Annotated in this window: 46 protein-coding genes and 2 pseudogenes; 26 read left to right on the forward strand and 22 right to left on the reverse strand. The window is 63.8% G+C overall.

Going from position 1 to position 52,713, the window contains the following annotated elements; all coding sequences use genetic code 11:
* Window positions 1-168: 168 nt before the first annotated feature.
* The 3 genes from phbB to ACYVOC_RS17710 all read right to left on the reverse strand — a co-directional run bounded on the left by phbB (window position 169) and on the right by ACYVOC_RS17710 (window position 4,010).
* Complete coding sequence (gene phbB, locus ACYVOC_RS17700) at window positions 169-906, reverse strand: acetoacetyl-CoA reductase (protein WP_116003889.1); 738 nt, start codon at window positions 904-906, stop codon at window positions 169-171.
* Between the two features lie 130 nt (window positions 907-1,036).
* Window positions 1,037-2,215: an acetyl-CoA C-acetyltransferase gene (locus tag ACYVOC_RS17705; protein ID WP_116003888.1), complete on the reverse strand. Its 1,179-nt coding sequence runs from the start codon at window positions 2,213-2,215 to the stop codon at window positions 1,037-1,039.
* Window positions 2,216-2,306: 91 nt separating this feature from the next.
* On the reverse strand, window positions 2,307-4,010 hold the full coding sequence (locus ACYVOC_RS17710; RefSeq protein ID WP_461162649.1) for a PHA/PHB synthase family protein: 1,704 nt from the start codon (window positions 4,008-4,010) through the stop codon (window positions 2,307-2,309).
* Window positions 4,011-4,134: 124 nt separating this feature from the next.
* Between ACYVOC_RS17710 and ACYVOC_RS17715 the strand changes: the two genes are divergently transcribed.
* A complete protein-coding gene (locus ACYVOC_RS17715; RefSeq protein ID WP_116003886.1) occupies window positions 4,135-4,449 on the forward strand; it encodes a hypothetical protein in 315 nt (104 codons plus the stop codon).
* Here ACYVOC_RS17715 and ACYVOC_RS17720 read toward each other — a convergent pair.
* Together ACYVOC_RS17720 and ACYVOC_RS17725 are read right to left on the reverse strand one after the other, a co-directional pair.
* A complete protein-coding gene (locus tag ACYVOC_RS17720) occupies window positions 4,369-5,238 on the reverse strand; it encodes a polyphenol oxidase family protein (RefSeq protein WP_461162650.1) in 870 nt (289 codons plus the stop codon). The two genes, ACYVOC_RS17715 and ACYVOC_RS17720, sit on opposite strands and share 81 nt — an antisense overlap.
* Complete coding sequence (locus tag ACYVOC_RS17725) at window positions 5,238-5,672, reverse strand: MarR family winged helix-turn-helix transcriptional regulator (RefSeq protein WP_116006024.1); 435 nt, start codon at window positions 5,670-5,672, stop codon at window positions 5,238-5,240. The genes ACYVOC_RS17720 and ACYVOC_RS17725 overlap by 1 nt, the downstream gene beginning before the upstream one ends.
* A 96-nt stretch (window positions 5,673-5,768) precedes the next feature.
* Between ACYVOC_RS17725 and ACYVOC_RS17730 the strand changes: the two genes are divergently transcribed.
* Complete coding sequence (locus ACYVOC_RS17730; protein ID WP_116003884.1) at window positions 5,769-6,464, forward strand: fumarylacetoacetate hydrolase family protein; 696 nt, start codon at window positions 5,769-5,771, stop codon at window positions 6,462-6,464.
* Window positions 6,465-6,546: 82 nt separating this feature from the next.
* A complete protein-coding gene (locus ACYVOC_RS17735) occupies window positions 6,547-7,098 on the forward strand; it encodes an NUDIX hydrolase (protein WP_461162651.1) in 552 nt (183 codons plus the stop codon).
* A gap of 13 nt (window positions 7,099-7,111) precedes the next feature.
* On the opposite strand, the gene ACYVOC_RS17740 is transcribed toward ACYVOC_RS17735, so the two are convergent.
* The 4 genes and pseudogenes from ACYVOC_RS17740 to ACYVOC_RS17755 form a co-directional block, all read right to left on the reverse strand.
* Window positions 7,112-9,646 (reverse strand): penicillin-binding protein 1A, encoded by a 2,535-nt coding sequence (locus tag ACYVOC_RS17740; RefSeq protein ID WP_461162652.1) that lies wholly within the window; start codon window positions 9,644-9,646, stop codon window positions 7,112-7,114.
* Window positions 9,647-9,874: 228 nt separating this feature from the next.
* Window positions 9,875-10,000, reverse strand: a pseudogene (locus ACYVOC_RS17745) (IS5/IS1182 family transposase); the annotation flags it as partial.
* Window positions 10,001-10,080: 80 nt separating this feature from the next.
* On the reverse strand, window positions 10,081-10,980 hold the full coding sequence (locus ACYVOC_RS17750) for a hypothetical protein (RefSeq protein WP_461162653.1): 900 nt from the start codon (window positions 10,978-10,980) through the stop codon (window positions 10,081-10,083).
* A gap of 213 nt (window positions 10,981-11,193) precedes the next feature.
* Window positions 11,194-11,409, reverse strand: a pseudogene (locus ACYVOC_RS17755) (patatin); the annotation flags it as partial.
* A 94-nt stretch (window positions 11,410-11,503) separates the two neighbouring features.
* Here ACYVOC_RS17755 and ACYVOC_RS17760 point away from each other — a divergent pair.
* Complete coding sequence (locus ACYVOC_RS17760) at window positions 11,504-11,785, forward strand: BrnT family toxin (RefSeq protein WP_461162654.1); 282 nt, start codon at window positions 11,504-11,506, stop codon at window positions 11,783-11,785.
* A 9-nt stretch (window positions 11,786-11,794) separates the two neighbouring features.
* Complete coding sequence (locus ACYVOC_RS17765; RefSeq protein WP_461162655.1) at window positions 11,795-12,004, forward strand: BrnA antitoxin family protein; 210 nt, start codon at window positions 11,795-11,797, stop codon at window positions 12,002-12,004.
* An 80-nt stretch (window positions 12,005-12,084) separates the two neighbouring features.
* On the opposite strand, the gene rssA is transcribed toward ACYVOC_RS17765, so the two are convergent.
* From rssA to smc, 4 genes are all read right to left on the reverse strand, one after another.
* Complete coding sequence (gene rssA, locus ACYVOC_RS17770; RefSeq protein ID WP_461162656.1) at window positions 12,085-13,023, reverse strand: patatin-like phospholipase RssA; 939 nt, start codon at window positions 13,021-13,023, stop codon at window positions 12,085-12,087.
* Between the two features lie 5 nt (window positions 13,024-13,028).
* Window positions 13,029-15,557, reverse strand: a complete 2,529-nt coding sequence (gene ligA / locus ACYVOC_RS17775) for an NAD-dependent DNA ligase LigA (RefSeq protein WP_461162657.1) — start codon at window positions 15,555-15,557, stop codon at window positions 13,029-13,031.
* Between the two features lie 185 nt (window positions 15,558-15,742).
* Window positions 15,743-16,858 (reverse strand): cell division protein FtsZ, encoded by a 1,116-nt coding sequence (locus ACYVOC_RS17780; protein WP_461162658.1) that lies wholly within the window; start codon window positions 16,856-16,858, stop codon window positions 15,743-15,745.
* 205 nt (window positions 16,859-17,063) lie between these two features.
* Window positions 17,064-20,591 carry a chromosome segregation protein SMC gene (gene smc, locus ACYVOC_RS17785; protein WP_461162659.1) on the reverse strand — a complete coding sequence of 1,176 codons (3,528 nt, stop codon included), beginning with the start codon at window positions 20,589-20,591 and terminating at the stop codon, window positions 17,064-17,066.
* 243 nt (window positions 20,592-20,834) lie between these two features.
* Between smc and ACYVOC_RS17790 the strand changes: the two genes are divergently transcribed.
* Together ACYVOC_RS17790 and ACYVOC_RS17795 are read left to right on the forward strand one after the other, a co-directional pair.
* Complete coding sequence (locus tag ACYVOC_RS17790) at window positions 20,835-22,574, forward strand: DUF1800 domain-containing protein (protein ID WP_461162660.1); 1,740 nt, start codon at window positions 20,835-20,837, stop codon at window positions 22,572-22,574.
* An 8-nt stretch (window positions 22,575-22,582) separates the two neighbouring features.
* Window positions 22,583-23,980 carry a DUF1501 domain-containing protein gene (locus ACYVOC_RS17795; RefSeq protein WP_461162661.1) on the forward strand — a complete coding sequence of 466 codons (1,398 nt, stop codon included), beginning with the start codon at window positions 22,583-22,585 and terminating at the stop codon, window positions 23,978-23,980.
* A 93-nt stretch (window positions 23,981-24,073) separates the two neighbouring features.
* Here the strand turns inward: ACYVOC_RS17795 and ACYVOC_RS17800 are convergent, their stop codons facing one another.
* A complete protein-coding gene (locus tag ACYVOC_RS17800; protein WP_461162662.1) occupies window positions 24,074-25,561 on the reverse strand; it encodes a short-chain fatty acyl-CoA regulator family protein in 1,488 nt (495 codons plus the stop codon).
* Window positions 25,562-25,673: 112 nt separating this feature from the next.
* On the opposite strand from ACYVOC_RS17800, the gene ACYVOC_RS17805 reads away from it, so the two are divergent.
* The 4 genes from ACYVOC_RS17805 to prpF all read left to right on the forward strand — a co-directional run bounded on the left by ACYVOC_RS17805 (window position 25,674) and on the right by prpF (window position 31,451).
* Window positions 25,674-26,072 carry an acyl-CoA thioesterase gene (locus ACYVOC_RS17805; RefSeq protein ID WP_461162663.1) on the forward strand — a complete coding sequence of 133 codons (399 nt, stop codon included), beginning with the start codon at window positions 25,674-25,676 and terminating at the stop codon, window positions 26,070-26,072.
* Between the two features lie 32 nt (window positions 26,073-26,104).
* Window positions 26,105-27,259 carry a bifunctional 2-methylcitrate synthase/citrate synthase gene (gene prpC, locus ACYVOC_RS17810; RefSeq protein ID WP_461162664.1) on the forward strand — a complete coding sequence of 385 codons (1,155 nt, stop codon included), beginning with the start codon at window positions 26,105-26,107 and terminating at the stop codon, window positions 27,257-27,259.
* A gap of 32 nt (window positions 27,260-27,291) precedes the next feature.
* Window positions 27,292-29,940 carry a Fe/S-dependent 2-methylisocitrate dehydratase AcnD gene (gene acnD / locus ACYVOC_RS17815; protein ID WP_461162685.1) on the forward strand — a complete coding sequence of 883 codons (2,649 nt, stop codon included), beginning with the start codon at window positions 27,292-27,294 and terminating at the stop codon, window positions 29,938-29,940.
* Between the two features lie 314 nt (window positions 29,941-30,254).
* Window positions 30,255-31,451 carry a 2-methylaconitate cis-trans isomerase PrpF gene (gene prpF, locus ACYVOC_RS17820; RefSeq protein ID WP_461162665.1) on the forward strand — a complete coding sequence of 399 codons (1,197 nt, stop codon included), beginning with the start codon at window positions 30,255-30,257 and terminating at the stop codon, window positions 31,449-31,451.
* A gap of 315 nt (window positions 31,452-31,766) precedes the next feature.
* Here the strand turns inward: prpF and ACYVOC_RS17825 are convergent, their stop codons facing one another.
* A complete protein-coding gene (locus ACYVOC_RS17825; protein ID WP_461162666.1) occupies window positions 31,767-32,309 on the reverse strand; it encodes a hypothetical protein in 543 nt (180 codons plus the stop codon).
* A gap of 113 nt (window positions 32,310-32,422) precedes the next feature.
* Here ACYVOC_RS17825 and ACYVOC_RS17830 point away from each other — a divergent pair, with 113 nt between their 5' ends.
* Complete coding sequence (locus ACYVOC_RS17830; RefSeq protein ID WP_461162667.1) at window positions 32,423-32,614, forward strand: hypothetical protein; 192 nt, start codon at window positions 32,423-32,425, stop codon at window positions 32,612-32,614.
* Between the two features lie 312 nt (window positions 32,615-32,926).
* A complete protein-coding gene (locus ACYVOC_RS17835) occupies window positions 32,927-33,946 on the forward strand; it encodes an integron integrase (protein WP_461162668.1) in 1,020 nt (339 codons plus the stop codon).
* Between the two features lie 149 nt (window positions 33,947-34,095).
* Here ACYVOC_RS17835 and ACYVOC_RS17840 read toward each other — a convergent pair whose 3' ends face one another.
* Window positions 34,096-34,773: a nitroreductase gene (locus tag ACYVOC_RS17840; RefSeq protein ID WP_461162669.1), complete on the reverse strand. Its 678-nt coding sequence runs from the start codon at window positions 34,771-34,773 to the stop codon at window positions 34,096-34,098.
* A gap of 165 nt (window positions 34,774-34,938) precedes the next feature.
* A complete protein-coding gene (prpR, locus tag ACYVOC_RS17845; protein WP_461162670.1) occupies window positions 34,939-36,915 on the reverse strand; it encodes a propionate catabolism operon regulatory protein PrpR in 1,977 nt (658 codons plus the stop codon).
* A 194-nt stretch (window positions 36,916-37,109) separates the two neighbouring features.
* Here prpR and ACYVOC_RS17850 point away from each other — a divergent pair, with 194 nt between their 5' ends.
* The 7 genes from ACYVOC_RS17850 (at window position 37,110) to ACYVOC_RS17880 (ending at window position 45,274) form a co-directional block, all read left to right on the forward strand.
* Window positions 37,110-37,973, forward strand: coding sequence for an isocitrate lyase/PEP mutase family protein (locus ACYVOC_RS17850; RefSeq protein ID WP_461162671.1), 864 nt, complete (start codon window positions 37,110-37,112; stop codon window positions 37,971-37,973).
* Between the two features lie 209 nt (window positions 37,974-38,182).
* The gene (locus ACYVOC_RS17855) at window positions 38,183-39,544 is read left to right on the forward strand and encodes a diguanylate cyclase domain-containing protein (RefSeq protein WP_461162672.1); all 1,362 of its coding nucleotides are present in this window, start codon (window positions 38,183-38,185) and stop codon (window positions 39,542-39,544) included.
* A 52-nt stretch (window positions 39,545-39,596) separates the two neighbouring features.
* A complete protein-coding gene (locus tag ACYVOC_RS17860) occupies window positions 39,597-40,067 on the forward strand; it encodes a CopD family protein (RefSeq protein ID WP_461162686.1) in 471 nt (156 codons plus the stop codon).
* A 237-nt stretch (window positions 40,068-40,304) separates the two neighbouring features.
* Window positions 40,305-40,805, forward strand: coding sequence for a MarR family winged helix-turn-helix transcriptional regulator (locus ACYVOC_RS17865; protein ID WP_116003865.1), 501 nt, complete (start codon window positions 40,305-40,307; stop codon window positions 40,803-40,805).
* Window positions 40,806-40,825: 20 nt separating this feature from the next.
* Window positions 40,826-42,292, forward strand: coding sequence for an efflux transporter outer membrane subunit (locus ACYVOC_RS17870; protein WP_461162673.1), 1,467 nt, complete (start codon window positions 40,826-40,828; stop codon window positions 42,290-42,292).
* Window positions 42,293-42,346: 54 nt separating this feature from the next.
* Window positions 42,347-43,642 carry an HlyD family secretion protein gene (locus tag ACYVOC_RS17875; protein WP_461162674.1) on the forward strand — a complete coding sequence of 432 codons (1,296 nt, stop codon included), beginning with the start codon at window positions 42,347-42,349 and terminating at the stop codon, window positions 43,640-43,642.
* A gap of 12 nt (window positions 43,643-43,654) precedes the next feature.
* Window positions 43,655-45,274, forward strand: a complete 1,620-nt coding sequence (locus ACYVOC_RS17880) for a DHA2 family efflux MFS transporter permease subunit (protein ID WP_116003862.1) — start codon at window positions 43,655-43,657, stop codon at window positions 45,272-45,274.
* Between the two features lie 111 nt (window positions 45,275-45,385).
* On the opposite strand, the gene ACYVOC_RS17885 is transcribed toward ACYVOC_RS17880, so the two are convergent.
* Together ACYVOC_RS17885 and ACYVOC_RS17890 are read right to left on the reverse strand one after the other, a co-directional pair.
* Window positions 45,386-45,631 carry a DUF2789 domain-containing protein gene (locus ACYVOC_RS17885; protein WP_461162675.1) on the reverse strand — a complete coding sequence of 82 codons (246 nt, stop codon included), beginning with the start codon at window positions 45,629-45,631 and terminating at the stop codon, window positions 45,386-45,388.
* 128 nt (window positions 45,632-45,759) lie between these two features.
* Entirely contained in the window at window positions 45,760-46,686 is a 927-nt protein-coding gene (locus tag ACYVOC_RS17890) for a LysR family transcriptional regulator (protein WP_461162676.1), read from the reverse strand.
* A 107-nt stretch (window positions 46,687-46,793) separates the two neighbouring features.
* On the opposite strand from ACYVOC_RS17890, the gene metE reads away from it, so the two are divergent.
* Window positions 46,794-49,169 (forward strand): 5-methyltetrahydropteroyltriglutamate--homocysteine S-methyltransferase, encoded by a 2,376-nt coding sequence (gene metE, locus ACYVOC_RS17895; RefSeq protein WP_461162677.1) that lies wholly within the window; start codon window positions 46,794-46,796, stop codon window positions 49,167-49,169.
* A 12-nt stretch (window positions 49,170-49,181) separates the two neighbouring features.
* Here the strand turns inward: metE and ACYVOC_RS17900 are convergent, their stop codons facing one another.
* Window positions 49,182-49,355 carry a hypothetical protein gene (locus ACYVOC_RS17900; RefSeq protein WP_461162678.1) on the reverse strand — a complete coding sequence of 58 codons (174 nt, stop codon included), beginning with the start codon at window positions 49,353-49,355 and terminating at the stop codon, window positions 49,182-49,184.
* Here ACYVOC_RS17900 and ACYVOC_RS17905 point away from each other — a divergent pair.
* From ACYVOC_RS17905 to ACYVOC_RS17925, 5 genes are all read left to right on the forward strand, one after another.
* Complete coding sequence (locus ACYVOC_RS17905) at window positions 49,354-49,512, forward strand: DUF3309 family protein (RefSeq protein WP_106447573.1); 159 nt, start codon at window positions 49,354-49,356, stop codon at window positions 49,510-49,512. The two genes, ACYVOC_RS17900 and ACYVOC_RS17905, sit on opposite strands and share 2 nt — an antisense overlap.
* Window positions 49,513-49,589: 77 nt before the next feature.
* Window positions 49,590-49,913 carry a TA system antitoxin ParD family protein gene (locus ACYVOC_RS17910; RefSeq protein ID WP_461162679.1) on the forward strand — a complete coding sequence of 108 codons (324 nt, stop codon included), beginning with the start codon at window positions 49,590-49,592 and terminating at the stop codon, window positions 49,911-49,913.
* Between the two features lie 4 nt (window positions 49,914-49,917).
* Complete coding sequence (locus ACYVOC_RS17915; RefSeq protein ID WP_461162680.1) at window positions 49,918-50,562, forward strand: AAA family ATPase; 645 nt, start codon at window positions 49,918-49,920, stop codon at window positions 50,560-50,562.
* 169 nt (window positions 50,563-50,731) lie between these two features.
* Complete coding sequence (locus ACYVOC_RS17920; protein WP_461162681.1) at window positions 50,732-50,983, forward strand: type II toxin-antitoxin system ParD family antitoxin; 252 nt, start codon at window positions 50,732-50,734, stop codon at window positions 50,981-50,983.
* Window positions 50,980-51,306: a type II toxin-antitoxin system RelE/ParE family toxin gene (locus tag ACYVOC_RS17925; protein ID WP_461162682.1), complete on the forward strand. Its 327-nt coding sequence runs from the start codon at window positions 50,980-50,982 to the stop codon at window positions 51,304-51,306. Before ACYVOC_RS17920 ends, ACYVOC_RS17925 begins: the two co-directional genes overlap by 4 nt.
* A gap of 212 nt (window positions 51,307-51,518) precedes the next feature.
* Here ACYVOC_RS17925 and ACYVOC_RS17930 read toward each other — a convergent pair whose 3' ends face one another.
* Both ACYVOC_RS17930 and ACYVOC_RS17935 read right to left on the reverse strand, forming a co-directional pair.
* Complete coding sequence (locus ACYVOC_RS17930) at window positions 51,519-51,956, reverse strand: hypothetical protein (RefSeq protein WP_461162683.1); 438 nt, start codon at window positions 51,954-51,956, stop codon at window positions 51,519-51,521.
* 71 nt (window positions 51,957-52,027) lie between these two features.
* A partial coding sequence (locus tag ACYVOC_RS17935) for a WYL domain-containing protein (RefSeq protein ID WP_461162684.1) occupies window positions 52,028-52,713 on the reverse strand: 686 nt, incomplete at its 5' end.

The following is a 52,713-nucleotide window of genomic DNA, read 5'->3' on the forward strand; positions in this document are numbered from 1 at the left end:
AGGTCAAGCGCTCTCGCAGCAAGTTCCCAACAAAAAAAATGCCAGTCAGGGCTTAACTGACTGGCATTGCGCGCCTGCGGGCTTTTTGCTTTCCGTGCGGAATGTTTGCAGATGGCTATAAAAAGGCCGCCCGAAGGCGGCCCATAGGAATGGTTGCCCGGTGGGGCTTCAGCCCATGTGCAGTCCACCATTGACCGAGAAATCAGCGCCGGTCGCATAACCGCCCTCTTCCGAGGCCAGCCAGGCGATGATGGAGGCGATCTCGCTGGGCTCGCCCAGGCGCTTGACCGGGACGGTGGCGACAATCTTCTCCAGCACATCGGGGCGAATCGCCTTGACCATATCGGTGCCGATGTAGCCAGGGCTCACGGTGTTTACCGTCACGCCCTTGGTGGCCAGTTCCTGTGCCAGCGCCATGCTGAAACCGTGCATGCCGGCCTTGGCGGCCGAATAGTTGGTTTGCCCGGCCTGGCCTTTTTCGCCATTCACGCTGCTGATGTTGATGATGCGCCCCCAGCCCTTTTCCACCATGTCCGCCACCACCTGCTTGGTGACGTTGAACATGCTGTTGAGGTTGGTTTCAATCACCTGGTCCCAGTCCTCGCGGGTCATCTTGAGGAACATGCGGTCGCGGGTAATGCCGGCATTGTTGACCAGCACATCGATGGTGCCGTGCTCCGCCTTGGTTTTGGCGAAGGCCTCTACCGTGGAATCCCAGTCACCCACGTTGCCCACCGATGCGTGAAAGCTAAAGCCCAGTGCTTTCTGCTCGTCCAGCCATTTGGTGAAATCGCGCGTGGGGCCGCAGCCCGCTATGACCGTGAAGCCGTCTTTGTGCAAACGCTGGCAAATGGCGGTTCCAATTCCGCCCATGCCACCTGTGACATACGCTACTTTTTTACTCATCTGTGATCTCCTGGTTGCTTCTCGGTATCCGTATCCACTCTAACCAACATTTGCAGTCGCTCGGCCTAGGAAAACACCAACAAGGCCGCGGATGCGACGCTCACAGAGCAGTCGCACCGGGAAGCAGGCATTAACGTTCCAGAGCCAGAGAGACGCCCATGCCACCGCCGATGCACAGCGCTGCCAGGCCCTTCTTGGCATCGCGGCGCTGCATTTCGTGCAGCAGCGTCACCAGGATGCGGCAGCCCGATGCACCGATGGGGTGGCCGATGGCGATGGCGCCGCCATTCACATTGACCTTGGCGGGGTCGATGGCCAGTTCCTTGTTCACGGCGCAGGCCTGGGCGGCAAACGCTTCGTTCAGCTCGAACAAATCCACGTCCGCGGCATTCCAGCCTGCGCGCTGCAGGGCCTTGCGCGATGCGGACACCGGGCCCATGCCCATGATGGCCGGGTCCAGGCCACTGGTACCAAACGCCGCAATACGGGCCAGGGGCTTGAGGCCCAGGGCCGCCGCCTTCTTGGCGCTCATCACCACGACAGCCGCAGCACCATCGTTGATGCCCGAGGCATTGCCAGCCGTTACGCTGCCGGCCTTGTCAAACGCTGCACGCAGGCCTGCCAGCGCTTCGGCATTGGTCTTGCGGTTGAGGTATTCGTCCGCGTTGAAGACAACAGGGTCACCTTTGCGCTGGGGGATGCTCACACCGACGATTTCGTCGGCAAAGCGGCCCGCATCTTGTGCCGCCGCGGCTTTTTGCTGGCTGGCCAGGGCCAGCGCATCCTGCATTTCGCGCGTGATGCCGTACTGCTTGGCTACGTTTTCGGCGGTAATGCCCATGTGGTACTGGTTGTAAACGTCCCACAGGCCGTCAACAATCATGGTGTCGGTCAGCTTCCAATCGCCCATGCGCTGGCCGTCGCGCGAGCCGTTCAGCACATGGGGCGAGAGGCTCATGTTCTCCTGCCCGCCGGCGACGACGATCTCGCTGTCGCCCGTGGCCACGGCCTGGGCCGCCAGCATCACGGCCTTGAGGCCGGAGCCGCACACGGCGTTGATGGTGAGCGCAGGCGTTTCCTTGGCTACACCGGCCTTCATCATGGCCTGGCGGGCGGGGTTCTGGCCTACGCCAGCCGCGAGCACCTGGCCCATGATGACTTCACCAATCTGGTCGGCCTGCAGGCCCGCGCGTGCCATGGCTTCGCGGATCACGATGCTGCCCAGCTCGGTGGCCGGCGTCTTGGCCAGCGCGCCACCAAATTTGCCCACAGCGGTGCGGGCGGCCGAAACGATGACGATGTCTTCCATGGTGAACCTTCTTTCGGGATAGATCAGTGAAGGGCCTGCCTGTCCCGGCAGACCCGGAGGGTTTGCTTTCAGATTCTCGCTGTTCTGCGTGTCAGGACTTTTGCTTAACGTAACGGCCCGGCGCCGGCTCGATGGCTTTGAACTTGCTGCCCTTGCCGTAGGTCTTGGGCGCTGCAATTTCCTTGCCGGAATGGCCCTTGAGCCAGCCGGACCAGTCGGTCCACCAGCTGCCCGGGTGTTCCTGGGCGCCCTCCAGCCAGGCGTCCAGCGTTTTGGGCAGCTTGCCATCGGCACGGATCCAATGGCTGCGCTTGCCCTTGGCAGGCGGGTTGATGACGCCGGCAATATGGCCCGATGCGCCCATGACAAAGCGCTTCTTGCCGGGTAGCACCTGCGTGCTGGCATAAGCCGCGTTGATGGGCACGATATGGTCCTCGCGCGAGCCATAGACATACGTCGGGAGCTTGACCTTGCCCAGGTCGATCTTCTCGCCGCACACGGTCAGCTTGCCCGGCTTGATGAGGTTGTTCTCCAGGTACATGTTGCGCAGGTACCAGGCATAGAACGGTCCCGGCAGGTTGGTGCTGTCGCTGTTCCAGTAGAGCAGGTCGAACGGCGGCGGCGTCTCGCCCTTGAGGTAGTTGCCCACCACATAGTTCCACACCAGGTCATTGGGGCGCAGGAAGCTGAAGGTGGACGCCAGATCCTGGCCCTTCATCATGCCGCCCTGGCCCATCTGCAGTTCACGGAACTGCACGAACGCCTCGGTGATGAACACATCAAGGATGCCGGTATCGGTAAAGTCGATCAGCGTGGTCAGGAAGGTGGCGCTGGCCACCGGGTCCTCGCCGCGCGCAGCCAGTACAGCCAGCGCATTGCTCAAAATAGTGCCGCCCACGCAAAAACCCAGGGCGTTGATCTGCGGCGCCCCCGAGATTTGCTGCACGACGTCGATCGCCTCGATGGCGCCATGCTCCACATAGTCGTCCCAGGTCTTGTGCTCCAGCGACGCATCGGGGTTGCGCCAGCTGACGACAAAGGTGCGCTGGCCCTGTTCTACCGCGTAGCGAATGAGCGAGTTCTCGGGCTGCAGATCGAGGATGTAGAACTTGTTGATGCACGGCGGGATGAGCAGGAAGGGCCGCTCATACACTTTGGCCGTCAGCGGTTTGTATTCGATGAGCTGGAACAACTCGTTCTCGTACACCACGGCGCCCTCGGTGGTAGCGACGTTGCGGCCCACTTCGAACAGGCTCTCGTCGGTCATCGACACATGGCCCTGGCGCAGGTCATGCAGCAGATTGGCCATACCCTGGGCAATGCTCTCGCCCTGCGTTTCGATGGCTTTCTTCTGGGCCTCGGCGTTGAAGGCCAGGTAGTTGCTGGGCGCCATGGCGGCAATCCACTGCTCTACCCCGAAGCGGATGCGGGCACGGGTCTTGGCATCGGTGTCCACTGCATCGGCCAGGCCCATGAGGGTGCGTGCGTTGAGCAGGTAGGCGGCGGCCGAGTAAGCCGCCACCGGGTTGCTGGCCCATCCCTCGCCAGCAAAACGCTTGTCGGCTGGTTTTTCTGGGGCGCCTTGCAGGCCCTGCAGCCACAGCTTGCCCGCTTCCTCCATGTATTGCGACTGCAGCGCCTTGATTTTTTCGGGCGCCAGCCGGATCGCCGGGGCTTCACCCGCAACGGCCGGTGACTCCATGCTTTGGAACGACTGCAGCGCACGCTGCCAGGTTTCGCCAAAGATTTGCTGGAATTGCTGGGCGCTTTGTGCCCAGAGTGCGTCCGAATCCATGCTGTCTCCTGGTGTGGCAAAAGCCCGCACGCTGCGGGGCTTTCGTCTGAATAATGCCGATCTTGCGGGGATGTGCTGGTATGGTAACCGCCCTTCCCTCCATCTAACTTACCCGAGCGCCCTGATGTACCTGGTTCTGATTGCCTGGCTGTATGTGACCGTGCTGATGGCCGTTGCCGAAGCCACCAGCCCGGCGGGCTCTGTCATGGGCGCCATCATCACTTTCACGCTGTATGGCCTGCTGCCCATGGGCATCGTGGGCTACATCCTGGGCACCCCGGGGCGCAAGCGCGCCTTGCATGCCCGGGCCATGGCCGAACGCGAGGCCCAGGCGCAGAGCGTTGAGGCCGATGGCGGCTCAGCCGAGCCAGATGCAGGCCGCCATGCGCCCGCTGCCGCCGAGGACGGCGCTGTCGCGCCGGTGCGAAAAGAAGCGTGACGGCTGCGACGCAGTGCACCAACCGGGGCTGCCGTCGTTGCCATACACCTGACCAATGCCCAGTGCCTGCAGGCGCTGGCGCGCCAGCCCTACCAGGTTGGCCAGAAACTTGCCAGGAGCATGTTCGGTGAAATGCTGCGCTGCCGCTGCATCGTGTGCACAAAAAGCGGCACGCACCTCGGGGCCCACCTCAAAAGCCTGCGGGCCGATGCACGGGCCCAGCCAGGCCAGCGTCTGGCTGGCGACATAGCGGCTGTCCGTTTCTGGCAAGCCGCTGGATGCTATTGAGTTTGTAGCTGCTTGCGCTTGATGTGAAAGCGTTTGAGCCGAAAATGTCTTGAAAACAGTCTCGATCACGCCCCAGCCGCCCGCGCCCGCCAGCCCGCGCCAGCCCGCGTGGGCTGCGGCCACTGCGGTGCCCTGCAGATTGGTCAACAGCAGCGGCAGGCAATCGGCCACCATGATGGTGCAGGCCAGGCCGAGCGTGGTGCTCACGCAGGCATCGGCCACAGAGCCATCGGCCAGGTCGGGGCGCAAGGCCACCACCTGCGTGCCATGCACCTGTTGCAGAAAAATGGCCCGCGCACCAGGTGTGGCCTGCTGCAGGGCCTCCTGCAGCACCCGCCGGTTGCCTTGTACGGCCCGTGGGTCGTCGCCCACATGGTCGCCCAGGTTGAGCGCGTCAAAAGGCGCCCGGCTGTACCCGCCAGCGCGGGTGGTGCACAAGGCATGCACCTGCACAGGCGCGGGCCAATCGGGGCGCAGCCAATCGGGGTGGAATGCGGCCATCAGCTTTCGCCGCTAAAAACCAGCCGCGCCAGCAACTGCTTGAGCAGCGCCTGCTCGTGCGGCGGCAGCGGCGCCATCAGGCGCTCCTGCACACGCTGGGCAGGGCCCGTGAGTTGCTGCGCCAGGGTCTCGCCCTCGGGTGTCAGCCACAGCAATTTGCGGCGGCGGTCGCCGGGGTCGCTCTCGCGGCGGACCAGGTTGCGCGCTTGCAGGCGGGTGACGACGGCACCCAGCGTGGCGGCATCCAGGGCCACACGGCCCGCCAGGGTGATCTGGTCTTCGCCTGGCTGGGCCAGCAGCGCGTTGAGGATCGCAAACTGGACGGGAGTGACATCGAAAGCGGCGGCCTCTTCCATGAAAAGGGCCACCGTGCGCTGGTGCGCGCGCCGTACCAGGTGCCCCGGCGCTTGGTGAAGATCGAAGCTCTGTGCCATGGCCACCAGTGTAGTGTTTCGGGCGCCCATCGGATGATGAAGGGCGATGCATGGCACACTGAACGGCGTCGAACCGCAAAAGAAGAAAGACTTGGCATGAGCACCGTTTTCCCCCCTGCCCCCGTGACCACCGTGCCCGTGGTGGGCCGCAGCGAGCGCTTTCCCGTACACCGCATTTACTGCGTGGGTCGCAACTACGAGGAACATGCGAAAGAGATGGGTTTCACTGGACGCGAGCCCCCGTTTTTCTTCATGAAACCGGCCGATGCGGCACTGCCGGTCGAGGCCGGCCAGACAGGCCAAATGCCCTACCCCAGCCTGACCAGCAACCTGCACCATGAAATCGAACTGGTCGTGGCCATTGGCAAGGGCGGTCGCGGCATTGCGGCGGCCAATGCGCTGGAACATGTTTTTGGTTATGCCGTGGGCCTGGACATGACGCGCCGCGACCTGCAGAACGACATGAAAAAGCAGGGCCGCCCCTGGTGCATCGGCAAAGGCTTTGACCACAGCGCGCCTATCGGCCCCATCACCCCGGCCGCGCAAGCGGGCGACGTGGCACAGGCGGCCATCTGGCTGCAGGTCAACGGCGCAGATCGCCAGCGCAGCACCGTGGCGCAGCTGATCTGGAACATTGCCGAAACCATCGAGCACCTCTCGGCCGCATGGGAGCTGCAACCGGGCGACCTGATTTTCAGCGGCACGCCCGAAGGCGTGGGTGCCGTGGTGCGCGGCGATGTGCTCGAAGGTGGCGTAGACGGCCTGGGCACTTTGCGCCTGCAGCTGGTTTGAGCGGTGCGCGTGACTCCTTTTTTGATAGCTGCTAGCGCTTGACTGATAAGCGTTAGAGCCCATTTTCATATAAAACAGCTGCATGATCTTTCACCACCAGATCAAACACTGCCGTGCCTGTGGCACAGCCGTGGTCTACCGACTGCCCGATGATGGCGATACCCGCGAGCGCGCCGTATGCCCGCAATGCCATACCGTGCACTACGAAAACCCCCTGAACGTGGTGGGCACGGTGCCCGTGCTGGCTGACGGCCGCGTGCTGCTGTGCAAGCGCAATATCGAGCCCCGCAAGGGCAAATGGACGTTGCCCGCGGGCTTCATGGAGCTGAACGAGACCACCTCTGAAGGCGCCGCCCGCGAGACCGACGAAGAAGCGGGCGCGCAGATCGAGATGGGCCCGCTCTTTAGCGTGTTGAACGTGCGCCGCGTGGGCCAGGTGCATTTGTTCTACCGCGCCACGCTGCTGAGCGAGCACTTCAACCCCGGCTACGAAACCCAGGAAGCGCGCCTGTTCACCGAGGACGAGATACCTTGGGACGAGTTGGCTTTCCGCACCGTCAAGGAAACGCTGGTGTGCTACTTTGCCGACCGCCGGGCGGGCGCGTTCGGCATGCACTGCGTCGATATCGAATAGCGGCGCCTCCCCCTCAGGGGCGCGTTTCCACAAAAAACGGCACGTTGCCATGCGCCGGAACCGGCGCAGGCACCACCACGCCGCGCTGCACTGGCGTGGTGAGCACGGTGCCTGGCTGCGGCGCAGGGGGCGTTGTCATCACAATGCCCGGCTGCGGCACAGGTGCCATCTCCGGGCTGGCGGCGTCGGGCACCTCGTCGTAAGTGACCGGCGGCAAGGGCTGCGCCCGGGGCGTCGCATTTTCCAACGGCACCAGCGGGGCTTCGGTGATCTCGGGGCGCTCGGCTTCGGCGGGGGCCGACGCGGCGGGCGCAGCGCCAGGCACTGGCAAGGCGCTTGGGGCGTTTTCCAGGCCATCCGGCCCACCGGTGCGGCGGCCGAACAGGTCATACACCCAGCTGCGCACGCCAGCCACGGTGCTGCCGACCCAGCTGGACTCTTCCTCGTCGATGAAGCGCTGGTGGGTATCGATCACCTTGGCGCGCAGCGCCTGCTGGAACACCTCGCCCACCATGGGCAGCGCGCTGTGGGCGCCCTGGCCCCAGTAGTCGCTGCGCAGGGTGATGCGCCCGTCGTTGAAGCCCACCCACGCGCCCGCCACCAGCTGCGGGTGCATCAGGATGAACCAGCCGTCGGTGTTGTCCTGCGTGGTGCCGGTCTTGCCGGCCACGTCGGCGCGGATGCCGTAGCGGCTGCGGATGGCCACGCCCGTGCCCTTGTCCACCACGCCGCGCATGGCGTCGCGCAGCTGTTGCGCCGCCGTCAGGCCCAGCACCCGCTCGGGCGCGGTGGGGGCAAAGTCTTCCAGCACCTTGCCGTTCTTGTCTTCGATGCGCGTGATGACCCGGGGCGCATGGTAGCTGCCGCCGCTGGCGATGGCGCCGTAGGCCGCCACCATTTCCTTGAGGCTGACCGGGCTGGTGCCCAGGGCCAGTGAGGGCACCACGTCCAGCTTGGACTCGCGCACGCCCATGGCGCGCGCCAGCTGCGCCACGCGCAGCGGGCCCACCTGCTGCATGAGCTGCGCGGTGATGGTGTTCTTGGAATACGCCAGGCCATCGCTCAGCGTCATGGGCATGTCGCTCGGCGGCTTGTTGCCGTCCGTGGGGCGCCACACCTGCTTGTTGCCCAGCGGGATTTCCACCGCGGCGTCCATCAACGTGTCGGTGGGCAGCAGGCCCTTGTCGAACGCCGCGCCGTACACGAAGGGCTTGAAGGTGGAGCCCGGCTGGCGGCGCGCGGCCTGCACGTGGTCAAACGGGTCTTGCGCAAAGTCGCGGCTGCCCACCCAGGCGCGCACCTCGCCCGTGCGCGGGTCCATGGCCATGAAGCCGGCTTGCACGCGCGTCTTCTCTTGCCGCAGCGTGCGCAGGAAGGCGGCGTCGGCCAGCAGGTCCTTCAGGGCGTCCTCGGGCGCGGCGCCCTTGGCCACGGCGGCTTCGTAGCGCGCTGATTCGCGCACCAGTTGCCGCACCACCGGGCTCTTGGCGTTCCAGGCATTGCGCGCGGCCCAGGCCGTGTCGGCCACGCCCTGCAGCGCCCTGCCCTGGCGCGCCACGGCCTGGTTGGCGAGCTGCTGCAGGCGGTAATCGATGGTGGTGCGGATCACCAGCCCATCGGCATACAGGCTGTAACCATTGCGGTCGGCCCAGTCGATGAGCTGCTTGCGCAACTGCTGCGCCAGGTGCGGCGCGGGGCCGGCCGTCTCCACCTGCCGCTCGAAGCGGATGCGCAGCGGGCGCTTGCTGAGCGCGGCGTATTCCGCCTCGGCCAGCTTGCCGCGCTTCTTCATCTGCGCCAGCACGGTGTTGCGCCGGGCCTGGGCGCGCTCGGGGTTGAGCACCGGGTTGTAGTAGGCCGTGCCCTTGAGCATGCCGATGAGCGTGGCGCTCTCCAGCACGTTGAGCTGGTCGGCCGACTTGTCGAAATACGTGCGCGCCGCCATCTCGATGCCGTAGGCGTTGTAGAGGAAGGGCACCGTGTTCAGGTAGGTCTCCAGGATCTCGTCCTTGGAGTACAGCGCCTCGATCTTCAGCGCCGTGATGGCCTCCTTGATCTTGCGCGTGAGCGTGGGCGCGCGGCCAATGTCCTCGGGGTACAGGTTGCGCGCCAGCTGCTGCGTGATGGTGGAGCCGCCCTGCTTGTCGCCCCCCAGCGTGCGCACCAGCGCCGACGCCGTGCGCCGCCAGTCCAGGCCCCAGTGGCCATAGAAACGGTGGTCCTCGGTGGCGATCAGCGCGTCCACCACCGGCGGGGCAATCTCGGCGAGCGGCACCCACGCGCGGTTCACCCAGCGGTATTCGGCCAGCAGCTTGCCATCCGCCGCCACCAACTGCGCCGGCTGCTCCGTCTTGGCCTTGCGGATATCGCTGATGGCGGGCGTGAACGGGATCAGCACCAGCACATACAGCACCATCGCCAGCCCGGCGGCGATGAGCGCCCAGAGCAGGCTGTGCAGCGACAGCAGCTTTTCGGGCCGCTGCAACGCACGCGCCCACACCGGCCGCAGCGCGGCCCAGCGCGTGCGCAGGAAATCGGGGAAAGACATGGGGTTTCGAGTCAAAAGTGGCTCAAGCGCTTGATAGGCAAGCGCTAGCAGCTATCAAATTGAGAGTCTTGCAGGCGGAGTGAATGGCTTGCAGGCCTCTCCGCATAGAGGGCGGGAGGTGCGCAGTTATACCGCCAATCGGCGGGGATTGTGGTGTGGGGTTGTAGCTGCCGAGGCGGCTTCGAGATGATTGCCTAGAATGGCGCTGGTGTTAGGGAAGCTCTTCACGGGGGCATACGGCTCGATCAGCGCGACCAGCTCGGCCCAAGGTACCACCAACTCCATGGCATCGAGGAACTCGCGCTTGCGGGGGCGCTTGACGGTGTTGCTCAGGCCCAGGCTGCTTTGCTTCATACCGGTATTGTCTTGGTTTCAAGCACGCCCCGTCACGCCTCGCAGGGATTCGTGCAGAGTATCCTTAGCGGCTGGACCTCTTAGGTTTTCTTGTGAGCGAACTTTGCCATTGCCAGGATGCAGCCGATTCCCACCGCGCCACCGATAGGTATGCACAGCCACAGCGCCCAAAAAAGTGCCCAGAACGTCGTCTGTACACCCATCGCTTTCAGAATGAAGTACGAAGCAACGTAGGCAGCTCCGAACACACCAACCATAACGCCCGTGCTGCCCGCATCTGTCCCCGCTACTGCCTGGCCGGTAGCAGCCGGTTTTGGCGCTGCACTAGCGTGTTTGCTCCTCTCACCTTCAAGAAATGCCTTCTCATCTGCAGACAGCTTACCGACATTCAACGTCCGCGAAGCGACGTCATGGATAAATGAAGCGGCGCCAGGCGCATTCGGGTCTAGCGATAACGCAAACTCGCACAGTTTTACTGCTTCCACGCAGCGTGTGGCGTGCTCGTACGGCGTGTCGGGCACAGAGATGAACTGCATCGTGTGCTGCAGCGAGGTCTGGAAATAAGCGTTCGCAATGAGAACAGCTGCGACAGCGCAGTCCATGCTCACAACTGTCGTGATTGCATCGTCGTCACCCGCAAGCCGCACTGCTGTGCGGTAGCACTCGATGGTTTCAGGTATCCGCGAATGCGCAAGCGTCGAGAGATAGCCGGCACTTGTTCCTTTGCCCACCCATGCCCAAACGTTTTTGCTGTCATTCTCAAGCACGCTCGTGAAGTACCCGAACGCCTCTGTGTGGTTGCCTGCAGTCTCAGCCGCTTGGGCAAGCTCAAGCAGGTGAGCAACTTTGCTAGCAGCGGTCTTCTCAGACTCACGCAAGAAGACGTCGGTACCGCAGAACTCGCACTGCACGGAATCCTTGCCTTCGGGAACCTGCAGCTTCCCTGAGCATTGTGGACAAATCGCTGGAATAAACTGCACGTGCGGGCTCACTGTAACTTGTTGTGACAGGGGATTTATACCTTACTTTCGGCCAAAGCCTAAGGAGCCTCTGCACGAATCGTCGCGCCGTGTGCATCTGCGGACTCGGGCGGTCTGCGGCGTTGTCACCGCATCGCAACACATTGCATACGCCATGGTGGTTGATCCAATCCGTCGCACGTGGTGAAGGAAACTGGCACTACGCCGCCTCCCCAACCCCAACTGCTGCAAAAACGGCAGCGTCTTCTCTGCCGCCCGCTGCCCCTCGGCAATGGCCTCCTCAGCACGGTAGAAATCCATCAGCCCCAGGTGCGCCAGTTGCGGGGTGATCATCACTTCGGGCGGGTCGCCGACCATGCGGCTGCGGGTGATGCGCATCTGCATGATGTTGACGCTGGCCAGCACCACTTCCAGCAGCGATGGCGCGGGCACGCGGGCCGGGTCACCGCCAACGTCTGGTGCCTTAGGCAATCCAGAGACGCGGCTGTTTGCGCACCAACTACAATGTAGTTACACTTCCCGCATGAGCACACTTCGCTTCGAGTGGGATGAACGGAAAGCCGCTGCCAATGCGAAGAAGCACGGCGTGAGCTTCGAAGAGGCCAAGTCCGTTTTCGTCGATGAGCGGGCCAAGCTGATAGACGACCCGGATCACTCACAGGATGAAGATCGCTTTGTTCTTCTTGGTTTAAGCAGCTCGCTTCGGCTGCTTGTCGTTTGTCATTGCTATCGGGACGAAGGCAACATCATTCGCTTCATCTCCGCCCGCAAGGCAACAACCCAAGAATCCAGGTTTTATCCGTAGAGGTGCCCCATGCGCAAAGAGTACGACTTCTCCGCTGCTAGAAAGAATCCCTATGCAGCGCAACTCAAGAAACAAATCACCATTCGGCTCGATGAAGAGTCCATCGCGTACTTCAAGTCCATTTCTGAAGACGTTGGCATTCCGTATCAGAGTCTCATCAATTTGTACCTGCGAGACTGTGCGGCCTCGCACCGGAAGCTGAATCTCAACTGGAAGTAAGTTGCCTTGGGGCACGGCCAGTTCATCGTTCAAAAGACGCGGGCGCGCAACGTGCACCGCGCGAGCAAAGACGGAACCGCCTACACCGCCCCCAACCCCAACTGCTGCAAAAACGGCAGCGTCTTCTCCGCCGCCCGCTGCCCTTCGGCAATGGCCTCTTCGGCGCGGTAGAAGTCCATCAGGCCCAGGTGGGCCAGTTGCGGGGCGATCATCACCTCGGGCGGGTCACCGGCCATGCGGCTGCGGGTGATGCGCACCTGCATGATGTTGACGCTGGTCAGCACCACCTCCACCAGTGATGGAGCAGGCAGGCGCTTGGGATTGGGGGCTGGCAGCAGCGAAGCCAAGCCGCCCTGCAGGCGGCGCAGCCAGTCGGCCGTTTCTTCGTCGTCGTCCGGCGCTTCGGCAGGCGGCTTGGCCGCGCCGTTGGTGCCGGGCTTGCGCAGGTGGCGGCCCAGGATGTCGGCGTTCAGGTCCACGGCGATCACGATGTCGGCCCCCATGGCCCGTGCCAGCGACACGGGCACGGGGTTGACCAGCCCGCCATCGACCAGCAAACGCCCGTCGCGCTGCGCGGGGGTGAACAGCCCGGGCAGCGCCATCGAGGCGCGTACCGCGTCGGCCGTGGAGCCGGTGCGCAGCCACACTTCGCTGCCCGAATGCAGGCCGGTGGCCACAGCGGCAAAGGGCATGTCGAGCGACTCGATGGGGCGGTCGGAGAAGCGGGTGCGGAAGAATTCGATCACCCGCTCGCCTTTGAGCATGCCGCCCGCCAGCTTGAAGTCCATGAACGAGAACATGGTGCGCCCGGTCAGGCCGCGTGCCCACTGCTCGAAGCGGTCCAGCTCGCCCAGCGCGTAGGCCGCCCCCACCACGGCGCCAATGGAGGCGCCGCACACCAGGTCGGGCTGGATGCCGGCCTGCTGCAGCGCACGGATCACGCCGATGTGCGCCCAGCCGCGCGCCGAGCCGCTGCCCAGGGCGAGGCCGATTTTTGGGGCGTGAGGGGACGATGGCATAAAGGTTAGATTTTTAGTTCACCAGTTTCGAGAAACGTCAAGAAATCCTCTTTAGACATTACCGAGACACCTTGATCTAGAGCCTTCTTCAACTTCGATGGTCCAGCACTTTCCCCCGCCACCAGAATCATCAAATTTTTTGTTACCGAAGTCGCAACGTGCAGTCCATTCACCTTGGATAATTCTTCTAGCGAGGTCTTCTCAGACGCGGACAAGCCAGTAAAGCAAACCTCAGGACCTTTTTTCTGTTTTTTCTTCTGATTTGAATAAACTATAGCCCAGCCTTCTCCTTCATCCAAGAGTGAAATCTGCTCATCATTCAAATCCGTTTTTGACTTTAATATTCTCCGAAGTTTTTCGGATACCAATTTCCTAGGAGCGCCAGAGGCATCCTTAAAGAAATCAACATTCATGAATAACAATTCCTTTAACGATTCGTCCCAGCCCTCAGAAAAAATAGCTTTTTGAATTGCCTTACTGACTGAATCAGAAGTAGAGCCGCCAATGAGTTCATCGATATTCTTTAAACCTCTAGCCCACGCCAAAAGTGACTTTTCTCCAATACCAGAGAGAATATTTTTTTTGCCAGCCAAGTCGGAAAGATCGACCTGTTTAACTCTAGACAAAATCAATTTAAAATCTACAACTTCATTAGCGTTTGAGACCAACTCTTGCGGAGAAACACCAGCACCGAGAAGTCGATCGATCACCAATTGATTGGCCGACTGCGATAAAAATTTCGCAATTGATTTTGAAACCTCAATTCCAACATCATCCAAAAGTAGCGGTGTCCATTTTTTTGTAATTCTAAAATTATCAATATTTCCATAAAATTTCGCCAAAAGCTTTGCGGTCGCCTCACCGACATGAGGAATTCCCAATGCAAATATAAAACGATCAAGCGACGGATTTTTAGATTTATTTATCGCCTTTAGCAGATTATCTGAAGATAACTCTTGCAACGTTCCGCCGCCGCTCAACCGCAATCCAATTAAATCATTTTTATCCAAATAAAATAAGTCAGATGGATAATGAATTTTCTCCGATTCTACAAGCGCATCAATTATTTCTTCACCGAGCCCTTCAATATCCATTGCACCTCTTTTTGCAAAGTGCCAAATGGCTTCTTTACGCTGTGCAGGGCAGAATAATCCAGCAGTACAACGATAATTCTTTTGACGCTTTTCTCGCATAACATCACCACCACAAATAGGGCAGTGAGTCGGCATTTTGAAATTGGCGACATATGGTCGACGCGGCAGTGGGCGGCCTCCCTCGCCCGAGGCTCGCGGCACGCAACCCACCACTTCCGGAATCACATCCCCCGCGCGGCGCACGATGACGGTATCGCCCACACGCACGCCCTTCTTGCGGATCTCGAACAGGTTGTGCAGCGTGGCGTTGGCGACGTTGACGCCGCCCACCAACACGGGCGCTAGCCGCGCCACGGGCGTGAGCTTGCCGGTGCGGCCCACCTGCACGTCGATGGCCTCGATGCGCGTGGCCATTTCCTGCGCCGGGTATTTGTGTGCCACGGCCCAGCGCGGCTCTCGATTGGTGAAATCCAGTCGTTTCTGCAGCGCCAGGCTGTTGACTTTGTAGACCACGCCGTCAATGTCGTAGGGCAGCTGGTCGCGGGTGGCGCCCACCTGCTGATGAAATGCTACTAATTCAGTAGCACCTAGCGCAGTCTGAACCTGCTCTGCGACCGGAAATCCCCATTGTTTAAGGGCCTGCAGCAGCGCAAAGTGCGTGGCAAACGTCGGGCCGCCCTCGGACTCGGGCGTGACGGCGCCCAGACCGTAGGCAAAGAAGCGCAACGGCCGTTGCGCCGCAATACCCGAATCAAGCTGGCGTATGGCACCAGCGGCGGCGTTGCGCGGATTCATGAAGGTCTTGCCGCCCTGCTCGCGCTGGCGCTCGTTGAGCGCGTCGAAGTCGGCGCGGGGCATGTAGACCTCGCCGCGCACTTCCAGCAGCGGTGGCGTGCCGGTCGGCAGCGTGAGCGGAATCTGGCGGATGGTGCGGATGTTGTGCGTGACGTCCTCGCCCACCTCGCCGTCGCCGCGCGTGGCGGCCTGCACCAGCTTGCCGTGCTCATAGCGCAGGCTCATGGCCAGGCCGTCGAACTTGGGCTCGGCCACGTATTCCACGGGCGGGTCATCCGGCGTGAGCTTGAGTTCGCGCCGGATGCGCGCGTCAAAAGCCTCGGCGCCGCTGGCCTCGGTGTCGGTTTCGGTGCGGATGCTGAGCATGGGCACTGCGTGCCGCACGGGGGCCAGGCCGTCCATCACCGCGCCAATCACGCGCTGCGTGGGCGAATCGGGGGTGACCAGATCCGGGTGCGCGGCCTCTAGCGCTTGCAGTTCGCGGAACACGCGGTCGTACTCGGCGTCGGGCACGGAGGGCGCATCCTGCACGTAGTATTCATGCGCCCAGCGATTCAGGCGAGCACGCAACGCTTCAAGTTCGATAGCTGCTTGCGCTTTACCCGTAGGCTCTGGAGCCGAAAAAAGGTCCAAGTTTTCGGTCATTTCAGACTTCATGGAACTGCGCGTTACCAACGGCGCATGAAACTGGCGTGGCCCAAGCCAGCGGCCACCGCGCAAGGGCCGCCAGTATTCCCATGTACGGGCGCTGGTGGCGTCCCCCCTCCTGCAGCGCGCAGCGATGCGAGAGAGGGGATGAAGGAGCGCAGCGACACAGGGGGGTGCAACTTCTAGCTGAACACACGGCGCGCCTGCAACGAGCCTGCCGAAAGATCGCGGCTGTCGAGCTGGTCGTAAAGCTGTTCCAGGTCGGCGGCAATGGGGTCCATGGCCATGGCGGGCAGGGGCGTGCCGTTCTGGTCGCACAGCACGCCGTCCATGTCGGCACACAGGGCTGCAGCCACTTCCCGCAGGCGGGCAAAGGGCTGTTCGCTGCGATGCACCTGGGCGACATCCAGGCTGATGGACAACTCGCGGATCGCTGATTGCTCGGGGTCGTCAGACAGGGCGGCCTGCGTATCAAAGCCCAGCACCAGCATCGTGGTGCGGCCCGCAGTGGCCGAGGGCAGCACCATGCGCCCGGGGATGGCTCCTGGCAAAAAGCCTTGTCGGCCCGCATTTTGTTGAAGGTACCCAGGGCTCCAGGCCGCCTGGCGCGCGCGCAGCATGAAGGCCAGTTGCGCATCGTGCTCGCTGGCGAACTGGTCCAGCTCGCGTGCGCGGGCGACTTCCTGCAGCATGTCCGGGAAGTCCGGGGCGGCGTTCAGCGCGTCGGCAAAAGACTGGGTCTTCATGATGAATTCCGAGAATTCGATCTCGTTGAGCGCGCCCATGCGGTTGGCCAGTTGCACCCCCGCCTGGAACGACCGGTAGCGCTGGTGGGGAGCGGGGGTTTCCCAGCGCTGTGTGGTTTCGTTCAGGCCCTCGATGGAAAACGGCTTGCTGCCTGCACGGCGCGTGGGCGGCAGGGCCGCCAGGGCGGCTTCGCCCGAGACGGGGTGCTCGGGCACGATGGGCGCAATGGCGTCGATCAGCGGGTCCAGCAGGCCCCAGCGGTCGTGGCTGCCCGGGGGCGGCACAGGCAGTGCCAGGGCGTCGTCCAGGTCCACACCGTGCAGGGACGGGTCCGGGCCGTGGTCCAGGCCGTGCACTGCGCTGACGGGCACTGGCGCAAGCTCGGTGTCGAGCGCGGGTTCCTGGCGGGCGGGCGACTCGGGTTTGCGCTCGCCCTCGGGTGGCAGCGCCTTGCGTGGGGTGTTGCGGTGGGTGGTCCAGGCGTTGTAGGCCACGATCAGGGCCAGCAACACGGCGCCAATGACGGCCAGGCTGATTTGCAGGGTGCTCATGGGTCGAAATATTTAGGGTATCAGTATCGCGGAGAGCGTCTCGCCACCCGCGACGCATGAAACGGGCGCTGCCCAGACCAGCGGCCCCCGCGCAAGGGCCGCCCACATGCCGATATCCGGGCGCTGGGGGCGTCCCTCTGCCCGCATCGCGCAGCGAGGCGAGAGCGGGGAGAAGGCGCGAAGCGACTCAGGAGGGTGTTGCATTTCATGTATCGGCCATGGACAGGGCGGATTCCATGTCTACCGCCACGATGCGCGAGACGCCCTGCTCCTGCATGGTCACGCCGATCAGTTGCTCGGCCATTTCCATGGCGATCTTGTTGTGGCTGATGAACAGGAACTGGGTGCCCTGCTTGCTCATGCTGGTCACCAGCTTGGCGTAGCGTTCGGTGTTGGCGTCGTCCAGCGGCGCGTCCACCTCGTCGAGCAGGCAGAACGGCGCCGGGTTGAGCTGGAAGATGGCGAACACCAGCGCAATGGCGGTGAGGGCTTTTTCGCCGCCCGAGAGCAGGTGGATGGTCTGGTTCTTTTTGCCCGGCGGCTGGGCCATGACCTGCACGCCCGAATCCAGAATTTCGTCGCCGGTGATGATGAGCCGCGCCTGCCCGCCGCCAAACAGCTCGGGGAACATGCGCCCGAAATGCTGGTTGACGGCGTCGAACGTGCTTGACAGCATGTCGCGCGTTTCGGCGTCGATCTTGCGGATGGCGTTCTCCAGCGTATTCATCGCTTCCGTCAGGTCGGCGGTCTGCGCATCCAGGAAGGTCTTGCGCTCGCTGGCGATGGCCAGTTCTTCCAGCGCGGCCAGGTTTACCGCGCCCAGCGCGGCAATCTCGCGGTGCAGGCGGTCGATATCCGACTGCAAGCCGGACAGGCGCACCTTGCCATCGGCCACCGATTGGGCCACGGCCTCCAGGTCGGCCTGGGCGTCCTGCAACAGCGTGGTGTATTGCTCCAGCCCCAGGCGTGCGGCCTGTTCCTTGAGCTGCAGTTCGGTGATGCGCGCGCGCAGCGGGTCCATGGCGCGTTCGAGCTGCATGCGCCGCTCATCGCTGGCCCGCAGCCGGGCGGTCAGGTCGTCGTACTGGTTGCGCTGCGCGGCCAGTTGCTTTTCGCGCTCCATCTTGAGCGCCAGCACGTCTTGCAGGCCGCCTTGCGCAGCGGCGTCGGACAGTCGTTCGAGTTCACCCTGGGCGCGTTGGCGTTCATCCTGCAGGGCCCGGGCCTGGGTGTCGGCCGTGTCCAGCGTGCGCGCCAGCTCGGCGCGGCGGGCTTCCAGGCTGCGCTGCGAGAACGTGGCCTCTTGTGCCTGGCGCTCCAGGCTGCGCTGCTGTTCGCGGCTCTCGGCCAGCTTGCGCTCGGCCTCGATCACGCGGTCGCCCAGTTGGGCGTGGCGCTCCTGGTTGTCGGCCAGTTGCATGTCGAGTTCTTCAAAGCGTGCCTCGGCGGTCACGCGGCGCTCCTGCAGGTCGGCCAGCTGCGCCTCGACCTCGGCCAGATCGGCGCCAATCTGCTCGCTGCGCGCGCGCGTCTGCTCCACCAGTTGTGACAGGCGCAGGTGCTCGACCTGTAGCTCGTGCGTGCGGCCCTGGGCCTCGCTGGCTTCGCGGCGCACGCTGGTCAGGCGCTGCGCCGCGTCGGCGTAGCCTGATTCGGCCCGCACCAGCGCGGTGCGCGCCTCGTCGCTGATCAGGGCCTGGGCGCGCAGCTCTTTCTCGAGATGCTCGATTTCCTGGGCGCGGGCCAGCAGGCCCGATTGTTCTGAATCCTGGGCATAAAAGCCCACGCTGTGCGCCGTCACCGCATGGCCGCCGGGCACAAAAATGGCTTCACCGGCCTGCAGCTGGCCGCGCCGGTTCAGGGCTTCGTCCAGGGTCTGGGCGGTGTAGCAGCCTTGCAGCCAGTCGGTCAGCACGGCGCGCAGGCCTGCATCTTCCAGGCGCAGCAGGTCGGCCAGGCGCGGCAGGCTGCCTGCTGGGGCAGGCACGGCAGCGGCCGGTGGGGTAAAAAACGCCAGCCGCGCTGGGGGGGCGTCGGCACCGGCAGCGCCGACAAAGCCGCGCACCATGTCCAGGCGCCCTACTTCCAGTGCGCTCAAACGCTCGCGCAGAGCGGCTTCCAAGGCGTTTTCCCAGCCGGGCTCGATGTGGATGCGGCTCCACAGGCCCTGCAGGCCGTCTAGCCCATGCTTAGCCAGCCAGGGGCGCAGCTTGCCGTCGGTTTTGACCTTTTCCTGAAGCGCCTTGAGGGCCTCCATGCGCGCGGACAGGTCGGTCTGGCGTGCTGTTTCATGGTTCACCGCTTGCTGGCGCTCGCGCCGCTCTTCGTCGAGCCGGGGCACGGTTTCCTGCAGTTCTTCCAGCCGGGCGGCGGTCAGTTCCTGCGCTTCCTGGGCTTCGTCGAGCTGGCTGCGCAGGTTGGCCAGGCGGGCCTCGTCTGGGGCGGCCAGGGCGTTGCGGTCGGCGCGCAGGCGCTCGAAACGGGTTTCAAACTGGCGGCTTTGTTCGTCGATGTTGCGCTGCTCAGCCGCCAGCACCTGGATTTGCTGCTGCACCTGCACCACGGCGCTGCGCTGCTCATTGGCGTGGTTCTGGCTCTGGCGCAGGGCATCTTCCAGATCGGGCAGGCGCATGGCCTGTTCTTCCACCTGCGCGGCGAGCAGTTCGGCCTTTTCTTCGGCGTCCACCCCGGCACCGGCCAGTCGCTCCAGCTCGGCATCGGCTTCCTCGCGGCGGGCCTGCCATTGCGCAATTTGCTCGGCCAGCTGGACCAGGCGCTGCTCCACGCGCTGGCGCCCTTCCACCACGTAACGGATCTCGGCCTCCAGGCGGCCCACTTCGGCCGTGGCTTCGTAAAGTTTGCCTTGCGCCTGGTTGACCTGGTCACCCGCAGCGTAATGCGCCTGGCGGATGGTCTCCAGCTCGGACTCGACATGGCGCAGGTCGGCCATGCGCGCTTCCAGGTCGTTCACGGCCTGCAGGCCGTCCATGCGCACCTTGTCCTGCTCGGCCTCGGCGTCTGCGCGCTTCAAGAACCACTGCTGGTGCTGCTTGAGGGTGACGTCCGCCTGCAGCAGGTTGTAGCGTGCGGCCACCTCGGCCTGCTTCTCCAGCTTTTCGAGGTTGGCGTTGAGCTCGCGCAGAATGTCTTCCACCCGCGTGAGGTTTTCGCGCGTGTCGTGCAGGCGGTTTTCGGTCTCGCGCCTGCGCTCTTTGTATTTGGAGACGCCGGCCGCCTCTTCGAGGAACAGGCGCAGTTCTTCGGGGCGCGACTCGATGATGCGGCTGATGGTGCCCTGGCCAATGATGGCGTAGGCGCGCGGCCCCAGGCCCGTGCCCAGGAAAACGTCCTGCACGTCGCGCCGACGCACCGGCTGGTTGTTGATGTAGTAGCTGCTGCTGCCGTCGCGCGTCAGCACGCGCTTGACGGCGATCTCGCCATACTGGTTCCACTGGCCTCCGGCGCGGTGGTCGGCGTTGTCAAAAATCAGCTCCACACTGGAGCGGCTGGCAGGCTTGCGGGTGTTGGTGCCGTTAAAGATCACGTCCTGCATCGACTCGCCGCGCAGCTCGCTCGCCTTGGACTCGCCCAGCACCCAGCGCACCGCATCCATGATGTTGGACTTGCCGCAACCGTTGGGCCCCACCACGCCCACCAGTTGGCCAGGCAGCAGGAAGTTGGTCGGTTCAGCAAACGATTTGAAGCCGGAGAGTTTGATGGAGTTGAGACGCACGGATCACCCAGTAAGGCCAGCGCCGCGGGCACAAAGCCAGCGCCAGTCACGGCGCGGCCAACAGCCCTGTGGCAGCCAACCGACAAGCCGCCAATGTTACCCGAGCGCTGCACCGCAACTAGCTGTGCGCACCCCATGTGCGTGCTTGTAAAACTTGGAAACAACCAGTGCACGGTTGTTGCAGGCCACCAGGGCGGCCATTAGGCATGCCAGACTAGACGGACGACTCTGCAGGAAATCACTGTGACAGCACCCCCCTCACTTTCCCTGGATGCCGAACCGGTCTCTGAAACCCGTCCTGTCACAGCCCCACGGCACCTCATAGCAACCCCTGCCATAGTCGCTGCCAGCACGCTGGCGCTCGCTGCCTGCGGCGGGGGAAGCGATGGAGAGGCCAACCCGGACACCGGCGTTCCGGAGCCAGATGGCGCAGGGCCGTCTTTGCCTGACACCCGCAGCCTGGAAGAAACAGCACTTTTTCTGGGCCAGGCCACGCTGGGTGCCGGGCGGGCCGAAATCCAGGCGCTTGCGCGCCGCCCCCTGAACGACTGGCTGACCGAACAATTCGCGCTACCGCCTACGTCCAGCCATGTGGCCTGGCTCTATGCCAACGGCTACGACGCCGAAGAGTTCCGGTACAGCCAGCGCGGTATGGACAACACGGTCTGGCGGGCCTTCATCGGGGGCGCTGACGCCTTGCGCCAGCGGGTGGTACTGGCCTTGTCGGAAATCTGTGTGGTTTCTGTTTTGGGGGTGGACAGCGCCTGGCGCCAGTTTGCGCTGGGCAACTATCTCGACATTTTGCAAACCCACGCTTTTGGCAATTACCGCCAATTGCTGGAGGCTCTGACGTTGAGCCCCGCAATGGGTTACTACCTCACCTACCGCGGCAACGCCAAGGCCAACCCCAAAACAGGCAGCCAGCCCGACGAAAACTACGCCCGCGAGTTGATGCAGCTTTTCACCATTGGCTTGGTGCAGTTGCAGGACGACGGTACCCCCATCGTTCGCGGCGGCAACCCTGTGGAAACCTACCGCGGCGAAGATGTGAGCGGCCTGGCACGTGTCTTCACCGGGTGGGACCTTGATAGCACCGGCTTGTCCAAACCCTACTCTCCGGAGCTGATGGTCCGGCCCATGGCACAAGTGCCTTCGCGTTACGAAACCGGTGCCAAACAGTTCCTGGGCGCCAACATTGCGGATGGCACCGAGGCCCGCGCCGCGTTGCGCACGGCACTCGACACGCTGTTTGCCCACCCCAACGTCCCCCCCTTTGTGAGCCGCCAGCTCATCCAGCGGCTCGTTACCAGCAACCCCAGCGGCGCCTATGTGCGCCGGGTAGCGGCCGTATTTGCCAACAACGGACAGGGCGTTCGGGGCGACTTGCGCGCCGTCGTGCGGGCGATCTTGTTGGACCCAACGGCTCGCAGCGCAACCCGCCTACAAGACCCATCGTGGGGCAAGCTGCGCGAACCCGTGCACCGCTTTGTGCACTGGGCGCGGGCTTTTGGTGCCACTTCGTCCGCCCAGGCCTGGGACGTGGGCGACTTGTCTGATCCTGGTTCACGCTTGGGCCAGAGCCCGCTGCGGTCGTCCTCGGTGTTCAATTTTTTCCGGCCGGGTTATGTGCCGCCCAATACGGCCCTGTCATCCCAGGGACTGGTAGCGCCGGAATTCCAGATCACCAACGAGTCCACCGTGGCGGGCTATGTGAACTTCATGCAACGTGCCGTAGCGAGCAAAAACGTGGGCGACTTGCGCCTGGAATACGGAAGTTTGTTGGGCCTGGCGCCTGACGGCGCCGCATTGGTGGCCGAGCTGCAAGTGGTCCTGGCTGGCGGCCAGCTTTCGGCCGCCACGGTGGCCACGGTGGTGGCCGCCGTCAATGCCATGCCCACCAAGGTCGGCGCCGACCTGCAAAACCGCGTGTACGCCGCCCTGACCCTGGTGCTGGCAGCGCCCGACTACATCGTTCAGAAATGAGACCGCCCATGCACGCACCCCACCCGTTTGACCCCGACAGTGCATCGCGCCGGGCCTTTCTGCGCCGTGGTGGCGCCTTGTCCCTGGCGGCCAGCGCCGCGCCCTGGGCGTTGACCCTTTCCGCCATCAGCGACGCGGCGGCCCAAAGCGCCCCCGACTACAAGGCGCTGGTCTGCGTTTTTCTGCAAGGGGGCAACGACCACTGGAACACGCTGGTGCCCTACGACACCACGCACCACGCGCTCTACCAGGGGTTGCGCAGCAACATCGCCTACAGCCGCGATGCCCTGGCGCCCTGCGTTCTGCAACCCACAACCGCTGCCACCGATGGCCGCCAGTTTGCCCTGGCGCCTACGCTGTCAGCGGGGCTGCTGCCCTTGTTCAACCAAGGCCATCTGGCGGTGCTGCACAACGTGGGCACGCTGGCCCAGTCCACCACCAAGGCGCAGTACATGGCGCGCTCGGTGCCGCTGCCCCCCAAGCTTTTTTCGCACAACGACCAGCAGTCGTACTGGCAGGCGTCCTCGGCCGAGGGCGCCGTGCGAGGCTGGGGCGGGCGGCTGGGTGACCTGGCCGTCGCCAGCAATGGCATCTCCACCTTCACGTGCATTAACGTCTCGGGCAATGCGGTGTTTCTGTCGGGCGACACGGCCATTCCCTACCAAGTAACGACCAGCGGACCCGTGCCTGTCACCGGCATCAAGAGTCCGCTTTTTGGCTCCAGCGCGGCATCCCAGGCGCTGCGCCAACTCATGACGGCATCGTCACCGCACTGGCTTGCCAACGAGCATGCCCGGATTGCACAGCGCAGCATCCAGTCGGGCGAATTACTCACCAGTGCACTGGCTGGCACGCCCGTGCCCACGCCCTTCCCCACGGGCAACCGGCTGGCCGACCAGTTGGCGCTGGTGGCTCGCATGATCGCTGCTCGCCAACAATTGGGCGCCAAACGGCAGGTGTTTTTTGTTTCGATTGGCGGGTTCGACACGCACGACAACCAGTTGGGCGTTCACCCGGGCCTGCTGGGCCAGGTAGGCAACGCACTGGCCGCGTTCTACCGCGCTACCGAAGTGCTGGGCATCGCCTCGCAGGTCACCGCCTTCACGGCATCCGACTTTGGCCGCACGCTGGTCAGCAACAACGACGGATCTGACCATGGTTGGGGTGCGGCGCAGTTTGTGCTGGGCGGCGCGGTACAAGGAGGCCGTTTTGTGGGGCCTGCGCCCCTGCCCGCCAACAACGGCCCCGACGATGTGGGCCAGGGGCGCCTCCTGCCCGCCCTGGCGGTTGAGCAATATGCCGGAACGCTGGCACGCTGGTTTGGTGTGTCCGCATCCGATCTGCCCCTGGTGCTGCCCCGATTGAGCCAGTTCAGTGAAAAGGATCTGGGCTTCATGGTCGCATGACAAATTTTTAAGCAAAAACAGCTTAAAACGCTTTATGGTAAAGCGCTAATAGCTATTATTTTTATAGCTTGTCAATGGTACAGAAAACAGGCCCTACCCGGCCCGCGCCTGCACCACCGGGTACGGTGCCAGCGTGCTGCGACGCTCGTCAACGGCCACCTCGCGACCCATGGGCGGGAAGGCGCGTTGCGGGCAGTCGGTGCGCTCACACACCTTGCAGCCCATGCCGATGGGCACGGCGGCGGCCGGGTCGGTCAGGTTTAGCCCCTGGGCATACACCCAGCGCGGCGCGTGCTGGATGTCGCAGCCCAGTGCCACCGCGTGCAGCTTGCCCGGTGCGCCCCAGGCACCGCCGCTGTGCTGCACGGTGCGCGCCACCCACAGATAGGTGCGCCCGTCGGGCATGCGCGCCAGTTGCGTGACGATGCGCCCGGGCTGGGCAAAAGCCTCGTACACATTCCACAAGGGACACGTGCCGCCCACGCGCGAGAAGTGGAAATGCGTGGCCGACTGGCGTTTGGAGATGTTGCCCGCCCGATCCACCCGAATGAAGATGAACGGCACGCCGCGTGCCTGGGGCCGCTGCAACATCGACAAGCGGTGGCACACCGCCTCGAAACCGACGCCAAAGCGCTGCCCCAGCCGCTCGATGTCGTAGCGCTCGGCCTCAGCGGCCTGCAGGAAGGCGGTGTAAGGCATGAGCAGCGCACCCGCAAAGTAATTCGCCAGGCCAATGCGCGCCAGCTGGCGCGCCTGCGGGCTCGACAGGCGGGCGTCCTGGGCCAGGCGCTGCAGAACGGGCTCCATTTCCAGAAACGCCAGCTGCGTTGCCAGCTGAAAATTGCGTTGGCCCGGCTCCAGCAGGCTGGCCAGATAGAGCACGCCGACCGCCGGGTCGTACAGGCGCTGGGCGTCCCCGGCCAGTACGGGCGCATCGGGGCCCGACGTGACGACACGCACGCTGTGTGCCTGCGCTAGCCGCTGCACCAGGGCCGCTTCGGCACGGCGCGGCTCCAGCTGCCACTGCGCAGCGCAGCGCTCGGCCGCATCGTCCAGCTCGGCCATGTAGTTGTGGTGGGCAAAAAAGTAGTCGCGTACCTCTTCATAGGCCATGGGCGGCAGCGCCGCCCCGCCCTGCGTGCCGCGCTCATCGCCCAGGCGCTCGGACAAGGCCTCGATGCGCTCGAGCGCCTGCCGATGGCGGGTGTGCAAGCCCATCAGCGTGCGTGCCACGGCGGGCATGCTGGCCGCCAACTCGCGAATTTCAGCCATCGACACCTGGGTGGCCGTGCCCGCAATCCCCCCTGCGCCCACGGGCGCAGCGCTGGGCGGCTGGTCGGCCAGCACATCGCACAAGCCAGCCACCAGGCGGGCCTCTTCGTCGTCCGAGAAGCGCTGCACGTCCACACCCAGTTCGGCGTTGATCTTGAGCAGCACCGGCACCGTCATGGGCCGCTGGTTCTGCTCGATCTGGTTCAGGTAGCTGGCCGAAAGCCCCAGCGCACGCGCCAGAGCCACCTGGGTCATTCCGCGCTCTTCACGCAGGCGGCGCAACTGCACGCCCATGAAAGTTTTTCGCATTGTTCTTCTCGTCTTGAAATTCGCAACATTCGCAAATAACGCCACAAAACTTCGCATTCATTCGCCAATTCAGTCCTTCTGCAGTGCAGATGGTTTGCGTACATTGCGAATCATGCACCAAACCACCCCTCCTTCGCCAGTGCTTGCGCCGGTTTTGCACTTCACCGAAATAGTGCTGCCGCCACTGTCCAACCACTACGGCACGCTGTTTGCGGGCCAAGCCCTGGCGCTGATGAGCAAGGCCGCTTTTGTAACGGCCAGCCGCCACGCCGGGCACGACGTGGTGATGGCGCGCTGCAGCCAGGTTGATTTTTTGGCCCCCGTGCCCCAAGGACGCGCGCTGGAGCTATCAAGCCAGGTGGTGCGCAGCGGGCGCAGCTCGATGAGCGTGCAGGTCATCGGCCTGATGCCGCCGCAACGACCGCACACAGAGCCGGTCGAGGTGCTGCGCGGCATGTTCGAGATGGTCTGCGTCGATGCACAAGGCCGCCCGCAGCCGCTTGCGCACTGATTTCCTTCCTTCATTTCTATCCAGGAGACACCATGAGCGAAACACTGAGCCCCACCTTCAAACCGAAAAAATCCGTCGCCCTGTCCGGCGTGACGGCGGGCAACACCGCCCTGTGCACCGTCGGCAAGACCGGCAACGACCTGCATTACCGGGGTTACGACATCCTGGACATGGCCGATGTGTGCGAGTTTGAAGAAGTGGCGCACCTGCTGGTGCACGGCAAGCTGCCCACGCCCGCCGAGCTGCGCGCCTACAAAGCCAAGCTCAAGGCCCTGCGCGGCCTGCCCGCCAGCGTGAAAGAAGCGCTGGAGCACCTGCCCGCCAGCAGCCACCCGATGGACGTGGTGCGCACCGGCGTATCGACCCTGGGCTGCGTGCTGCCCGAAAAAGACGACCACAACACCCCCGGCGCGCGCGACATTGCCGACCGCCTGCTGGCATCGCTGGGCTCGATGCTGCTGTATTGGTACCACTGGAGCACGCAGGGCAAGCGCATCGCGGTCGAAACCAACGACGACTCGATTGGCGCGCACTTTCTGCACCTGCTGCACGGCAAGGCGCCGCCGCCCGAATGGGAGCGCGCCATGCACACCTCGCTCAACCTGTACGCCGAGCACGAATTCAACGCCAGCACCTTTGCCTGCCGCGTGATTGCCGGCACCGGCTCGGACCTGTATTCGTGCATCACTGGCGGCATCGGCGCGCTGCGCGGCCCCAAGCACGGCGGCGCCAACGAGGTGGCGTTCGAAATCCAGAAGCGCTACGACAGCCCCTGCGAAGCCGAAGCCGACATCCGTCGCCGCGTCGAGGCCAAAGAGGTGGTGATTGGCTTTGGCCACCCGGTCTACACCGTAAGCGACCCGCGCAACGAGGTCATCAAGCGTGTGGCGCGCCAGCTCTCGGGCAGCGCCAGCAACACCAAGATGTACGACATTGCCGAGCGGCTGGAGGCCGTGATGTGGGACGCCAAGCAGATGTTCCCCAACCTGGACTGGTTCAGCGCCGTCAGCTACCACCTGATGGGTGTGCCGACCGCCATGTTCACGCCGCTGTTTGTGGTGGCCCGCACCAGCGGCTGGGCGGCGCACGCCATCGAGCAGCGCATCGACAACAAAATCATCCGCCCCAGCGCGAACTACACCGGCCCCGACGACAAGGTGTTCGTGCCTTTGAGCGAGCGCCAGTAACCATAATCAAGCCCGAAATCAGCCGCCCGATGATGAACACCCTCTACCGCAAGAACCTGCCCGGCACCGCGCTGGACTACTTCGACGCCCGCGACGCCGTCGATGCCATCGCCCCCGGCGCCTACGCCAAGCTGCCCTACACGGCGCGCATCCATGCAGAAAACCTGGTGCGCCGCTGCGACCCGGCCACGCTCACCGCCTCGCTCCAACAGCTGATAGAGCGCAAGCGGGATCTGGACTTTCCGTGGTTTCCGGCGCGCGTGGTGTGCCACGACATCCTGGGCCAGACGGCGCTGGTCGATCTGGCCGGCCTGCGCGACGCCATTGCCGAGCGCGGCGGCGACCCGGCGCAGGTCAACCCGGTGGTGCCCACGCAGCTCATCGTGGACCACTCGCTGGCGGTGGAGTTTGCCGGCTTCGACCCCGACGCTTTCGCCAAGAACCGCGCCGTGGAAGACCGCCGCAACGAAGACCGCTTCCACTTCATCGAATGGTGCAAAACCGCCTTCAAAAACGTCGAGGTGATCCCGCCGGGGAACGGGATCATGCACCAGATCAACCTCGAAAGAATGTCGCCGGTCGTGCATTCGCGCGATGGCGTGGCCTTCCCCGACACGCTGGTCGGCACCGACAGCCACACGCCGCATGTCGATGCACTGGGCGTGATTGCCATTGGCGTGGGCGGGCTGGAGGCCGAGAGCGTGATGCTGGGCCGCGCCTCGTGGATGCGCCTGCCCGACATCGTCGGCGTTGAGCTGACCGGCCAACCCCAGCCCAGCATCACCGCCACCGACGTGGTGCTGGCGCTGACCGAATACCTGCGCCAACAAAAAGTGGTGGGCGCCTACCTAGAGTTTTTCGGCACCGGCGCCAGCGCCCTGACGCTGGGCGACCGCGCCACCATCTCCAACATGACGCCCGAGTTTGGCGCCACGGCGGCGATGTTCTACATCGACCAGCAGACCATCGACTACCTGCGCCTGACCGGGCGCGAGGACGCGCAGGTCAGGCTGGTCGAAACCTACGCCAAGCGCACCGGCCTGTGGGCCGACGCGCTGGCGAGCGCCGAATACGAGCGCGTGCTGCGCTTTGATTTGTCCAGCGTGGTGCGCAGCATGGCCGGGCCGTCCAACCCGCACAAGCGCCTGCCGACCAGCGATCTGGCGGCGCGCGGCATCGCCGGGCCGGTCAAATTGCAGATGGCCCGCGACCAAGAGGCCGAGGGCCTGATGCCCGACGGCGCCGTCATCATTGCGGCGATTACCAGCTGCACCAACACCAGCAATCCGCGCAACGTCATCGCAGCGGCTCTGCTGGCGCGCAACGCCAATGCACGGGGCCTGGCGCGCAAGCCCTGGGTCAAAACCTCGCTGGCGCCCGGCTCCAAGGCGGTCGAGCTGTATTTGCAAGACGCCGGTTTGCTGAAAGAGCTGGAACAGCTGGGCTTTGGCATCGTCGGCTTTGCCTGCACCACCTGCAACGGCATGAGCGGCGCACTCGACCCCGCCATCCAGCAAGAAATCATCGACCGGGGCCTGTACGCCACCGCCGTGCTGTCGGGCAACCGCAACTTCGACGGGCGCATCCACCCCTATGCCCAGCAGGCATTCCTGGCCTCGCCGCCGCTGGTGGTGGCCTACGCCATTGCCGGCACCATCCGCTTTGACATTGAAAAAGACGTGCTCGGCATGGACCACAACGGCCAGAGCGTCACGCTCAAAGACCTCTGGCCCAGCGACGCGGAAATCGACGCCGTGGTGGCGCACAGCGTCAAGCCCGCGCACTTTCGGCAGGTGTACGACCCGATGTTCAAGCTGGGCGTTGTGACCGGCGACAACATCGACCCGCTCTACGACTGGCGCCCGCAAAGCACCTACATCCGCCGCCCGCCCTATTGGGAAGGCGCGCTGGCCGGCGAGCGCACGCTGCGTGGACTGCGCCCCCTGGCCGTGCTGCCCGACAACATCACCACCGACCACCTGTCGCCGTCCAACGCCATTTTGTTGGACAGCGCGGCGGGCGAATACCTGCACAAAATGGGCCTGCCCGAGGAAGACTTCAACTCGTATGCCACGCACCGGGGCGACCACCTCACGGCCCAGCGCGCCACCTTTGCCAACCCGCAGCTCATCAACGAGATGGCCGTGGTCGATGGCCAGGTGCAAAAAGGCTCGCTCACCCGCATCGAACCCGAGGGCCAGGTGGTGCGCATGTGGGAGGCGATCGAGACCTATATGCAGCGCCGCCAGCCGCTCATCATCATTGCCGGCGCCGACTACGGCCAGGGGAGTTCCCGCGACTGGGCCGCCAAGGGCGTGCGCCTGGCGGGCGTCGAAGCCATCGCGGCCGAGGGCTTTGAGCGCATCCACCGCACCAACCTGGTCGGCATGGGCGTGCTGCCGCTGCAATTTAAGCCCGGCACCACCCGCCACACGTTGCAGATCGACGGCAGTGAAGTGTTTGACGTGCGCGGCCAGCGCACCCCCGGCGCCACGCTCACGCTGGTCATCGCGCGCAAAAACGGCGAACGGGTCGAGGTGCCGGTGACCTGCCGGCTCGACACCGCCGAAGAAGTGTCGATCTACGCCGCCGGCGGCGTGCTGCAGCGCTTTGCGCAAGATTTTCTGGCGCAGACCGCGGAAGAAAATAATGAGCCAAATAAGGCTCTAACCCAGGCGTGACAAGCGCTAGCAGCTATCAAATCCGCATGCCAACTGCCGCCCCCGTGTTGCTCCCGCTCCCACAGCGCGCACACGAGCGACGCAGGCATTGGGGTCGGATCACGATTTTGCAAAGCGAAACTCGTGCTCTGACCCCAATGCCGGAGCACAGGGCACAGCGGTGCATGTGTTGACTGCTTGACCCCAGTTGTTCTCAACAGGATCAGATCGAACGGCAATCAAAAAACTGCACATTCACAACAAAATCAGCCTCTAACCCAATACCCACAAGCGCTACCAGCTATCAAATTCGAAAAACCAAATTCCCACCGCCCATGACCCGCTTCGCCCCCCAAATCAAAATCCCCGCCACCTATATACGCGGCGGCACCAGCAAGGGCGTGTTCTTCCGCCTGCAAGACCTGCCCGAAGCCGCGCAAACCCCCGGCGCCCTGCGCGATCAATTGCTGCTGCGCGTGCTCGGCAGCCCCGACCCGTATGGCAAGCAGATCGACGGCATGGGTAACGCCTCGTCCAGCACCAGCAAGGCCGTGATCCTGAGCCAAAGCACCCGCCCCGGCCACGACGTCGACTACCTGTTTGGCCAAGTCAGCATCGACCGGCCTTTTGTGGACTGGAGCGGCAACTGCGGCAACCTCTCAGCAGCGGTCGGCCCCTGCGCCATCCACATGGGCCTGATCGACGCCGCGCGCATCCCGAAGAGCGGCACGGCAACCGTGCGCATCTGGCAGGCCAACATCGCCAAAACCATCGTCGCCCACGTGCCCATCACCGACGGCGCGGTGCAGGAGACGGGCGACTTTGAACTCGACGGCGTGGCCTTTGCCGCCGCCGAGGTGCAGCTCGAATTCATCCACCCCGCCGCCGAGGGCGCCCTGTTCCCGACCGGCAACGTGGTGGACACGCTCGAAGTGCCTGCGTCCGTGGTGCCGAGCGGCGCGCTGCAGGTGACGATGGTCAACGCCGGCATCCCGACCATCTTCGTCAACGCCGCCGACCTGGGCTACACCGGCACCGAGCTGCAGGGCGCCATCAACAGCGACCCGCAGGCGCTGGCCCGCTTCGAGGCCATCCGCGCCCACGGCGCCGTGCGCATGGGGCTCATAGCGCACACCGGCCACGCCGCCGCCCTCCAGCACACGCCCAAGGTGGCGTTCGTGGCGCCGCCGGCCAATTACGCCGCGTCCAGCGGCAAAACCGTGCGCGCCGCTGATGTGGATTTGCTGGTGCGCGCCCTGTCCATGGGCCAACTGCACCACGCCATGATGGGCACCGCCGCCGTCGCCATCGGCGCCGCTGCGGCCATTCCGGGCACGCTGGTGAACTTGGCGGCCGGGGGTGGAAAACGAAGTTCCGTGCGTTTTGGCCACCCCTCGGGGACGCTGCGCGTGGGCGCCGAGGCAGAGCAGGTCAACGGCCAGTGGCAAGTCACCAAAGCCCTGATGGGCCGCAGCGCACGGGTTTTGATGGAGGGCTGGGTGCGAGTGCCGGGGGATGTGTTGGCGGGTTAAGCGGGTGGCGCTGCGCCGTTGTGCAGCTGCGGCGGGCGCTGACGGAGTTTATATCAAATACGGCTGTAACGATTTATGGTATTGCGGTAGCAGCTATCAAAATTGATTTACACGACAACAAAAAAGGCGCTGGAATTTTAAATTCCTGCGCCTTTTCTATCTGCGAAAACGGATTTATATCTGAGCGCCAAGGCCAGGCTGGGCGTCTGCTTGCGGCCAGGAGCAGCCGGTGACGGGTAATGGAAGCGGACGCTCAACGTCAAGGCTCAGCGGCGCGCGCCTTTGGTGCATCCGCTGGAGCTGCATGTTAGGGAATTAATCAATGTATGGTGTGGCCAAACGCATAACATCAAAATTTATTGTAAACGACTCTACATATTTTCTGCTGTTTACATCTTGGTATGTAATTGTTCCCCTAAATATTGGAGCATCGAAATGCTCAAATATTCCAGGCAGAAATCCTATGCTATCGAACAGCTCGCCATTGGGTGCAATATTTTCAGTTTGGTTTTCTATAAAATATGGGATCTTTTTTTCTTTCTTTCCGTCAACGATTGGCATTGAAAATATTACAGGTTCCATTTCTATGAATACATGACGCGCTTGTGTGGCACCTGTATTTTTTAGAACAATGTAACCGTATGGCAAACCATCCTTCCCGCCTTTCTTGGTAATTTTTAATTCAATCGATAGGTATGGTCGCAATCTCTCTCTTTCCAATATCGCTGTCTGCTCAATGCTCTTTTGGGTGAGTTTATTAGATTTTGTAGTCGCCATTAATATGGCGATGGTGGCAAATACATATATAGCAGTTAGAATCACCAATAACATATTGCTATTTGTTGTGATCCAGTCCATCACGCACCCCCCAAATTTTCTTTGCCTAACGTAAAAATGACCGGACCACCAGCATTAGCGGCGAAGCCGCCTCCTGCTGCTGTGGGTCCGCGTCGATTGGTATGTTAAGACCCATGCCCACTCCCCAACGCGCGACGAACTACAACGGCCAGGAGACTTCCCAACGCTGCGCCAATTCCAAGACCAATGGCAAGAATGAAGGCGATTCCAGCCGCGAGACCAATAACTACACCGGCTTTGCCAGCGACAATTTCACCCCATCCACCCCCAAAAGTTCCGCCAAGAACAATGGAAAGAAAGAATGACGGAAAAACGACCACCGTACCTCCAAGAATTGCGCCAATACGCGCAGTTCTAAGTCCGACATTGAATCTCGCGCTCACGGCCGCAATGGATGCTTTTGCGAAAACCAGACCAGCAAATGCGCCGAGTGCGCACCCAATAGCCATTGAGACAAAGGCAGCGTATCCCATGCGTCTTAACGTAATGTATCCCGCAAATCCTGCGGGATAAAACTGACGCAGTCGGATACATCCGACCACCGAAACCGCTGAAAGCCGCTTGCAGCTTGCCTCCCCCGGCCATACACTGTGCAAAAACACAGGTATAAATTCCCCATGAAACCCTCCACTCCTGTCTTGCATTCCACCCGCTTGCTGGATCAGCTGCGGGAGTGCTTGCGTTACCGCCACTATAGTCTCAACACCGAAAAATCCTACGTCTACTGGGTGCGCTTTTTCGTGCGCTGGTCGGCACGGGCAAGTGGCGCCATGCGCCACCCCAGGGACATGGGAGCCGCCGACGTTCAGGCGTTCTTGACCATGTTGGCCAGCGAGCGGCATGTCTCCAGCAGTACGCACAACCAGGCGCTTTCGGCGCTGCTGTTTCTTTACAGGGATGTGCTGAACACCGAATTGCCTTGGATGCAGGACATTCAGCGTCCCCAACAACCCAAACGCATTCCATCGGTACTCACGCAGGCAGAGGTTGGCGCGTTGCTGGCGCAAATGCAGGGCACCGAGGCGCTATTGGCACGGCTTTTGTACGGCACGGGCATGCGGTTGATGGAGGGCATCCGCCTGCGCGTCAAAGATGTGGACTTTGACCGCAAAGTGATCGTGGTGCGCCAGGCAAAGGGCAACAAGGACCGTGTCGTGATGCTGCCCCATAGCCTGCTGGATACCCTGCGCCAACAATTGCTGCATGCCCGGGCAGTGTGGGAGAAAGACCGGCAAACGGATCAAGCAGGTGTCGAGGTACCCGACGCGCTGGAAGTGAAATACCCCAAGGTCGGCCATAGCTGGGGGTGGTTTTGGCTGTTTCCGGCGCAAGGCACCAGCGTAGACCCACGCAGCGGGGTGATTCGCCGCCACCATGTGTTTGAGGAGCGCCTGCAGCGCGCCATCAAGCGCGCCACGCCCCTGGCGGGCATTGCCAAACAGGTATCCGTGCACACCCTGCGCCACAGCTTTGCAACACATTTACTGCAGTCGGGTACCGACATCCGCACGGTGCAGGAGCTTCTGGGGCATTCGGACGTGAGCACGACGATGATCTACACCCATGTCCTGAAAGTCGCTGCCGGAGGCACCTCCAGCCCGCTGGACGCCTTGGCCTTGCATTTGCCGCCTGGCTGAATGACGGTTTTGGAGCTTTCATCTGGATGGCTGCTCAGGGTCGGGAGTAGTCACTCAGGCTCAGCGATCTGTCTGGTGGGCGTTGGCCAGCCCATCAGCATCCTGGCCCGAGGAACCAATGGCTATTCGATGGCACGCCCCCGTCAGCCTCAGTCCCCAAACCCCAAAAACGTCACCGCCTCGTCCACCGGCTTGCGCTGCGACACTACCGCGTTGGCCGGAAAACTCTCGTCGGGCCAGCCCATGGCGATGCAGGTTTGAATCACCTGGTCGTCGGGGATGCCGGCCTCGGCGCGCACTACGGGCGATTGCATGATTCCCTGGCTGTTGATCACGCAGCCCAAGCCCCGCGCCCAGGCGGCGTTGACGATGCTGTTGACCACGCCGCCGCAGTCAAACGGCGCAATGTCGCTGCCGTGGATGGCGCGGTCGTACGTCACCACGATGGAGACCGGGGCGTCGAACTGGCGAAAGCCGCGCAGTATCCAGTCGTGGCGCTTTTCCTTGTTGTCGCGCTCGATGCCCATGGCGGCAAACAGCTGCTTGGCAACGCCAATCTGCCGTTCGCGGTGCGGGCCCATGTAGTCTGGCCCCAGGCGAAATTCGCGTGAATGGGGCACGCCCGCCAGGTTGCGCTCTACGTTGCCAGCGCGGATGCGGTCGAGCACTTCGCCACTGACCACGTAGAAATTCCAGGGCTGGGTGTTCATGGAGGTGGGGGCGCGCATGGCCAGCTCCAGCACCTCGCGGATGAGCGCCTTGGGAACGGGCTTGTTCAAGTAGCCGCGAATGCTGCGGCGCTGCTGGATGACGTCGTCGAATTTCATGCTGGTCTCGCTGGGGTTAGGGATGCGTCGCGCCCTGCCGGGCCCACGCGCAGACCATTGTCCAAAGCGGGGTCTGAACGGGAGGTCAACTGCGTGACATGCCCAGTGCTTCCCACGCGGGCACGGGCCTGTGGCGGAAGCAGGAGTGCCCTGCCGCCCAGACTCTTACGCCTTCATCCTCCGCCACAACGTCGCCCGGCTGATCCCCAAAACCTCACACGCCTTTCGCTGGTCGCCGCTGACGGACTCCAGCACCTCGCGCACCCGCTGCTGCTCGGCGCGGCGGCGGGTTTCTTTCAGATGCGGCTGGCGGATGGCAGCAGCGGGCGCAGCCAAGGTCAGTTGCTCGGCGCATTCCGGAAAAACTTCCAGCAGCCGCGCCGCGTCCACCGCGCCTTGCGCACCGCACACATAGCCCTGGCAGGCCAGCACCCGCTCTACCCAGTTTTCCAGTTCGCGCACGTTGCCGGGCCAGGTGTGGCCCTGGGCGCGCTGCAGCACGGCGGCCAGCAGCGTGTGGATGGCGGCAGCGGGCGGCGGCGCATCGGCAGGCGCATCGGCACCGGCATTCAGGCGCCGCTGCAGCAGGGCCTGGGCCAGGTGGGCGACGTCTTGCAGGCTGCGCTCGCGCAGGGCGGGCGTGGCCAGGCGCAGCACGGCCAGGCGGTAATACAGGTCGCGGCGGAACAGGCTTTTTTCGACCTGCGCGCCCAGGTCGGCGTGGGTGGCGGCGATCACGCGCACATCGACCGGCACGGGCGTGGTGGCGCCCACGCGCAGCACTTCGCGCTCTTGCAGCACGCGCAGCAGGCGCGATTGCAGGGCCAGCGGCATGTCGCCGATTTCGTCCAAGAACAGGGTGCCGGTGTGGGCCGCTTCGATCAGCCCGGTCTTGCCGCCCCGGCGCGCGCCGGTGAAGGCGCCTTCTTCGTAGCCGAACAGTTCACTCTCCAGCAGGCTTTCGCCTAAAGCGGCGCAGTTCACGGCCAGAAAGGGCTGGGCGGCGCGGCGGCTGGCGCGGTGGATGCCCTGGGCCACCAGCTCTTTGCCGGTGCCGCTCTCGCCCAGGATGAGCACCGTGGCCTCGCTGGCAGCGCACTGGTGCGCCAGCGCGCGCAGGCGCTGCATGGCGGGGCTGTCGCCCACGCAGTCGGCTATGCGCCAGCGCACGCCCGCGCCGCGCTGGCGCTGGTTGGCGCGCAGGTGGCGGTCGGCGTTCTGGATGACCTGCGGGTCGCGGCAGACCAGCAGTGCGCCGGTGAGCACGCCGTTTTCCACGATGGGGGCGCGGCGCACGACCTGGGTGCGCGTGGCCAGCTGCACCACGTCTTCGCTGCTTTGCTGGTGGCGCAGGGTGGCCGCCATATCCAGCTGCGGGGCCACGGCGCCCAGCGTGCGGCCGTGCAACTGCTCGGCCGGCGTGCCCAGCAGGGCCGCCATGGCCGGGTTCAGCGCCTGGATGCGCTGCGCGCAGTCCACGGCCACCACGCCGTCTTGCAGTTGGCCCAGGATGGTCTGCAGCCGCTGGTGGCGGGCGCGCTCGGTCAGGCGCTGGCGCGCCAGCAGCACGCCCTCTTGCAGCGCCTGCTGCACGGCGGCGTCTGAATAGAGCAGCACGCTGGCGATGCCGGCCTCTTCGGCCAGGTCGGCCACCAGCCCCGGCGCCACCACGGCGCCGATGCCGGCGGCTTGCATGGCCTGCACACAAGCGGTGGCGTCTTCGGGCCCGTGGTAGCTGAACTGGGCAATGCCGGCGCCAAACTGGGCGTCGAACTGGGCCAGGTGCTCGGACGGCGCGCCGAACGTGACCAGCGCCACGCGCGGCGACAGCGCACGGGCGCGCGCCAGCGCCCCCAGCAGATCAAAGCCGCGCACCTCGACCATAGCGACAGGAATGTCCACGCGCTCGCGCATCCAGGCGCCGCTGGCCCCGGCCACGACCAGCGCGTCGATGGGCGCGCGTGAGTGCAGGGCCCGCACGGCGTCCACGGCGGTGTCAAACGAGGCGCTGATGTGTTCGATATGCGCCTGACCGGCGAATAGCTCGGCCACGCGCTCCAGCACGCGGCCGATGCGGTGGCGGCCTACGGTGGCGATGCGGGGCAAGGCAAGGGCGGAGGAATGCACGATCGCTTCAATCATGCAATGCATTATTTCAGTTTTGAAACACTGCGAAAAGAAAATTGAGAAAAGCAAAGTATTCAGGTGCCAAAAACCTTTGCTTCATAAGCACTTGCGCATCGCAACGCTAACGGGAGGTGCTTGGCACAAGGATTGCAATAGTTCGTACGCGCCTGTGCCACAGGCCTTCACACCAATTGAGACAAGGACATTGCATGACCAGCACCCAACAACAACTCAAGGCCCTGGCCAAGGCGCGCCGTGGTGTCATCGTGCCCGGCGCGTTCAACGCCCTGTCTGCCCGCGTGGTGGCCGACCTGGGGTATGAGGCGATCTACGTTACCGGCGCCGGGGTGACCAACATGTGGTTCGGCCTGCCCGACCAGGCGTTCATGGGCCTCACGGACATTGCCGACCACACCGCCCGCATCCGCGACGCCGTGGATCTGCCGCTGATCGTGGACGCCGACACCGGCTTTGGCAACGCGCTCAACACCTACCACGCCGTGCGTACGCTCGAGCGCGCCGGGGCCGATTGCATCCAGCTCGAAGACCAGGTTTCACCGAAGCGCTGCGGGCATTTCAACGGCAAGGAAGTCCTATCGGCCGCCGAGATGGTCGGCAAAATCAAGGCAGCCACCGATGCCCGGCGCAATGGCGACACCCTCATCATGGCCCGCACCGATGCCTGCGCCATGCATGGTTTCGAGGCTGCGGTGGAGCGCGCCCAGCGCTACAGCGAAGCCGGCGCCGACATTCTGTTCGTGGAAGCCGTCACCACCGAGAGCGAAATCCGCGCCCTGCCCCAGCGCCTGGACAAGCCCCAGCTGATGAATATGGTGATCGGTGGCAAAACACCCCTCTTCGGCGCTGACGAGTTGGGCGGCCTGGGCTATGGCCTGGTGTTGTACGCCAACGCCGCCCTGCAAGCCGCTGTGGCGGGCATGCAAAAAGCGCTGACGGTGCTGCGCGACACCCACAGCCTGCGTGAAGACCCCGCCCTGGTCACGCCGTTTGCCGAACGCCAGCGCCTGGTGGGCAAACCTGGGTGGGATGCGCTAGAAGAGAAATACCGGTAAAACAGCCTTAAAAGCCCACCAGTGAAGCGCTATATGCTATCAATTAAATAGTATTCGTGTGTGCATGCTTCGTTGCTGCGCGCGGCGTGCCCTTGGTTCTGTAGGGCGCATGGCCAGGGCTTTTGGCCTTGGAAAGCATGGATGGAGCCATCACGGCACAATGGTTTGCATCCATGCCTACTGCAAGCTCCGACCGCCCACTTCACTCCATGCACAGTATTTCTTCGCTGAATGTTGTCAACTTGCTGCTGGACGCCGTGTGCATGGTGCAGGCCGACAGCCGCATCGTGTTTGTCAGCCCCGCATTCGAGCGCATCTTTGGCTACGCACCGGCCGAAGTGATGGGGCGCCGCATGCTCGACCTGGTGCATCCGGACGACCGGGCCGTCACCCAGAGCCAGGCGCAAAACATCATGGAAGGCGACCTGCAATTGCAGTTCGAGAACCGCTATGTGCGCAAGGATGGCTCCATCGCACACATCAGCTGGACGGCGCGCTGGCTCCCCGACCGGCAACTGCGGCTGGCCGTGGCGCATGACATCACCGAGCGTAAATTGAGCGAATCCAAGCAGGCAGCGATCTACGCCATCTCGGAGATTGCGCACACAGCGAAAAGTCTGGAGTCGCTGTACGAAGGCATCCACCAGGCCATCGGGCAATTGCTGAGCGCCGCCCACTTCTCGGTGGTGCTGTACGACCAGGCCAGCAACACGCTGTGCTACGCCTACCATGCCAATACGCAGCTGGCCGCGCCGGGCACCATTGCATTGAAAGACGACGCATTGTGTGCCGAGGTGGTGCGCACAGGCCGCACTGTTTTGCTCACCCCCGCCAACCGCCGCACCTTGCCTGCACCGCAGAGTGATGCCCTTTACTGGTTGGGCGTGCCCTTGCGCACCGACAGTGGGACCCTTGGAATTCTGGTACTGGAAAGCTATACCGAAAACGGCTCGTACACCGAGAAGGACAAGGAGCTGCTGCAGTTCATCTCCACCCAGGTGGCAGCGGCCATCGAGCGCAAGCAGATGCACGAACGCCTGCTGCACATGGCGCAGCACGACATGCTCACCCATCTGCCCAACCGCGCCCTGCTGCTCGACCGCCTGCACACCGCGTTGGCGCGTGCGCGGCGCGATGGCACGATGGTGTCGCTGTTGTTTGTGGATCTCGACCGCTTCAAGCGCGTAAACGACAGCCTGGGCCACGCCATGGGCGACCGGCTGCTGCAACAGGTGGCACAGCGCCTGCAAGCCTGCGTGCGCGCCGCAGACACCGTGGCGCGCTTGGGCGGAGACGAGTTTGTCGTGCTGCTCGAAAACGGCCGCACGTCCCGCCATGCAGCGAAGGTGGCGAGCAAAATCCTGGAGGCCTTCCAGCAGCCTTTTTCCTTGAAGGACGAGTCACTGCACATGCAAACCAGCATTGGCGTGGCCGTATACCCCGAGCACGGCACGGACGTCGCTGAACTGTTGAACCATGCCGACCGCACCATGTACCGCTCCAAGCACAATGGCGGCAACCAGGTCCAGACGGAAACAGCCCCTGGCATAGCGTCCCGTTTCAGCGCCTGACCTGCGTTCTCGCAGAGCCGAACTTTTTTTACCTGCCCCAACCGCCTGTTGCCTGATGTACGCCACCCTGAAACTGATTCATCTGCTGTCCATCGTCGTGTGGATCGGCGGCATGGTATTTGCCCATTTCTTTTTGCGCCCTGCAGCCCAGGCGCTGGAGCCCCCCGTTCGCCTTGCGCTGATGTGCAGCGTGCTGCAACGCTTTTTTGCCGCCGTGCTGGTCGCCGTGGTGCTGACGCTGGGCACCGGGCTGTGGATGATCGGCCGTGTAGCGCGCGAGGCATCGCAGATCGGTGGCCCCTTCACCATGCCGATATCGTGGACCATCATGGCCACGCTGGGGCTGGTGATGATGGGCATCTTCGGCCATATCCGTTTTGCGCTCTTCAAGCGCCTACAGCGCGCCGTCGCTGCAGAAAACTGGGCGGCAGGCGGTCAGGCACTGGCCGCCATACGCACCGGAGTGACCGTGAACCTGGTGCTGGGTTTCGCCGTTATTGCCGCTACCGTGCTGCTGGTCTGATCCACAGGTTTCACCAATCCACTGAACCGCACCTGATTTCGTTACGGCTCGACTTGGCTGCAGCCACGGCCAGATCATCAACGCAAGCCGCCAAGACCTTTGCGCGCAGCGTTCGAATCGCTCTGCCACACCAACTCTTCACTGGACGGGCCTTCGGGCCCCAATAGCCCTCTTTTCCCAGATGTTTTTGAGATGCTTGTCGCGCCAATAATTGTCTAGTCAACTATATTCGCGGGTATGCCTTCTGCTCCCGTTTGCGCGCGCGCCCCGTTCTATAACCCCACCGATCTGTCTCCCGAAGACAGCGTGGGCTATCTCATGCGCAAGGTGCTGTCGTCGATCCGCACCCAGGCCGACGGGCAACTGGCCACGCACGACCTGACTTATGCGCAGTGGCTCCCGCTGTACAAGATTTCGCGCTGCAAAGACACCACGGTGGCCAGCCTGGCCCGCGACCTGGAAAACGACCCAGCCGCCATGACCCGTGCCCTGGACCGCCTGGAAACCAAGGGCCTGGTCGTGCGCGAGCGCTCCACCACCGACCGTCGCGTGGTGCAACTCGCGCTCACCGCCGAAGGACAGAAGGTGGCTGCGCAGGTGCCGGCCGTGCTGTCGGATGTGCTCAACGGCCACCTCAGCGATTTCACCCGCGACGAATGGCAAACACTGCTGGGCCTGCTGCGCCGCATGCAATCCAACGGCGAAGCGCTGCGGCAAAGTGCAGACCGCCAACCCTGATTCACCCCCTCTCCTCCCCCATGCCGTTCACCACATTACCCCAGTGCAGCCCCGCACCGCTGCGCAGCAGCCTGCTGGCCAGCGCTTTGGCCGCCGCCCTGTTTGCCAGCGGCTGCGCCAGCCCCGGCCCCAGCCATGCACCCCTGGCCCAAACCACGCCCGCAGCCGCAGGGCTGGACGCCGCAGCCGACACACCCGCAGCGCCAGCGCAGTGGTGGTCGGTGCTGGGGGACACCCGACTCGACGCACTGGTCGCGCAGGCCCTGCAAGGCAGCCCCAGCCTGGCCATCAGCCGCGCCCGGCTAGAGCAGGCCGTGGCACTGAGCCAGGTGCGCGAAGCGGCCAACGGGCCGCAGGCCACGCTGGGGCTGGATGCCACGCGCCAGCGCTACACCGCCCATGGGCTGGTTCCCGCTCCGGTCGCGGGCAACACCTACAACAGCGGCAACCTGCAGGCATCGTTGTCGTGGGCGCCCGACTTCTTTGGCCAGCACGCCGCCGAATTGCAAGCCGCCCTGGGCCAGGCCCGCGCCGCCCAGGCCGATGCGGCCGCCGCTACCAACCTGCTGGCCACCCAGGTGGCGCGCAGCTATGTGGCGCTGGCCCGGCTGGTAGCGCAGCGCGACGTGGCCCAGCGTGCCCTGGCGCAGCGGGAAGAACAGCAAAAGCTGACGCACGAGCGCGTTTCCGCCGGGCTGGACAGCCAGGTCGAACTGACCCAGGCCCAGGCGGCCGTGCCCGATGCGCGCACCCAGATCGAGGCATTGGAAGAACAAATCACCCTCGCACGCCGCCAACTGGCCGTGCTCAGTGCCCAGGCGCCCGATGCGCTGGCCACGCTGGCGCCCCGGCTGGTCGCACTGCAGCCCCTCACCGTGCCCGACACGCTGGGCGCCGACCTGCTGGGCCGCCGCCCTGATGTCGTGGCCGCCCGCTGGCGCGTGGAAGCCGCCACCCAAGGCGTGCACAGCGCGCGCAGCGAGTTCTACCCCAACATCAACATCGGCGCCTTTATTGGCCTGAACGCGCTGGGGCTCGACAATCTGTTCAACGCTGGCTCGCGTCAGATGGGTATGAGCCCTGCCCTGCGTTTGCCCCTTTTTGATGGCGGCCGCCTGCGCGCGCAACTGGGCGGGCGCCAGGCCGAACAGGACGCCGCCATTGCGCAATACAACAGCGCCGTGCTTGAAGCCGTCAAAGAAGCGGGCGACGCGCTGGCCTCGGTGCAGTCGCTCACCCGCCAGCAGGCCCTGCAGCGCGAAACCGCCGCCAGCGCCGAAAAAGCCTACGGCTTTGCCCAGGAACGCTACCGCGCAGGCCTGGGCAGCTACCTGTTGGTGCTGAGCACCGAAAGCCAGGTCCTGGCCCAACGCCGCCTGGCCGTGGACCTGCGTGCCCGCCAGATCGACACGCAATTGCAGTTGATGAAAGCGCTGGGCGGCGGCTGGACCGACGACACGGCCACCTTGCACACTGCAGCGCACTGACACCGCCGCGCTACCCAACACCCCGCACAGACCGAACCCCCGAAAGACCCCGCCATGAGCGCACCCCTGACCGCCACCGAAGCCAACACCGCCCGCCGCCGTGGCCTGACCCTGATCGCCGTGGCCGTAGCCCTGGTCGGCGCCGCCTGGGGCGGCTGGCACTGGTTCAACGGCCGCCACTTTGAATCGACCGACAACGCCTACGTCGCGGGCAACGTGGTGCAGATCACTCCGCAAATGGGCGGCACCGTGGTGTCCATTGGTGCCGACGACACCGACTTTGTGCGCGCCGGCCAGATGCTGGTATCGCTGGACCCAGCCGATGCCCGTGTAGCGCTGGACCAGGCAGAGGCACAACTGGCGCAAACCGTGCGCGAGGTGCGCACCCTGTTTGCCAACAACTCCACCCTGCAAGCGCAGGTCAGCCTGCGCAAAGCCGACCTGGCCCGTGCCCAAGCCGACGCAGCCCGGCTGCAAGACGACGTGAACCGCCGCGCCCCCTTGATGGCCAGCGGCGCCGTGGGTAAGGAAGAGTTCCAGCACGCCAACGCCCAGCTGACCGCCGCCCGCAGCAGCGTAGCGGCCGCCCAATCGGCCGTGCTGGCCGCGCAAGAACAACTGGCCGCCAGCCAGACGCAGACCGAGGGCGTATCGATCGAGCAGCACCCGAACGTACAGCGTGCCTCGGCCCGCGTGCGCGAAGCCTACCTGGCCGTGCAGCGCGCCCAACTGGTGGCGCCGCTCGACGGCTATGTCGCCAAGCGCGGCGTGCAGGTGGGCCAGCGTGTGCAAGCCGGTGCCCCGATGATGACGCTGGTGGCACTGAACGACTTGTGGGTGGACGCCAATTTCAAGGAAAGCCAGCTGCAAAACCTGCGCATCGGCCAAAGCGCCGATCTGGAGGCCGATGTGTACGGCGACAAGGTGATTTACCACGGCCGCATTGCCGGCCTGGGCGCCGGAACCGGCGCGGCCTTTGCCCTGCTACCCGCGCAAAATGCCACCGGCAACTGGATCAAGGTGGTGCAGCGCGTTCCCGTGCGCGTGGCGCTCGACCCCAAAGAACTGGCCGAGCACCCGCTGCGCGTGGGCCTGTCGATGGTGGTGAAGGTGGACATTGCCGACCAAAGCGGCAAGACCCTCTCCGACACGCCGCGCACCGCGCCTGTGGCATCCACCACCGTGTTTGACGCCCAGCTCCAGGCGGCAGACACCGAGGTAGCGAACATCATTGCGGCCAACCTGGGCGGCCGCAAGGCGGCCATGGCCTCGCCCGGCGCAGCCCGCACGGCGCGCGCCCACGGAACTGCCCATGCGGCCGCGCCAGTGCACGCGCCCGTGGTGCGTTAAGCCAGGATTTGCATGACTGCCGCCAGTCCCGCTGCGCCCCAAGCGTCCACAGGAGCCCCGGCACCTGCCAGCGCAACGCCTGTAACACCTCCCGCACAGCACCCGCCGCTGACCGGCTCCACGCTGCTGCTGGGCACGCTGGCGCTGTCGCTGGCCACGTTCATGAACGTGCTCGATTCGTCGATTGCCAACGTGTCCATTCCCGCCATTGCCGGCGACCTGGGCGTGAGCCCCGGCCAGGGCACCTGGGTCATCACCAGCTTTGGCGTGGCCAATGCCATCTCGGTGCCGCTGACCGGATGGCTCACGCAGCGTTTTGGCGCCGTGCGTCTGTTCAGCATGAGCGTGCTGCTGTTTGTCATCACCTCCTGGCTGTGCGGCTTTGCCACGTCGCTGGAGATGTTGGTGTTCTTCCGCGTGCTGCAAGGCCTGGTGGCCGGGCCGATGATTCCGCTGTCGCAAACCCTGCTGCTGTCGAGTTTTCCGCGCGCACTGGCGGGCACCGCGCTGGCCCTGTGGGGCATGACCACGCTGGTCGCCCCGGTGGTAGGGCCGCTGTTGGGCGGCTGGATCACCGACAACATTTCCTGGCCGTGGATCTTCTACATCAACGTTCCCGTGGGTCTGCTGGCCGCTGCGTTCACCTGGGCCATCTACAAGCAACGCGAAACCCCCACACGCAAGCTGCCCATCGACAGCGTTGGTTTGGGCTTGCTGGTGTTGTGGGTGGGCTCGCTGCAGCTCATGCTCGACAAGGGCAAAGAGTTGGACTGGTTTGCCTCGGGCGAAATCACGGCCATGGCCATCGTTGCAGCGGTGGCGTTTGCGGTGTTCGTGGTATGGGAGCTGACCGACGAGCACCCGGTGGTGGACCTGCGCTTGTTCAAGGGCCGCAACTTCACTTTTGGCGCGCTGTCGCTGTCCGTGGCCTATGCCCTGTTCTTTGGCAATGTGGTGCTGCTGCCGTTGTGGCTGCAGCAGTTCATGGGCTACACCGCTACGGCCGCCGGTATGGCGCTGGCGCCTGTGGGGGTGCTGGCCATCTTGCTGACGCCCATCGTCGGGCGCAAGGTGGGCCAGTGGGACCCCCGCCGCATGGCCACCGGGGCGTTCATTGTGTTTGCCCTGGTGTTGTGGATGCGCTCGCGTTTCAATACCGAAACCGACTTTGTGACGGTGCTGATCCCCACCGTGATCCAGGGCGCGGCCATGGCGTTCTTTTTCATTCCGCTGACCACCATCACGCTCTCGGGACTGCCGCCCGAGCGCATTCCGGCGGCGGCCGGGCTGAGCAACTTTGTACGCATCACCGCGGGTGCCATGGGTGTATCGATTACGACCACCCTGTGGGAAAGCCGCGCCGCCATGCACCACGCCCACCTGACCGAAACGCTGGTGCAAGGACAAGGTGTCTTTGCCCAAACGCTCAACGGCCTGACCGCTTCGGGACTGACCATGCCGCAGGCACTGGCCCAGGTCAACCGCCTGATCGACCAGCAGGCCTACACACGTGCCGTGGACGACATCTTTCTGGCGTCCGCATTTCTGTTCCTGACCTTGATCGCCACCATCTGGCTGACCCACCGGCCCGCGTCAGCAGGTGCAGCGGTAGATGCCGGCGGGGCGCATTGAGGGTTTGATTTTTTGCATTGTTAAAAAACCAACAAAAATAGCTTCTAACGCCCTATACACAAGCGCTAGAAGCTATTTTTTTGATAGCTATCACAAGGGTAAGCCAGACGATCAACCCAGTACCGGTGCCCGCAGCGCAAGGTTGAGCTGATCAACCAGTTCAGCCCAGTCGGCATCTTCGCGCCACCCGTCGCGCAGAAATGCGGCCTGCGCGGTGGTCCAGAACGGGGCATTGGGCAGGGTGATGTCATCCGCCAGGGGCGAATGCTGGCGCAAAAACTGCTCGATCGCGGCGTTGTCGGTCGGCAGGCCCAGTTGGGCAAAAAGGTCTGTAAAGCGGTGAATGCTGCTATCCATGGCGTGTCACTCCTTTGGCGCAAGAGAAAAGTGGATCAAAAGCTTGTAAACCAGTATCTACAGAATTCAGGCCAAACCCAAGCCCGCGGCACCAACCAGCGAAAAAGGATGACAAGAAACGAGGCGACCTACAGCAGCGCCACCCCCTTCAGGCTCAAAAAACTGCTCTCCCGCGTCACGTTAACGAAATCGGCCAGCCAGGGCCGCTCGGCCGTGCGCTGCATGCACGCGGCGTACAGGCGGCCGGTCAGGCCGTGCGGGCCAATCGGTCGGGCGGTGACGTAGCCGCGCTCCACATAGCTTTGCACCGCCCACACCGGCAGCGCCGCCACGCCGCGCCCGCTGGCCACCAGCTGCAGCATGGCGACCGTCAGTTCGGTGGTGCGGCGCGGCGGGCGCACGCCGGCGGGCTCCAGCACCTGGCGCACCAGGTCGAGCATGTCGTCGGGCACCGGGTAGGTGATGAGGGTCTGGTCGGCAAAGTCGGCCGCGTTGAGGTGGCTGCGCGCCACCAGCGCGTGGTCGTTGGCCAGCAGCGCCTGGATTTCAAAACCAAACAGCGGGTGGAACTGCACCACCGGGTCGTCAGCGTCCACCTCCGAGACGATGGCCACGTCGGCGCGGTCCTGGTGCAGCAGGCCCACCGGGTCGGCCTGAAAGCCCGAGACGATGTCCAGCTCGACCTCGGGCCAGCGGCTGCGAAAGGCGTCCATGGCCGGCATCAGCCAGTCAAAGCAGGTGTGGCATTCGACCGCAATGCGCAACTGGCCGCCGCGCCCGGTCAGCAGCCGCGCCACGTCGCGCTCGGCCGCTTCGACCTGCGGCAGCACCGCGTCGGCCAGCGCCAGCAGGCGGCTGCCTGTGGCACTGAACTGCGGCGGTACCGATTTGCGCTCGAACAGCGGCGCAGCGTAGCGGTCTTCGAGCAGCTTGACCTGGTGCGACAGCGCCGACTGCGTGAGGTTGAGCAGTTGCGCCGCCCGCACCAGGCTGCCGCTGTCGCGCAGCGCCTGCAGGGTGCGCAGGTGGCGCAGCTCCAAAATGGATTGGATCATTAGATTTATTCAAGTTGATCAGATAAAACTTTCGTTTGAATAATAAATGAGTCCGCGCGACCATTGCAACCTTCATTGCACCGCACACCCTCCGAAGGAACACAACCATGTCGCAAGCCGCGCTCTCGCCCTCCCGCCCCGTGCTCACCCACACCTTGGGCTTCCCACGCATGGGCGCACAGCGCGAACTGAAATTTGCGCTCGAATCGCACTGGCGCGGCGACCGCACCGCCGCCGACCTGCAAACCACCGCTGCCCAGCTGCGCCAGAAGCACTGGCAAGCGCAGGCCGATGCGGGCCTGGGTTTTGTCACCGTGGGCGACTTCGCCCTGTACGACCATGTGGCCAACCACATCCAACTGCTGGGCTGCGAGCCCGCACGTTTTGCGTTGGGCGCCGACACGCCTGAACTGGACCGCTACTTCGCCATGGCGCGCGGTGTGTCGGCCGGTGCCACCACCCACGAAGGCTGCAGCCCCGGCTGCACCGCAGCGCACGCTACCGACGGCCAGCCCGCGCTGGAAATGACCAAGTGGTTTGACACCAACTACCACTACCTGGTGCCCGAATTCAGCGCGGCCACCACGTTCCGCGTGGCCAGCGAGCGCCTGTTTGATGAAGTGCAAGAAGCGCAGGCGCTGGGCCACCCGGTCAAGGCCGTGCTGCTGGGACCGCTGAGCTTTTTGTGGCTGGGCAAATCCAAAGAGGCCGGTTTTGACCGCTTTACGCTGCTGGAGCCATTGCTGTCGGTGTACGAAGCCGTGCTGGCGCGCCTGAAGGCGCAGGGCGTGCAATGGGTGCAGATCGACGAGCCCATCCTGGGCCTGGACTTGCCCGCAGCCTGGCGCCACGCTTTTGAGCCCGCCTACTGGCAACTGGCCCGCAGCGCGCCCCAGCTGCTGCTGGCGACGTACTTCTCGCCGCTGTCGGAGAACCTGCGCCTGGCCTGCCAGCTGCCGGTGGCCGGCCTGCACGTGGACGCCGTGCGCGCCCCCGAAGAGCTGGTCGGCGTGGCCGACTGGCTGCCCTCGCACAAGGTGCTGTCGGTGGGCGTGGTCGATGGCCGCAACATCTGGCGCACCGACCTCGATGCCGCCCTGGCACGCCTGGCGCCGGTGCTGCAAAAACACCAGGGCGCGCTGTGGCTGGCGCCCTCGTGCTCGCTGCTGCATGTGCCATTCAGCCTGGCGGCCGAAACCGCGCTCGACCCCGAAGTCCGCTCCTGGCTGGCCTTTGCCGTTGAAAAACTGGGCGAACTGCGCCTGCTGGCCAGCGCCCTCACCCAGGGCGAAGCGGCCGTCGGCCCCGAACTGGCCGCCGCGCGCGCGGCCAGGGCCGCGCGCCATGCCAACCCGCGCGTGCACCGCGCCACGGTGGCGGCCCGCCTGGCCGCTGCCGCCCCTGGCGCCGACCAGCGCAGCAGCCGCTTTGCCGTGCGCCAGCAGGCGCAGCGCGCGCGCCTGCAACTGCCCCTGCTGCCCACCACCACCATCGGCTCGTTTCCGCAGACCACCGAAATCCGCGCGGCCCGCGCCAGCTTCAAGCGCGGCACGCTGAGCGCCGCGCACTACCAGCGCAGCATGGAAGCAGAAATCGCCCTGGCCGTGCGCAAGCAGGAAGCCCTGGGCCTGGACGTGCTGGTGCACGGCGAAGCCGAGCGCAACGACATGGTCGAATACTTTGGCGAGCAGCTGGACGGCTTTGCCTTTACACAGAACGGCTGGGTGCAAAGCTACGGCTCGCGCTGCGTCAAGCCGCCCATCATTTATGGCGACGTGGCCCGCCCCGCGCCCATGACGGTGGCCTGGACGCGCTACGCCCAAAGCCTGACCGACAAGCCCATGAAGGGCATGCTGACCGGCCCCATCACCATCCTGCAGTGGAGCTTTGTGCGCGACGACCAGCCGCGCAGCCAGACCGCCGAACAGATCGCCTGGGCCATCCGCGACGAAGTGAGCGACCTGGAAGCCGCCGGCATTGCCGTGATCCAAATCGACGAGCCCGCCATCCGCGAAGGCCTGCCCCTGCGCAAAGCCGATGGTCAATCCTACCTGGCCTGGGCCACGCGCGCCTTTCGCATTGCGGCCAGCGGCGTGCGCGACGACACGCAAATCCACACCCACATGTGCTACAGCGAGTTCAACGACATCCTGCCCGCCATCGCCGCCCTGGATGCCGACGTCATCACGATAGAAACCAGTCGCTCGGACATGGAGCTGCTGCAGGGCTTTGGCGACTTCCAGTACCCCAACGAAATCGGCCCCGGCGTGTACGACATCCATTCGCCGCGCGTGCCCGGCGTGCACGAGATGACCGCGCTGCTCGAAAAAGCCGCCGAAGTGGTGCCTGTAGACAACCTGTGGGTCAACCCCGACTGCGGCCTTAAAACCCGCAGCTGGCCCGAAACCGAAGCCGCCCTGGCCCACATGGTGCAGGCCGCGCACGCGGTGCGGGCGCGGCTGGAAGAAGAAATGAGTCTGTAGCCAAATCGGCCTTCAGGGCTGTTCCATAAAGCGCAAGAAGCTATCAAACAAATAGCTGAATACGCGCTGTCTGACAGCCTCACCCGAAGAAACCCGACAGCCAGGATCGCCCTGCGCCTGCCGGGCGGCACGCGGGCGCGCCGCACCATGCAGAGACTTCTCACAAACACCAGAAAGAACTGCCATGTCGATCTCCCTGATCCTTCTCATCGTCCTGATCCTGATCCTCGTCGGCGCTCTGCCCACCTGGGGCCACAGCCGCTCCTGGGGGTACGGCCCCAGCGGCGGCATCGGCCTGGTGGTTTTGATTTTGGTGGTCTTGCTGCTGATGGGGCGAATCTAGGCACAGGCCACAGGCGGACACCGCCGCTTTGCGTTTAACGCCTGATTGGCGCAAAATGCGCCAATCAGGAGAAAACCATGGCCGCCACCCCCTTTGCATCCGTCAAACTTCCCAGCGCCCTTGTCGAGCAGGCACGCCAGGCCGCGCAGCCCATGCGTCGCTCGGTCGCCAGCCAGATCGAATACTGGGCCACGCTGGGCCAAATCGTGGAACACACGGGCCTGAGCGTGCAGGAAGCGCGGCTCGCCATCGAGCAGTACGAAGCCACCTCAACCCCGCACACCCCCGCCGCCGCCTCGGTGGACGCACTGAGCGCCCGCCTGCTGGCCGCGCAGACCAGCGGCTCGCTGGCCCAGCGCGTGCGCGAAGTGGTGCGCGAGAACCAGGCCCACGCAGTCTGAGCCCATGCCAGCGCCCCGCGCGGCAACGCCCTCGCCACTCTGGTTCCACCTGCTCGCAGGCCCCAACGGCGCGGGCAAATCCACGCTCTACCGCGCCCTGGTACGCGAAGGCATCCTGGGGCCGCCGCTCGAATTCGTGAACGCCGACCTGCACGAGCGCGCGCACCTGCAGCACATCGCCAACGCCCAAGAGCGCTCCGAAGCCGCCCGCGCCTGGGCCGACGCGCGCCGCACGGCCTTGATCACGGCGCACACGCCATTCGCCAGCGAAACCGTGTTCTCCCACCCCTCCAAGCTCGTGCTCATCAAGGAGGCACAACGCCACGGCTTCACCGTTGCGCTGCACATCGTGGCACTGGACGACCCGGCCCGCTTGCTCGACCGCGTGGCGCAGCGCGTGCGCGAAGGCGGCCACCCCGTGCCGCCCGAACGCATCCTGGCGCGCTACCCGCGCACCCTGGCGAACCTCGCACAGGCCGTTCGCCTGGCCGATGTGGCTTATCTGTATGACGCCATGGAAGTAACCGAAGGTGGCCCGCGCCTGGTGGCCATTCGCACGGCCACGGCCACCACGGCGCTGGTGGATGCCATGCCGGACTGGGTGCAGCGCATGTTGGGTGCAGCGGGGGCGAAACAAGCTGCGGATTGAGCTGCAGAAATTAATACGAAAACAGCCTCTAGCGCTCATTGGTCAAGCGCTAGAAGCTATCTTTTGAAGAGCAAAATCGCCACGCCGATGCCTCACTATGGGCTTGGCCGGCGTCTCAATGGTTTACCGCGTTCTTGCCAAATTTTGCCAAGATGCCTATTCTTGCGGCATGAGCACCATGAACATCTCTTTGCCCGACGCCCTGAAATCCTTCGTCGATGCCCAGGTGGCAGAACAGGGCTACAGCACCAGCAGCGAATACGTGCGCGAGCTGATCCGCGCCGACCAGGATCGCCGCCACCTGCGTGGCCTGTTGCTGCAAGGTGCAGCGTCAGCGCCCGGCCCGGTGGCAGACCCGGCGTACTTCGATGCTCTGCGGCAACGTATCCGCAAAGGCCCCGCTTCGGGTGCCAAGGCGTGAAGGCCAAACCCGTCGTTGCACGCACGCTAGCCAGCCACGACATCGAGGCAGCGATTGACCACTATCTGAGCGAGAACGCCGCAGACGCCGCCATGGGCTTTGTCGATGCACTGGAACAGGCCTATCGGCATATAGGCCTGCATGCCGCCACAGGCTCCCCACGCTACGGCCACGCCTTGGGCATCCCCAGCCTGCGCACCTGGCCTCTGACGCGTTACCCGTTTCTGGTTTTCTACGTAGAGGCCGCCGATCACATCGACGTCTGGCGCGTCCTGCACACCCGCCGCGACATTCCCGAGCGGATGCAGGAGCTATGGGAATAGTGCGGAAAACAGGCTGTAACGCTTATCTGGTAAGCGCTGGCAGCTATTTTTTTGTGAGTGATTTTTTCCAACTTGCGTTTCGAGGGGATGGATTGGCGCTTCAAAACCAATGCGACTCCGACCCCTATTATTCCTGGGTGGACTAACTTTTGAATTCAGCGGCCGCCGAAGGCGGTCCGCTGGAATGGCGGGTTGGGCATCTCTGCTCGAAGCTAAGAACCACGTTTCTTGCCTAAGAGGAGCACGACTTCACAGAGATGCCGCGCGAAGTAAACGGTATCCGAGCTGAGCACCTTAGTTTCCGTGGGTTCGTACCAATATCGTCCCGACACAAAGGCCCCGTCATGCTTTGTTAGCTCAGCAATGAAGTCAACTTTGGCATCGACTTCCTTTGAACACGTCAATAACTCATTTCGCAATAGATCAGGGAGACTATGGAACATGCCGATCCCACTATGGCCACGCTCTGTTGTGGCATGACCTGTTGCATGGCGTATAGCGAGAAATGACTTAATGAATATCTCAATTGCCAAGCCAGCCACAACAGCGGCCGGTTGGACACGGTTGTAGTCCATCAGGATCTCGGCTGATTCGACGTAATCTCGGCCCTGCAACCAAACTCGAACATTCGGAATCTGCTGAATCGTCATAGAGATACCCAACGTTGAAATTTAGCGGACGGCGCAGCCGGTCCGCTGCAATCACGGGTTAGATCAGCCACTCAAAGATTGGCTTTTCTGACCAACAGCTTTTGCGACATTTCAGCAGCTAGATCTGGAGCCAGCGCAGGTAGGCGGTCAAGAAGGGCGGCTGCCGTTTCCAACTCTGACAGAGTTGACGCTTCGCCGAAGATCTCTGAATAGATTGTTGATGCGATGTGGACCAAACCTCGTGATGTCTGAACGACCATATAGCCCGCTCCCGTTTCACGAACTAGGAGGACCTGCTTCGAGCGGATTACCCGATGCACAGGCGTTTTTTTGCGAAGCCAATTCGAGAAGTCAAAGAGGCTGGCACCTCCGCTGAGAAGATAAGCCTGCGTAATTCGGGATGCTTTAAATACACGTTTTTCGTTGCGGAGCTCACAATGGCCAAGGAGGTAGACGTCAGAAGCGGAGAAAAAAACATGTGTTGATCGAACAGTACGAATTGTTCTTTCTCCATCGGAATTCTGATAATGAAAACAAAAGTACTCCTCCAGAGGGGCGCCCTCGGCCTCCACTCGCTCCTTCATCGAAGGGTAAGACCAATGATCCGGTGGTGAAGTTGAAGCTGCCAGAGTCATGGATATCGCTAACGGCCAAAGTAAGCGGCTGGCCGTAGGCCAGTCCGCTTGACTGATGGGATGGACTCCCCCGTCTTTTTGCGCAACATTTGCGTCCTGGTTTTCATTGGCGTGGAGATCAG

It is taken from the genome of Simplicispira piscis, from assembly GCF_054783455.1.

Bases quoted from the DNA above. Each gene is read 5' to 3' on its own strand.
- ligA (WP_461162657.1), bottom strand. From the start codon at position 15,557: ATGACCGAAAACTTGGACCTTTTTTCGGCTCCAGAGCCTACGGGTAAA.
- ACYVOC_RS17905 (WP_106447573.1), top strand. From the start codon at position 49,354: ATGTCGATCTCCCTGATCCTTCTCATCGTCCTGATCCTGATCCTCGTC.
- prpR (WP_461162670.1), bottom strand. From the start codon at position 36,915: ATGATTGAAGCGATCGTGCATTCCTCCGCCCTTGCCTTGCCCCGCATC.
- ACYVOC_RS17740 (WP_461162652.1), bottom strand. From the start codon at position 9,646: ATGTCTTTCCCCGATTTCCTGCGCACGCGCTGGGCCGCGCTGCGGCCG.
- ACYVOC_RS17855 (WP_461162672.1), top strand. From the start codon at position 38,183: ATGCACAGTATTTCTTCGCTGAATGTTGTCAACTTGCTGCTGGACGCC.
- ACYVOC_RS17840 (WP_461162669.1), bottom strand. From the start codon at position 34,773: ATGAAATTCGACGACGTCATCCAGCAGCGCCGCAGCATTCGCGGCTAC.
- ACYVOC_RS17890 (WP_461162676.1), bottom strand. From the start codon at position 46,686: ATGATCCAATCCATTTTGGAGCTGCGCCACCTGCGCACCCTGCAGGCG.
- ACYVOC_RS17835 (WP_461162668.1), top strand. From the start codon at position 32,927: ATGAAACCCTCCACTCCTGTCTTGCATTCCACCCGCTTGCTGGATCAG.
- ACYVOC_RS17800 (WP_461162662.1), bottom strand. From the start codon at position 25,561: ATGCGAAAAACTTTCATGGGCGTGCAGTTGCGCCGCCTGCGTGAAGAG.
- ACYVOC_RS17795 (WP_461162661.1), top strand. From the start codon at position 22,583: ATGCACGCACCCCACCCGTTTGACCCCGACAGTGCATCGCGCCGGGCC.
- ACYVOC_RS17930 (WP_461162683.1), bottom strand. From the start codon at position 51,956: ATGACGATTCAGCAGATTCCGAATGTTCGAGTTTGGTTGCAGGGCCGA.
- ACYVOC_RS17720 (WP_461162650.1), bottom strand. From the start codon at position 5,238: ATGGCCGCATTCCACCCCGATTGGCTGCGCCCCGATTGGCCCGCGCCT.
- ACYVOC_RS17805 (WP_461162663.1), top strand. From the start codon at position 25,674: ATGCACCAAACCACCCCTCCTTCGCCAGTGCTTGCGCCGGTTTTGCAC.
- ACYVOC_RS17910 (WP_461162679.1), top strand. From the start codon at position 49,590: ATGGCCGCCACCCCCTTTGCATCCGTCAAACTTCCCAGCGCCCTTGTC.
- ACYVOC_RS17780 (WP_461162658.1), bottom strand. From the start codon at position 16,858: ATGAGCACCCTGCAAATCAGCCTGGCCGTCATTGGCGCCGTGTTGCTG.
- ACYVOC_RS17705 (WP_116003888.1), bottom strand. From the start codon at position 2,215: ATGGAAGACATCGTCATCGTTTCGGCCGCCCGCACCGCTGTGGGCAAA.
- metE (WP_461162677.1), top strand. From the start codon at position 46,794: ATGTCGCAAGCCGCGCTCTCGCCCTCCCGCCCCGTGCTCACCCACACC.
- ACYVOC_RS17765 (WP_461162655.1), top strand. From the start codon at position 11,795: ATGCGCAAAGAGTACGACTTCTCCGCTGCTAGAAAGAATCCCTATGCA.
- ACYVOC_RS17900 (WP_461162678.1), bottom strand. From the start codon at position 49,355: ATGGCAGTTCTTTCTGGTGTTTGTGAGAAGTCTCTGCATGGTGCGGCG.
- ACYVOC_RS17825 (WP_461162666.1), bottom strand. From the start codon at position 32,309: ATGGACTGGATCACAACAAATAGCAATATGTTATTGGTGATTCTAACT.
- ACYVOC_RS17915 (WP_461162680.1), top strand. From the start codon at position 49,918: ATGCCAGCGCCCCGCGCGGCAACGCCCTCGCCACTCTGGTTCCACCTG.
- ACYVOC_RS17865 (WP_116003865.1), top strand. From the start codon at position 40,305: ATGCCTTCTGCTCCCGTTTGCGCGCGCGCCCCGTTCTATAACCCCACC.
- prpF (WP_461162665.1), top strand. From the start codon at position 30,255: ATGACCCGCTTCGCCCCCCAAATCAAAATCCCCGCCACCTATATACGC.
- ACYVOC_RS17920 (WP_461162681.1), top strand. From the start codon at position 50,732: ATGAGCACCATGAACATCTCTTTGCCCGACGCCCTGAAATCCTTCGTC.
- ACYVOC_RS17850 (WP_461162671.1), top strand. From the start codon at position 37,110: ATGACCAGCACCCAACAACAACTCAAGGCCCTGGCCAAGGCGCGCCGT.
- ACYVOC_RS17735 (WP_461162651.1), top strand. From the start codon at position 6,547: ATGATCTTTCACCACCAGATCAAACACTGCCGTGCCTGTGGCACAGCC.
- phbB (WP_116003889.1), bottom strand. From the start codon at position 906: ATGAGTAAAAAAGTAGCGTATGTCACAGGTGGCATGGGCGGAATTGGA.
- ACYVOC_RS17885 (WP_461162675.1), bottom strand. From the start codon at position 45,631: ATGGATAGCAGCATTCACCGCTTTACAGACCTTTTTGCCCAACTGGGC.
- acnD (WP_461162685.1), top strand. From the start codon at position 27,292: ATGAACACCCTCTACCGCAAGAACCTGCCCGGCACCGCGCTGGACTAC.
- ACYVOC_RS17730 (WP_116003884.1), top strand. From the start codon at position 5,769: ATGAGCACCGTTTTCCCCCCTGCCCCCGTGACCACCGTGCCCGTGGTG.
- ACYVOC_RS17725 (WP_116006024.1), bottom strand. From the start codon at position 5,672: ATGGCACAGAGCTTCGATCTTCACCAAGCGCCGGGGCACCTGGTACGG.
- ACYVOC_RS17870 (WP_461162673.1), top strand. From the start codon at position 40,826: ATGCCGTTCACCACATTACCCCAGTGCAGCCCCGCACCGCTGCGCAGC.
- ACYVOC_RS17760 (WP_461162654.1), top strand. From the start codon at position 11,504: ATGAGCACACTTCGCTTCGAGTGGGATGAACGGAAAGCCGCTGCCAAT.
- ACYVOC_RS17830 (WP_461162667.1), top strand. From the start codon at position 32,423: ATGCCCACTCCCCAACGCGCGACGAACTACAACGGCCAGGAGACTTCC.
- ACYVOC_RS17880 (WP_116003862.1), top strand. From the start codon at position 43,655: ATGACTGCCGCCAGTCCCGCTGCGCCCCAAGCGTCCACAGGAGCCCCG.
- prpC (WP_461162664.1), top strand. From the start codon at position 26,105: ATGAGCGAAACACTGAGCCCCACCTTCAAACCGAAAAAATCCGTCGCC.
- ACYVOC_RS17875 (WP_461162674.1), top strand. From the start codon at position 42,347: ATGAGCGCACCCCTGACCGCCACCGAAGCCAACACCGCCCGCCGCCGT.
- rssA (WP_461162656.1), bottom strand. From the start codon at position 13,023: ATGCCATCGTCCCCTCACGCCCCAAAAATCGGCCTCGCCCTGGGCAGC.
- ACYVOC_RS17710 (WP_461162649.1), bottom strand. From the start codon at position 4,010: ATGGATTCGGACGCACTCTGGGCACAAAGCGCCCAGCAATTCCAGCAA.
- ACYVOC_RS17715 (WP_116003886.1), top strand. From the start codon at position 4,135: ATGTACCTGGTTCTGATTGCCTGGCTGTATGTGACCGTGCTGATGGCC.